The 57,671-nt window shown below is 39.5% G+C and carries 52 protein-coding genes, 1 pseudogene and 1 CRISPR repeat array (1 of these 54 running past the window's edge); of the genes and pseudogenes, 41 read left to right on the top strand and 12 right to left on the bottom strand.

What is annotated here, in order from left to right; translation table 11 throughout:
• Positions 1 to 1,023: direct repeats of the CRISPR family, unit length 28 nt (it extends 3,571 nt beyond the left edge of the window).
• A 171-nt stretch (positions 1,024 to 1,194) separates the two neighbouring features.
• The 7 genes from AC07WY_RS16250 (at position 1,195) to AC07WY_RS16220 (ending at position 8,481) form a co-directional block, all read left to right on the top strand.
• The gene (locus tag AC07WY_RS16250; RefSeq protein ID WP_262085365.1) at positions 1,195 to 1,377 is read left to right on the top strand and encodes a type II toxin-antitoxin system HicA family toxin; all 183 of its coding nucleotides are present in this window, start codon (positions 1,195 to 1,197) and stop codon (positions 1,375 to 1,377) included.
• 41 nt (positions 1,378 to 1,418) lie between these two features.
• On the top strand, positions 1,419 to 1,829 hold the full coding sequence (locus AC07WY_RS16245; protein ID WP_262085366.1) for a type II toxin-antitoxin system HicB family antitoxin: 411 nt from the start codon (positions 1,419 to 1,421) through the stop codon (positions 1,827 to 1,829).
• A gap of 1,164 nt (positions 1,830 to 2,993) precedes the next feature.
• Positions 2,994 to 3,527 (top strand): fimbrial protein, encoded by a 534-nt coding sequence (locus AC07WY_RS16240; protein WP_004819818.1) that lies wholly within the window; start codon positions 2,994 to 2,996, stop codon positions 3,525 to 3,527.
• Between the two features lie 79 nt (positions 3,528 to 3,606).
• On the top strand, positions 3,607 to 4,335 hold the full coding sequence (locus AC07WY_RS16235) for a fimbrial biogenesis chaperone (protein WP_494736722.1): 729 nt from the start codon (positions 3,607 to 3,609) through the stop codon (positions 4,333 to 4,335).
• Positions 4,336 to 4,470: 135 nt separating this feature from the next.
• Positions 4,471 to 7,044, top strand: coding sequence for a fimbria/pilus outer membrane usher protein (locus AC07WY_RS16230; protein WP_262085368.1), 2,574 nt, complete (start codon positions 4,471 to 4,473; stop codon positions 7,042 to 7,044).
• The gene (locus AC07WY_RS16225; protein WP_262085369.1) at positions 7,041 to 8,057 is read left to right on the top strand and encodes a fimbrial protein; all 1,017 of its coding nucleotides are present in this window, start codon (positions 7,041 to 7,043) and stop codon (positions 8,055 to 8,057) included. The genes AC07WY_RS16230 and AC07WY_RS16225 overlap by 4 nt, the downstream gene beginning before the upstream one ends.
• Positions 8,058 to 8,172: 115 nt before the next feature.
• Positions 8,173 to 8,481: a hypothetical protein gene (locus AC07WY_RS16220; RefSeq protein WP_419334698.1), complete on the top strand. Its 309-nt coding sequence runs from the start codon at positions 8,173 to 8,175 to the stop codon at positions 8,479 to 8,481.
• A 145-nt stretch (positions 8,482 to 8,626) separates the two neighbouring features.
• On the opposite strand, the gene AC07WY_RS16215 is transcribed toward AC07WY_RS16220, so the two are convergent.
• Positions 8,627 to 9,547 carry a LysR family transcriptional regulator gene (locus AC07WY_RS16215; protein ID WP_262085371.1) on the bottom strand — a complete coding sequence of 307 codons (921 nt, stop codon included), beginning with the start codon at positions 9,545 to 9,547 and terminating at the stop codon, positions 8,627 to 8,629.
• 102 nt (positions 9,548 to 9,649) lie between these two features.
• On the opposite strand from AC07WY_RS16215, the gene aptA reads away from it, so the two are divergent.
• The 3 genes from aptA to AC07WY_RS16200 all read left to right on the top strand — a co-directional run bounded on the left by aptA (position 9,650) and on the right by AC07WY_RS16200 (position 14,143).
• Positions 9,650 to 11,026 carry an omega-aminotransferase AptA gene (aptA, locus tag AC07WY_RS16210; RefSeq protein WP_494736721.1) on the top strand — a complete coding sequence of 459 codons (1,377 nt, stop codon included), beginning with the start codon at positions 9,650 to 9,652 and terminating at the stop codon, positions 11,024 to 11,026.
• A gap of 60 nt (positions 11,027 to 11,086) precedes the next feature.
• On the top strand, positions 11,087 to 12,652 hold the full coding sequence (locus AC07WY_RS16205) for a CoA-acylating methylmalonate-semialdehyde dehydrogenase (RefSeq protein ID WP_494736720.1): 1,566 nt from the start codon (positions 11,087 to 11,089) through the stop codon (positions 12,650 to 12,652).
• 99 nt (positions 12,653 to 12,751) lie between these two features.
• On the top strand, positions 12,752 to 14,143 hold the full coding sequence (locus AC07WY_RS16200; RefSeq protein WP_004819829.1) for an amino acid permease: 1,392 nt from the start codon (positions 12,752 to 12,754) through the stop codon (positions 14,141 to 14,143).
• 174 nt (positions 14,144 to 14,317) lie between these two features.
• On the opposite strand, the gene AC07WY_RS16195 is transcribed toward AC07WY_RS16200, so the two are convergent.
• From AC07WY_RS16195 to AC07WY_RS16160, 8 genes are all read right to left on the bottom strand, one after another.
• Entirely contained in the window at positions 14,318 to 15,412 is a 1,095-nt protein-coding gene (locus AC07WY_RS16195; protein ID WP_494736719.1) for an AraC family transcriptional regulator, read from the bottom strand.
• Positions 15,413 to 15,662: 250 nt separating this feature from the next.
• On the bottom strand, positions 15,663 to 16,211 hold the full coding sequence (locus AC07WY_RS16190) for a fimbrial protein (RefSeq protein WP_239046181.1): 549 nt from the start codon (positions 16,209 to 16,211) through the stop codon (positions 15,663 to 15,665).
• 9 nt (positions 16,212 to 16,220) lie between these two features.
• Positions 16,221 to 17,231, bottom strand: a complete 1,011-nt coding sequence (locus AC07WY_RS16185; protein ID WP_419334690.1) for a fimbrial protein — start codon at positions 17,229 to 17,231, stop codon at positions 16,221 to 16,223.
• 11 nt (positions 17,232 to 17,242) lie between these two features.
• The gene (gene fimD, locus AC07WY_RS16180) at positions 17,243 to 19,861 is read right to left on the bottom strand and encodes an outer membrane usher protein FimD (RefSeq protein ID WP_494736718.1); all 2,619 of its coding nucleotides are present in this window, start codon (positions 19,859 to 19,861) and stop codon (positions 17,243 to 17,245) included.
• A 5-nt stretch (positions 19,862 to 19,866) separates the two neighbouring features.
• The gene (locus tag AC07WY_RS16175; RefSeq protein ID WP_004722216.1) at positions 19,867 to 20,568 is read right to left on the bottom strand and encodes a fimbria/pilus periplasmic chaperone; all 702 of its coding nucleotides are present in this window, start codon (positions 20,566 to 20,568) and stop codon (positions 19,867 to 19,869) included.
• A 19-nt stretch (positions 20,569 to 20,587) separates the two neighbouring features.
• Complete coding sequence (locus tag AC07WY_RS16170; protein WP_494736717.1) at positions 20,588 to 21,073, bottom strand: hypothetical protein; 486 nt, start codon at positions 21,071 to 21,073, stop codon at positions 20,588 to 20,590.
• A 52-nt stretch (positions 21,074 to 21,125) separates the two neighbouring features.
• Positions 21,126 to 21,677 carry a type 1 fimbrial major subunit FimA gene (gene fimA, locus AC07WY_RS16165; protein WP_016539504.1) on the bottom strand — a complete coding sequence of 184 codons (552 nt, stop codon included), beginning with the start codon at positions 21,675 to 21,677 and terminating at the stop codon, positions 21,126 to 21,128.
• 827 nt (positions 21,678 to 22,504) lie between these two features.
• On the bottom strand, positions 22,505 to 22,966 hold the full coding sequence (locus tag AC07WY_RS16160; RefSeq protein WP_262085377.1) for a hypothetical protein: 462 nt from the start codon (positions 22,964 to 22,966) through the stop codon (positions 22,505 to 22,507).
• 464 nt (positions 22,967 to 23,430) lie between these two features.
• Between AC07WY_RS16160 and AC07WY_RS16155 the strand changes: the two genes are divergently transcribed.
• The 22 genes from AC07WY_RS16155 to AC07WY_RS16050 all read left to right on the top strand — a co-directional run bounded on the left by AC07WY_RS16155 (position 23,431) and on the right by AC07WY_RS16050 (position 42,722).
• A complete protein-coding gene (locus AC07WY_RS16155; RefSeq protein WP_419334686.1) occupies positions 23,431 to 24,027 on the top strand; it encodes a DUF4189 domain-containing protein in 597 nt (198 codons plus the stop codon).
• 115 nt (positions 24,028 to 24,142) lie between these two features.
• Positions 24,143 to 24,595 (top strand): hypothetical protein, encoded by a 453-nt coding sequence (locus AC07WY_RS16150; RefSeq protein ID WP_494736716.1) that lies wholly within the window; start codon positions 24,143 to 24,145, stop codon positions 24,593 to 24,595.
• Positions 24,596 to 24,656: 61 nt separating this feature from the next.
• Positions 24,657 to 25,190 carry an Ivy family c-type lysozyme inhibitor gene (locus AC07WY_RS16145; RefSeq protein WP_262085380.1) on the top strand — a complete coding sequence of 178 codons (534 nt, stop codon included), beginning with the start codon at positions 24,657 to 24,659 and terminating at the stop codon, positions 25,188 to 25,190.
• A gap of 779 nt (positions 25,191 to 25,969) precedes the next feature.
• Complete coding sequence (locus tag AC07WY_RS16140; RefSeq protein ID WP_262085381.1) at positions 25,970 to 26,593, top strand: beta-ketoacyl synthase chain length factor; 624 nt, start codon at positions 25,970 to 25,972, stop codon at positions 26,591 to 26,593.
• Positions 26,587 to 27,414 (top strand): lysophospholipid acyltransferase family protein, encoded by an 828-nt coding sequence (locus tag AC07WY_RS16135; protein WP_151956574.1) that lies wholly within the window; start codon positions 26,587 to 26,589, stop codon positions 27,412 to 27,414. The genes AC07WY_RS16140 and AC07WY_RS16135 overlap by 7 nt, the downstream gene beginning before the upstream one ends.
• Complete coding sequence (locus tag AC07WY_RS16130) at positions 27,398 to 27,658, top strand: phosphopantetheine-binding protein (RefSeq protein ID WP_004819853.1); 261 nt, start codon at positions 27,398 to 27,400, stop codon at positions 27,656 to 27,658. The genes AC07WY_RS16135 and AC07WY_RS16130 overlap by 17 nt, the downstream gene beginning before the upstream one ends.
• A 9-nt stretch (positions 27,659 to 27,667) precedes the next feature.
• The gene (locus AC07WY_RS16125) at positions 27,668 to 27,916 is read left to right on the top strand and encodes an acyl carrier protein (RefSeq protein WP_004819854.1); all 249 of its coding nucleotides are present in this window, start codon (positions 27,668 to 27,670) and stop codon (positions 27,914 to 27,916) included.
• Positions 27,913 to 28,464: a COG4648 family protein gene (locus tag AC07WY_RS16120; RefSeq protein ID WP_234622720.1), complete on the top strand. Its 552-nt coding sequence runs from the start codon at positions 27,913 to 27,915 to the stop codon at positions 28,462 to 28,464. Before AC07WY_RS16125 ends, AC07WY_RS16120 begins: the two co-directional genes overlap by 4 nt.
• Positions 28,465 to 28,475: 11 nt before the next feature.
• Complete coding sequence (locus tag AC07WY_RS16115) at positions 28,476 to 30,164, top strand: ApeI family dehydratase (RefSeq protein ID WP_494736715.1); 1,689 nt, start codon at positions 28,476 to 28,478, stop codon at positions 30,162 to 30,164.
• A gap of 10 nt (positions 30,165 to 30,174) precedes the next feature.
• A complete protein-coding gene (locus AC07WY_RS16110; RefSeq protein WP_262087452.1) occupies positions 30,175 to 30,930 on the top strand; it encodes a glycosyltransferase family 2 protein in 756 nt (251 codons plus the stop codon).
• Positions 30,923 to 31,849: a lysophospholipid acyltransferase family protein gene (locus AC07WY_RS16105; RefSeq protein ID WP_494736714.1), complete on the top strand. Its 927-nt coding sequence runs from the start codon at positions 30,923 to 30,925 to the stop codon at positions 31,847 to 31,849. The genes AC07WY_RS16110 and AC07WY_RS16105 overlap by 8 nt, the downstream gene beginning before the upstream one ends.
• A gap of 2 nt (positions 31,850 to 31,851) precedes the next feature.
• Positions 31,852 to 33,411 carry an HAL/PAL/TAL family ammonia-lyase gene (locus AC07WY_RS16100; RefSeq protein ID WP_419334672.1) on the top strand — a complete coding sequence of 520 codons (1,560 nt, stop codon included), beginning with the start codon at positions 31,852 to 31,854 and terminating at the stop codon, positions 33,409 to 33,411.
• Positions 33,401 to 33,820, top strand: a complete 420-nt coding sequence (locus tag AC07WY_RS16095) for an acyl-CoA thioesterase (RefSeq protein WP_034613982.1) — start codon at positions 33,401 to 33,403, stop codon at positions 33,818 to 33,820. The genes AC07WY_RS16100 and AC07WY_RS16095 overlap by 11 nt, the downstream gene beginning before the upstream one ends.
• 58 nt (positions 33,821 to 33,878) lie before the next feature.
• Positions 33,879 to 34,478, top strand: a complete 600-nt coding sequence (locus AC07WY_RS16090) for a LolA family protein (RefSeq protein WP_494736775.1) — start codon at positions 33,879 to 33,881, stop codon at positions 34,476 to 34,478.
• Positions 34,453 to 36,783, top strand: a complete 2,331-nt coding sequence (locus tag AC07WY_RS16085; protein WP_494736713.1) for an MMPL family transporter — start codon at positions 34,453 to 34,455, stop codon at positions 36,781 to 36,783. The genes AC07WY_RS16090 and AC07WY_RS16085 overlap by 26 nt, the downstream gene beginning before the upstream one ends.
• A gap of 9 nt (positions 36,784 to 36,792) precedes the next feature.
• Positions 36,793 to 38,097, top strand: a complete 1,305-nt coding sequence (locus tag AC07WY_RS16080; protein ID WP_262085388.1) for an NAD(P)/FAD-dependent oxidoreductase — start codon at positions 36,793 to 36,795, stop codon at positions 38,095 to 38,097.
• Positions 38,097 to 38,693, top strand: a complete 597-nt coding sequence (locus AC07WY_RS16075; RefSeq protein ID WP_494736712.1) for a DUF3261 domain-containing protein — start codon at positions 38,097 to 38,099, stop codon at positions 38,691 to 38,693. The genes AC07WY_RS16080 and AC07WY_RS16075 overlap by 1 nt, the downstream gene beginning before the upstream one ends.
• A complete protein-coding gene (locus tag AC07WY_RS16070; RefSeq protein WP_494736711.1) occupies positions 38,677 to 39,891 on the top strand; it encodes a beta-ketoacyl-[acyl-carrier-protein] synthase family protein in 1,215 nt (404 codons plus the stop codon). The genes AC07WY_RS16075 and AC07WY_RS16070 overlap by 17 nt, the downstream gene beginning before the upstream one ends.
• Positions 39,888 to 40,313: a hotdog family protein gene (locus tag AC07WY_RS16065; RefSeq protein ID WP_034613969.1), complete on the top strand. Its 426-nt coding sequence runs from the start codon at positions 39,888 to 39,890 to the stop codon at positions 40,311 to 40,313. The genes AC07WY_RS16070 and AC07WY_RS16065 overlap by 4 nt, the downstream gene beginning before the upstream one ends.
• 13 nt (positions 40,314 to 40,326) lie before the next feature.
• Entirely contained in the window at positions 40,327 to 41,052 is a 726-nt protein-coding gene (locus AC07WY_RS16060; RefSeq protein WP_004819879.1) for a 3-ketoacyl-ACP reductase FabG2, read from the top strand.
• Positions 41,052 to 42,272, top strand: a complete 1,221-nt coding sequence (locus tag AC07WY_RS16055; protein WP_494736710.1) for a beta-ketoacyl-ACP synthase — start codon at positions 41,052 to 41,054, stop codon at positions 42,270 to 42,272. The genes AC07WY_RS16060 and AC07WY_RS16055 overlap by 1 nt, the downstream gene beginning before the upstream one ends.
• A gap of 15 nt (positions 42,273 to 42,287) precedes the next feature.
• Positions 42,288 to 42,722, top strand: a complete 435-nt coding sequence (locus AC07WY_RS16050) for an excinuclease (RefSeq protein ID WP_262085394.1) — start codon at positions 42,288 to 42,290, stop codon at positions 42,720 to 42,722.
• A 112-nt stretch (positions 42,723 to 42,834) separates the two neighbouring features.
• On the opposite strand, the gene AC07WY_RS16045 is transcribed toward AC07WY_RS16050, so the two are convergent.
• Both AC07WY_RS16045 and AC07WY_RS16040 read right to left on the bottom strand, forming a co-directional pair.
• A complete protein-coding gene (locus tag AC07WY_RS16045) occupies positions 42,835 to 43,827 on the bottom strand; it encodes an ABC transporter substrate-binding protein (protein WP_419334660.1) in 993 nt (330 codons plus the stop codon).
• Positions 43,828 to 43,830: 3 nt separating this feature from the next.
• Entirely contained in the window at positions 43,831 to 44,418 is a 588-nt protein-coding gene (locus AC07WY_RS16040) for an ANTAR domain-containing response regulator (RefSeq protein ID WP_419334658.1), read from the bottom strand.
• A 430-nt stretch (positions 44,419 to 44,848) separates the two neighbouring features.
• Between AC07WY_RS16040 and AC07WY_RS16035 the strand changes: the two genes are divergently transcribed.
• From AC07WY_RS16035 to AC07WY_RS16000, 8 genes and pseudogenes are all read left to right on the top strand, one after another.
• Complete coding sequence (locus AC07WY_RS16035; protein ID WP_056516488.1) at positions 44,849 to 46,225, top strand: MFS transporter; 1,377 nt, start codon at positions 44,849 to 44,851, stop codon at positions 46,223 to 46,225.
• A gap of 35 nt (positions 46,226 to 46,260) precedes the next feature.
• Positions 46,261 to 48,807 carry a nitrite reductase large subunit NirB gene (nirB, locus tag AC07WY_RS16030; protein ID WP_494736709.1) on the top strand — a complete coding sequence of 849 codons (2,547 nt, stop codon included), beginning with the start codon at positions 46,261 to 46,263 and terminating at the stop codon, positions 48,805 to 48,807.
• A gap of 105 nt (positions 48,808 to 48,912) precedes the next feature.
• Positions 48,913 to 50,538, top strand: coding sequence for a nitrite reductase small subunit NirD (gene nirD / locus AC07WY_RS16025; RefSeq protein ID WP_494736708.1), 1,626 nt, complete (start codon positions 48,913 to 48,915; stop codon positions 50,536 to 50,538).
• Positions 50,539 to 50,635: 97 nt separating this feature from the next.
• On the top strand, positions 50,636 to 53,431 hold the full coding sequence (locus AC07WY_RS16020; RefSeq protein WP_494736707.1) for a molybdopterin-dependent oxidoreductase: 2,796 nt from the start codon (positions 50,636 to 50,638) through the stop codon (positions 53,429 to 53,431).
• A complete protein-coding gene (gene mobA / locus AC07WY_RS16015; protein WP_419334652.1) occupies positions 53,428 to 54,063 on the top strand; it encodes a molybdenum cofactor guanylyltransferase in 636 nt (211 codons plus the stop codon). Before AC07WY_RS16020 ends, mobA begins: the two co-directional genes overlap by 4 nt.
• 183 nt (positions 54,064 to 54,246) lie before the next feature.
• On the top strand, positions 54,247 to 55,356 hold the full coding sequence (gene moaA / locus AC07WY_RS16010) for a GTP 3',8-cyclase MoaA (protein ID WP_494736706.1): 1,110 nt from the start codon (positions 54,247 to 54,249) through the stop codon (positions 55,354 to 55,356).
• A gap of 79 nt (positions 55,357 to 55,435) precedes the next feature.
• Positions 55,436 to 55,678 (top strand): MoaD/ThiS family protein, encoded by a 243-nt coding sequence (locus AC07WY_RS16005; RefSeq protein ID WP_270386128.1) that lies wholly within the window; start codon positions 55,436 to 55,438, stop codon positions 55,676 to 55,678.
• A 1-nt stretch (position 55,679) separates the two neighbouring features.
• Positions 55,680 to 56,186 (top strand): annotated as a pseudogene (locus AC07WY_RS16000) (molybdenum cofactor biosynthesis protein MoaE); the annotation flags it as partial.
• 276 nt (positions 56,187 to 56,462) lie between these two features.
• Here the strand turns inward: AC07WY_RS16000 and pcaU are convergent.
• Positions 56,463 to 57,287 carry an IclR family transcriptional regulator PcaU gene (pcaU, locus tag AC07WY_RS15995; protein WP_494736705.1) on the bottom strand — a complete coding sequence of 275 codons (825 nt, stop codon included), beginning with the start codon at positions 57,285 to 57,287 and terminating at the stop codon, positions 56,463 to 56,465.
• A gap of 251 nt (positions 57,288 to 57,538) precedes the next feature.
• Between pcaU and AC07WY_RS15990 the strand changes: the two genes are divergently transcribed.
• On the top strand, positions 57,539 to 57,671 hold a 133-nt coding region (locus AC07WY_RS15990), incomplete at its 3' end, for a CoA-transferase (RefSeq protein ID WP_494736774.1).

Raw genomic sequence — 57,671 nt, 5'->3', positions numbered from 1 at the left:
AAAATCCCAACTAAAATAATTCTGCGTCAATTTCCGTTCACTGCCACATAGGCAGCTTAGAAATACTGAAAACCCGCTCGAAGCCGTGTATCAAGGTTCACTGCCACATAGGCAGCTTAGAAATTATCTCTTAAACCAAATTGATGCACTCCAGCGTTCACTGCCACATAGGCAGCTTAGAAAATATTATTTTTAGGGGAATAAAATGAACGAAAGTTCACTGCCACATAGGCAGCTTAGAAATTGAATGAAGATCGATTACGTGTAAACCAAGCGTTCACTGCCGAGTAGGCAGCTTAGAAATGTATTTCTCTATACAAAAACGGGCGATGTTGGTTCACTGCCGAGTAGGCAGCTTAGAAAAAGAACGTGCACGACAACGAGCAAAAGCCAAAGTTCACTGCCGAGTAGGCAGCTTAGAAAGTCTCCAGTGTAAGCATTGCACTTATCGCCTGGTTCACTGCCACATAGGCAGCTTAGAAACTTTTGATGTGGCTTGGCTTGCCTGTATGTGTGTTCACTGCCACATAGGCAGCTTAGAAATAGCACGTATCAAGTAGTTTATTTGACGCCGAGTTCATTGCCACATAGGCAGCTTAGAAATTGAATTGGTTAGGCGGCGCGGCGAATACGGTGTTCACTGCCACATAGGCAGCTTAGAAAAATTCAACAACAGCAGCAAGTTAGTGCAGAACGTTCACTGCCGCATAGGCAGCTTAGAAAAGATCCAGCTTGGATCGTTACCGAATCTTTATGTTCACTGCCGCATAGGCAGCTTAGAAAAAATTTGGTGCACAGATGCAGGTTTTTAGCGTGTTCACTGCCGCATAGGCAGCTTAGAAAGTTGGGTGTTGATCCTTTGATATGAACGTTGGGTTCACTGCCGAGTAGGCAGCTTAGAAAAATATTATTTTTAATATTTAATTCACTACCGCGTTCACTGCCACATAGGCAGCTTAGAAATTTAGCGAACGCTTGGCAATATGCGGCTGAGTGTTCACTGCTAAGCAGGCAGCTTAGAAACTCTTAAAACTTTACTTAACATTATTTTTTGATGTTTATAGCTGTGTGAATTTTGGTTAAATATTTGATATATTTAAATAAATAATGTTTTTCTATTAAGGAAATACTTTATAGGTTGAATTAATATAACTCTGGGGTTATATTTTACTCATCAAGACAGATGGAGTTGAAATGAAAAGTCTGGAATTGATTAAGATGATTGAAGCAGACGGTTGGTATGAGGTTAGGGTTAAAGGTAGTCACCACCATTTTAAACACCCGACCAAAGAAGGTCTGGTCACAGTACCTCACCCTAAAAAAGATTTACCAGCTGGAACTGTTAAAAGCATTTTAAAGCAAGCAGGTCTTGAGTGACCCACTGCATCCAAACTTCATTTTCTCCAAAAGAGGTGAGTATGTTATATCCAATTGCAGTAGAAAAAGGCTTGAATGATGAAGCCTATGGTGTAATTGTTCCTGATATTCAGGGATGTTTCTCTGCGGGTGATACTTTTGAAGAAGCATTAAGCAATGCGAAAGAAGCAATTGCAGATCATTTGGAGATTCTTGCAGAAGATGGCAAAAATATTCCTTTGGCATCAGAAGTGAGTAAATTTCTTAACGATGAAGAGTTTAAAGGCTTTATCTGGGCAGTTGTAGATGTTGATGTGAACCGTTATTTAGGTAAGGCTGAAAAAATTAATGTCACTTTACCAAGTCGCTTAATTTATCTCATAGATGATAAAGTGGGTAAAGATAAGCAGTATAAATCCCGTTCTGCATTTTTAGCAGCTGGTGCCGAAAAAATATTGCAAGCTTCATCATAGCTAACCAAAAGACCCACTCAATTGAGTGGGTTTCTGAATATTTAAAGAAAAGAGAATGAGTATTAAAACTAATACTCAGCAAGAGGCAAAACATTTTTAAAAAGATCACTGTTCACTGCCTTATAGGCAGCTTAGAAATTTATGGAAGATATAGAGCTTTCGAAAGGAAGGTTCACTGCCATAATAGGCAGCTTAGAAAATATAGCCTTTTCCAGCCATACCGATCCCATTGTTCCCTGCCGAGTAGGCAGCTTAGAAATGCATAATGTTGCTCTGGTGAATTATCATGAAGTTCCCTGCCAAGCAGGCAGCTTAGAAAAAACACCTGAAACCATTCAAGCCGCTGTTACAGTTCACTGCCGCATAGGCAGCTTAGAAATTATGCAAACTTAGGCACTCAAGCGAGTGGCTGTTCACTGCCACATAGGCAGCTTAGAAATGTAGACGGTATCTACCACCACAGTCGTGCTAGTTCACTGCCACATAGGCAGCTTAAAAGAAGCCAACAATACACACATATTAATATGTTAACTATTTCACATTTTAATTTGAAAAAATATTTATATGATTTTTAAAATTAAAAAGTTGAATATTGTATAGAAAAATAAAAATATTCATTCCTTAAACTCATATATAAACATCATCATTGGGCATCTTAACTGGGTTATTTTTCAAACATTGGTCAGTGGGAATTCTAAATTTAAGCGAAATATTAATCAGTAAAATAGTCGTTAAAGCATTGCTATTCCTTGGTCTTTGGACATTGTAAGGGGGTAAGGGTGAGTTGTGATATCGCTGTTTTTTTGCCTGAATTTCGAAGCACACACAGCGAGTTTCAAAGCAAATTTACTTAATCAAATGACATAAAACGATGATTTATACTCATGTGATTAATTCAAAATTTACGCTGAAATAACGTGAATTTTGTTTCTATGTAAAAAATTTACAAAAAAAAATACTTTAAATAAAACTGAAATATGAATGTAATAAATATTTAATATATTGAAATTTATAATAAAAATATTTTTCTCAAAAAATACAAATTTATATACACTTGTATCTATTTCATACACAAAGTGTGACTTTGTTTACATTTTTATCTCAGTGTGCATAATACCCATCGATCTAAACGAATCATTTTTTTGTCTGTATAGGATACTTGGTATGAAAAATACTTTTTTAGCAGCATCAGTTTCAATTTTAGCAATGTCTAGTGCTTTTGCAGCAGACGGCACAATCACAATCAATGGTCTAGTAACTGACAAAACTTGTGATATCGTAACTCCACAAGGTAAAGATTTCACAGTAACGCTTCCTACAGTATCTAAGCAAACTCTTGCTAAAACTGGTGATATCGCGGGCCGTACGCCATTCACAATTAACTTGGCTAACTGCTCTGAAGGCAAAGTTGCAACTTATTTTGAACCAGGTTCAACAGTTGATTTTGGTACTGGTCGTTTAAATAACACAGATGCAACTGGCGCGAAAAACGTTCAAGTTCAATTGTTAGGTTCAAATAACCAATTCATTCCTGTACTTGCTGCTGGTGCTTCTGGCGCGCAAACTAACTCTCAATGGGTAGATGTTGCGGACAAAGGTGCAGCTGATCTTAATTACTATGCTGAATATTATGCAACTGATGCATCTGCTGCTGGTAAAGTAACAACGTCTGTTCAATATACTATTATCTATCAATAATTTTTTATTGAATGGTACGGAGCTAGGTTGTCTAGCAACCTAGCTCTTTTACTTTATTTTAGATATAGAGATAATCGTTATGTTCTTGAATCATTCCTTTCTTAAAAAAGGTTTACTCGCATTTTTAATTCCGTTTGGTGCAGCGAATGCTGAAATCATCATTCATGGCACTCGTGTTATCTATCCATCTGATGCACGTGAAATTACTTTACAGGTAAGTAATAACGGAAATAATCCTGCATTGGTTCAAGCATGGATTGATGAGGGAGATGCGAAATCTACGCCAGATCAATCGAAAGCGCCTTTTATGATTACACCGCCTATATCGCGTGTGGAAGCTAAAAAAGGGCAGTCTTTACGTATTACCAGTTTGCCAAATGCAAATGAGTTAAGTAAAACTCAAGAAACGCTCTTTTGGTTAAATATTCTCGATATCCCACCAAAACCTTCTGCGAAAGATCAGAATGTTGTACCAGATAACTTTTTACAACTTGCGATTCGATCGCGTATTAAGTTTTTTTATCGCCCAGCTGGACTTAAAGAAGATGTCGCTTTGGCACCTGAAAAATTACAGTGGAGCAATAACGGTACTCTGTTAACCGTAAAAAACCCAACACCATTTCATATTACCTTGACTTCTATTATGCAAGATCAATCAGGCAAACGCGTTGATTTGATTTCACAAGGTTTAATGTTGAAACCATTTTCTGATGGAACGGTGAGTTTAAAAAATTCCAATGTCGCTAAGATGACCTTTACCACAATCAATGATTATGGTGGTCGTGTAGAGCGAAATATTAAATTTTAATAGATTGAACAAGTCTTTAAATTTCTTCAATGCAAGAAATTTAAAGCACCTTCGCAATGATGATTTAATCATTTCATTTATCTGAGAGTAAGCGAGTAAAAAAACCTATTCATTTGTTGATAGGCAGACTTCTTTATGCAAAAAAATGAACAAAGCTACAAGTGGATCAAGCGACATATTAGTTACTATGTGGCTTGTGGGGTTATTACGCTCAGCATTCCTGCTTTAGTTAATGCATCTGAAACTGACTTAAAAGAGGCTGAAAAGTCTCCGACTGCTGCAGAAGCAGAATTTGATTCGGCTTTTTTAATTGGCGATGCCAAAAAGATAGATGTAAATCGCTTTAAATATGGCAATCCTGTGTTACCAGGTGACTATAATGTGGATATTTATGTCAATGGTAACTGGTTTGGTAAACACCGTATGGTGTTTAAAGCGACTGAAAATAATCAAAACGCTTTTACCTGCTTTAGCTCAAACCAATTATTAGAATACGGCGTTAAAGCAGACGTGTTAAAAAAAGGCGAAAGTTTTGCTTTGACTGGTTGTCAGAAAATCGAACAGTGGGTTGAAGATTCGTTTTATGAATTTGATACTTCACGTTTACGTGTCGATATTTCGATTCCACAAGTTGCGATGCAAAAAAATGCGCAAGGCTATGTCGACCCTAGTGTTTGGGATCGAGGGATCAATGCTGCATTTCTTTCCTATAATGCCAGTGCATATAAAACATTTAATAAAGTCCAAGGTGGCGAAGAAACGACCAATGCATTTACTTCGATAACGGCTGGTGCAAATTTAGCTGGTTGGCAATTGCGCCATAATGGTCAATGGCAATGGCAAGACCGCACCACCACAGATAATCAATCTAAATCAAGTTATGACGCGATTAACACCTATGTGCAACGTGCATTCCCGCAATACCGTGGTGTATTGACTTTAGGTGAAAGCTTTACCGATGGTGAAATCTTTGATTCATTTGGTTATCGTGGTTTCGATTTTTCCAGTGATGATCGTATGTTACCCAACAGTATGATTGGTTATGCACCTCGTATTCGCGGTAATGCAAAAACCAATGCCAAGGTTGAAGTACGTCAGCAAGGTCAATTGATTTATCAAACAACGGTTGCACCAGGTAGTTTTGAAATCAATGACCTTTATCCGACAGGATTTGGTGGTGAACTTGAAGTTTCTATTTTAGAAGCCAATGGTGAGATTCAACGCTATTCAATTCCTTATGCATCTGTTGTACAAATGCTCCGTCCAGGAATGAGTCGTTATTCTGTGTCAATGGGGCAATTCCGTGATAAAGATATCGATCTAGATCCTTTTATTGTGCAAGGGAAATATCAACGCGGTATCAATAACTCGATCACGGCTTATGGTGGTGTACAGTACTCTGAAGACTATTCAGCAGTAACATTAGGCAGTGCTTTTGCAACACCGATTGGCGCAATTGCACTTGATGTAACGCATTCACAAGCAGATTTTGAACGTCGTAAAAGTGAAAGTGGGCAAAGTTTCCGTATCAGTTATAGTAAATTAATTACCCCAACAGATACTAATTTGACCTTAGCTGCATATCGTTATTCTACAGAAAACTTTTACAAGTTACGTGATGCGATATTGGTACAAGACCTTGACAATAAAGGTATTAGCTCAGCTCACGTAGGTAAACAGCGCAGTGAATTTCAGATTACCCTGAATCAGGGGTTACCACGTGATTTTGGCAATATTTATGCAACTGGTTCGTGGGTAGATTACTGGAATCGTCAGGAAACAACCCGTCAGTATCAAGTCGGTTATAGCAATAACTATCGTGGTTTGACTTATGGTTTGTCTGCAATTAAACGTATTGTTGAAAACAATGCCACAAGTATCAGCAATAGTGATACTGAGTATATGTTGACCATGTCCTTACCACTTTCATTTAAGAAAAGCTCAGCGAACCTTAACTCGATTATGACGCAAGATAATGCGACCGTTGGTGTGAGTGGTGTGGTTGGCGATCGTTTTAACTATGGTACATCTGTATCGACGCGCTATGGTGATAATCCTAGTGCCAATTTAAATGCTCAGTATCGCACTAACTACGCGACTGTTGGTGGGTCATTCAGTGCTGCTGACGGTTATCAACAAGCCATGTTGACTGCACGTGGTAATATTGTTGCTCATCCTGACGGTGTCTTGTTTGGACCAGATCAGGGGCAAACCATGGTGTTGGTGTATGCACCTGAAGCTGCTGGTGCAAAAGTGAATAATGCGACAGGTTTAAGTATCAATAAATCTGGTTATGCGGTGATTCCGTATGTAACACCATATCGTTTAAATGACATTAGCCTTGATCCTCAAGGAATGTCGACAGATGTTGAGTTAGATGGTACAAGTCAGCGTATTGCACCCTATGCAGGTTCAATATCACAAGTGAGTTTTGCAACGAAAATTGGTAAAGCAATTTATATTCGCAGCAAAAAACAAAATGGTGAAACTTTACCTTTTGCAGCAGAAGTATTTGATACAAAAGGTGAAAATATTGGAATGGTTGCGCAAGGAAGTATGGTTTATTTAAGAACCAATACTACAGCAGACTCGGTTACAGTGAAATGGGGCGAAAATGCCAACGAGCAATGCCACATTCAATATGATGTTTCTGCGCAAGCAGCAGACAAAAAGCAAAATATGATTATGGCGGAAGGTGTATGTCAATGAACGGTAAAGTTTTAAATCGTATTCTCTTGCTCATTGCTGGGACTGTGAGTTCAGGCGCATATGCAACTTGTGCACCTCAGCGTGGATTTACCCCGCAAGATGTGAGCATGTCTGTTGGTCGTGTTGTGGTGAGACCAAGTGATGCTGTTGGAACCATTTTACGTAAAGCAACATTTCCAATTTCATCAAATGGATCTACTTATTATTGTGATTATTCGGCAGGCACAATTGAAGCCGTATTGCAGCAAAGATATCCTTTAAGCCCATCAGGCAACTCAATTTATAGTACCAATATTGAAGGGATTGGTATTCGTCTATACCGAGAAGCGGCAGATAATTCTAACTTTTCAGGTTATTACCCTTATACCAGAAGTTTATCTAGAAATACCACCTATCGTTTATCACCTGGATATTTCGTTGTAGAAATTGTTAAAACCGCACCATCCACAGGATCAGGTGCATTGGTCCCTGGACAATATAGTCGCTATAACGTGATTGGTTATCCGAATCAGCCTTTTTTAACCAGTACGGTATATGGTAATGCGATTACCATTGCTTCTTCATCATGTGAAATCCAAGGCAATATTAATAAAACGGTGACACTTCCAACGGTAAACAAGGTTGATTTTAAAGGTGTAGGTTCAACGCAAGGCGAGCAAGCCTTTGATCTCAACATTCTGTGTAATGGTGGAAAAAACCCAACGGGTTATGAAGAAAGCAATAAAATCAGTCTAAGCTTTGATTATGATGCTGTAACCAATACTACAAATGTCATTAGCAACAATGCTGCTGCGGGAAGTAATGCATCAGGTGTTGGCGTACAATTGCTTTCACAATATAAAAATTCGAATAAAGTGATTGCTAAAAATGACAAGCTAGAATTAGGTACATTAAAGTCAAATGATAATATTCAATACAATGTACCAATGACGGCACGTTACTATCAGACTGCAACCAAAGTGATGCCTGGAAAAGTACGAGCTATGGCAACCGTCACAATTGAATATGATTAATTGACGTGAATCATATTTTTTAAAATTATTTTTTTATTTATTGATTGGAAAATCTTGTATTAATAATAAGGTTATGTAATTAATTAACTACACCATTTCTTTAGAGGGGAATGAGATGGAGTTAAATAAAAAACTATCCTTTTTATTAATAACATTTACAACGATATCGAGTTTAAGTTTAGCCACTTATGCAGAGGAGATTCATTTTCAAGGGCAGATTGTAGAATTTACATGTGAAAAGGATTCTAATAATTCTAATTGCAAAGCGATTGATAATACGATTGATGTGTTGAGAAAAACCACTACGATAGATAGCTTTAATTTCAATAACTTAGTTGATAAGAAGGCCAATGGTGTGGCGCATTTAAAAATTCAAGATTTAGAAAGTGATCAGCATAAAATACTGGTGGTAGATTATTATTAAGCCTATTAATTTGTGATATAAATAACATAAATTAAAAATTATGCTGTGTGATAAGTTAAAATATAATCTGATTATTTTAGTTGGATTATATTTTGATTTGTATTAAAAATAATCGAATTTTTAAACTGTTTTAAATCTTTGTATATTATTTTATCGGTTGAACGGTTTTATTTAATATATCCATAAAGGTTTTTAAGATAATATTGTAATTTTTTCCTTTGTGAGTAATTAGACATATCGGCGTACTGTAATGCATTCTCTCTTGTAAAATTGGTTGCATCAAACCATCTTGAACCCATTTTTTCGCATAATGATCGGGTAAAAACCCCATAAATTTTCCTGAAAGGATCAGAAAGGCAATACCTTCTCGGTCACTGGCAGTGGCTGAACAGTTCAACCGTTGATGTAACTTCATTGCATCGGGGGTAATGGCGTAATTTGGAAGAACTGTATTGCATCGTTTTAAGTCATCTAAACTTATTTTACCTAAATGCTGAAAGAGTGGGTGGTTTTGTCCACAATAGAGTGAAGACTCTTCGTTATATAAATGAAAATAATCGAGGCCTGACAATGGACTCACCAACGGAATCGCACCAGCGTGTAAGCGGTTGTCTAAAACACGGCACTCAATATCTGACAGTGTGCTCATACTAATATTAATAACCACCTCAGTATTTTCTTCCGCAAGCTGCGCCAATGTATTGGTGATATAAGCACTGGGCATCGTGACTAAGTTATTAATAATCCCAATATTAAATTCACCTTTGAGCTGATTATGCATTTGATTAATTTTGGCACGAAAGTCCTCAATCGAAGCGGTCAGTACTTCAATATATTCTAAAACTTCCCGACCTTCATCGGTGATGGAGAAGCCTGCTCGGCCACGTTGGCAGAGTCGAATCCCTAAGCGATTTTCCAGATCACTCATATGTAAACTAATCGCAGAACGGCTAATCCCAAGGATACTTTCGGCAGCAGTAAAGCTGTGACAGTCGCAGACTGTTTTAAATATTTTAAGTAATTTTATATCAAAATCAGTAACTTGATTTAATTTTTTGGGTTTCATTTAGTTTTGCTTTTTTATATCTAAACTCAAGATATTTTGAATTTATCAAAACTATCTTGCTTTGTACACTCAAGAGATAACCACAAAACAAGAAGAGTACTTATGTTTGATATCGATACATCAAATGACCGCGATGACGCATTGGAAGCCAGTCAGTCAAATGAGCAGATGAATTTAAATTATCAAGCTCATTGGATGCCATTTACTGCAAATCGTAATTTCCATAAAGATCCGCGCATGATCGTGGGTGCAAAAGGATCATATTTAATTGACAGTACTGGACGTGAGATTTATGACTCATTATCAGGGCTATGGACGTGTGGTGCAGGGCATACACGACTTGAAATCCAACAGGCTGTAAGTAAGCAATTGGCAAAATTGGATTATTCACCTGCATTCCAATTTGGACATCCTTTATCTTTTCAATTGGCTGAAAAAATTGTTCAGCTAATGCCTGAAAAACTGCAACATGTCTTTTTTACCGACTCTGGTTCAGAGTCTGCCGATACTGCGATCAAGATGGCACGTGCCTATTGGCGCATTCAAGGCAAACCAAGCAAAACCAAATTGATTGGACGAGCGCGTGGCTATCACGGTGTAAACGTGGCAGGAACCAGTCTAGGCGGCATTGGCGGAAATCGTAAAATGTTTGGTCAATTGATGGATGTGGATCATTTACCTCATACCTTACAAGCGCATTTAAGTTTTACCAAAGGCTGTGCAGAGACGGGTGGGGTTGAGCTGGCCGATGAAATGCTCAAACTGATTGAATTACATGATGCTTCTAATATTGCAGCAGTGATTGTAGAGCCTGTTTCAGGTTCAGCAGGCTGTATCGTGCCACCAGTTGGTTATTTACAACGGCTACGAGAAATTTGTGACCAACATGATATTTTACTGATTTTTGATGAGGTGATCACTGGCTTTGGGCGTATCGGCAAATGGACTGCGGCTGAACATTTTGGGGTTACACCAGACCTTTTGACCTTTGCTAAACAGATTACTAATGGCGCCATTCCGTTAGGTGGTGTGGTGGCAAGCCGTGAAATTTACAATGCATTTATGCAGCAAGACCTACCTGAACATGCCGTTGAATTTACTCATGGCTATACCTATTCGGCTCATCCTGTTGCTTGTGCCGCTGCTCTCGCCACGTTAAATATACTCGAAAATGAAAATTTAATTTCCCAATCCGCTGGCTTAGCACCAAGCTTTGAAAAGCTTGTTCATGAATTAAAAGGTTCACCTCATATTGTCGACATCCGTAACTGCGGATTGATTGGTGCCTTGCAATTGGCACCACGTGATGGTGATGCCACGATTCGCGGTTTTGAAATTGGAATGAAACTGTGGAAAGCCGGTTTCTATGTGCGTTTTGGTGGGGATACCCTTCAGTTTGGTCCAATGTTTAACAGCACAGAAGCGCAATTAAGCAGCTTGATGAATGCAGTAGGTGAGGCACTTTATCAGGTGAAATAAATAGGGTGTGCCTCTAAGTAAATCAATACGGAACAGCTAGACAATAGACAAGGAAAAGTAATGAACAATTTAGAAAATTTTAGTGGTGGCGAGCTGTCTAATAGCGAAACAGTTGAAGCAGTACAACCGAACACGCTGGTTGGGCATTTTATTCAAGGGGGACTTGTAAGCAAGACCTTAAGAACACAAGCTGTATACCACCCAGCCACTGGTGCGATCAGCAAAGAAGTTGCGCTTGCAGATAGCGACTTAGTCAATCAGGTGGTTCACATTGCACAACAGGCTTTTCCAGCATGGCGTGATACACCAGTGATTAAACGTGCACGAGTGATGTTTAAATTTAAACAACTGCTAGAAGACAATGCTGAAAAACTCTGTGAGTTGATTGGGCAAGAACATGGAAAAATTTGTCATGATGCACAGGGCGAGTTACAACGCGGAATTGAAAATGTTGAATATGCATGTGGTGCACCTGAGTTTTTAAAAGGTGAATACTCAAAAAATGTTGGCCCAGATATTGATTCATGGAGTGAATTTCAACCTTTAGGTGTGGTTGCTGGGATTACGCCATTTAATTTTCCAGCAATGGTGCCATTGTGGATGTTCCCTATGGCGATTGTTTGCGGAAACTGCTTTATTTTAAAACCTTCTGAAAAAACCCCATCCGCAGCATTATATTTGGCGGAACTACTTAAACAGGCGGGTTTACCCGATGGTGTGTTTAATGTCATCAATGGTGATAAACAAGCAGTGGATGCCTTATTACATCATCCAAATATTCAAGCGATAAGTTTTGTTGGTTCAACCCCGATTGCTGAATATATTTATCGTACAGCAACTTCGACAGGCAAGCGCTGTCAGGCTTTAGGTGGCGCAAAAAATCATGCCATTATCATGCCTGATGCAGATATCGATAATGTGGTGAACTCATTATTGGGGGCAGCTTTTGGCTCATCTGGTGAACGCTGTATGGCTTTGTCTGTTGCAGTGGCAATTGGCGATGAAATTGCTGATTTGGTGATTGAAAAGCTTAGCCACGAAATGCAACAACTCAAGTTTGGTCATTATGCAGATCAACAAAATGACTTTGGACCGCTCATTTCGCAAGCACATAAAGATAAAGTTCAAGCTTTTATCCAAAGTGCTGAACAGCAAGGTGCTAAAATCGTTGTTGATGGTCGTGATGCCAAACCTGTCGGTTATGAAACTGGATTTTTTGTTGGCCCGACGCTGATCGATCAAGTTTCAACAGACATGACCAGTTATCAGCAAGAAATTTTTGGCCCTGTTTTACAGGTGATTCGCGTAGAAACCATGCAACAGGCGATGCAGCTAATCAATGATCATGAGTATGGAAATGGTACCTGTATTTATACCCGTGATGGGGAAGCTGCGCGCTATTTTACCCATCATATCCAAGTGGGAATGGTCGGGGTAAATGTGCCATTGCCTGTACCTGTTGCATATCATAGTTTTGGTGGCTGGAAGCGTTCGTTATTTGGTGACTTGTATGCTTATGGGCCAGATGGGGTGCGTTTCTATACGCGTCGTAAAACCATTACCCAGCGCTGGCCAGCTACACACGTTCGTGAAGCCAAGCAGTTTTCAATGCCGACTTTAAATTAATTTTTGCTGTATAGAGGGAAGATCATCGATTTTCTCTCTTTTGAATAAGGATTTAATAATGTAATTCACGATTTTAAAAGTATTTTTAAGGAATAAAATATGAATGGTGTTAAAACAACAAAATTAGGTGAAGGACTTTCCAACCGACATATCACGATGATTAGTATCGGTGGCGTTATTGGTGCAGGTTTATTTGTCGGCTCTTCAGCTGCAATTGCCAAAGCAGGTCCAGCTGCTGTACTGGCTTATATTATTACCAGTATTATTGTTTTTTTGGTGATGCGTATGCTCGGTGAAATGGCCGTTGCTCAACCAGATACAGGTTCATTTTCCACCTATGCGCGTAAAGCAATTGGCCCTTGGGCTGGCTTTACCGTGGGTTGGTTATATTGGTGGTTTTGGGTTTTGGTGATCCCTATTGAAGCAATTGCTGGTGCGGAAATTTTACATGCATGGTTTCCTCAAGTTTCCAGTGCAATTTATGCCTTTGCTTTTATTATTTTACTCAGTTTAGCCAATTTCTTTAGTACCAAAAGTTTTGGTGAGTTTGAGTTTTGGTTTGCTTTAATTAAAGTGGTTGCGATACTGCTGTTTATTGTGATTGGTGCATCGGCTGTATTCGGTCTTTGGCCTTTGGCTCGTGATGTCAGTGGTGTGGGGCATTTATTTTCAAATGGCGGTTTTATGCCGCATGGCATGGGTGGTGTTCTCTCGGCGATTTTAATTTCGGCATTTTCATTTTTTGGTGTTGAAATTCTGTCGATTGCAGCGGCAGAGTCTAAAAATCCACAAGAAAAAATTAAACGTGCCACCAATTTGGTGCTGTATCGCATCATTTTATTCTTTGTTGTTTCGATTTTTCTAGCAGTGGCTTTAGTCGATTGGCGTTCGCCTGATTTACAAAAATTGGGGACCTTTCAGTATGTCTTGGTCAGCCTCAATGTGCCGCAAACCAAATTGATTATGGACATGGTAGTGTTTATCGCGGTGGCAAGTTGTATGAATGCGGCTGTATATACTTCTTCACGGATGCTGTTTGCATTGGGTGCACGTCAAGAAGCCCCGAAAGTTGTGACTAAAATTAATGATGCAGGTGTACCAACGATAGCAGTGTTTGCTTCAACCTTGGTTGGACTGATTTGTTGCGCCGTGAATTATATGTTTCCCGGGCAAGTTTTTGGATTTTTACTTTCAACAACAGGTTCAATTGCTTTAGTGGTTTATTTAGTCATTGCTGTGTCACAACTACGCTCAAGAGCTAAACTGGAAAAAATAGGTGCTCAAGTGACCTTTAAAATGTGGTTATTTCCATGGCTGACATGGTTTGTCATTGTGGTGATTATGAGTGTATTGGGCTATATGTTTTTATCGCCTCAATATAGTTATGAAACAACTTTATCCTTAGGAGTAACTTCCATCGTGGTGATTTGTGGCTTGATGGTGACACGCAAGAATAAAACCGCGAAGCGTATGGCCGTTCATTTGGATTAAATCAGCATTGAACAGTACAGAACAACCAGCAAACTTTGTAGGTTATGGGTAAAGCCAGCACGACAAAGTTTGTTTTTTATGTATGGGCTTTTGCTTTTATCACGCCAGTCTACAAAGCAGAAAAAATAATTTAGGTTGGATGTTCTAGGTTATTTTAGCGAAATTTAGCTTGTTTTAGCTGAGTTGAACATCGTGTCTAATAAGTTCTGTTTCAAAGTTTTCATTTAGATGATGCTTTTCATTTACATCTAATGTTTTATTGATATTTTGCTTTCTCCACATAGAAGGAGAAACACCATTCCATGCTTTAAACGCACGATTAAATGAGGTTTGGTCTTTATAGGCAAGTAAGAAGGCAACTTTTGTGATGGATAGGTTTTGATTTTGGAGATATTTCTTGGCTAAATTTTGACGAATATTACTGAGGATTTCTTTAAAGGAAAGGTCTCTATTTTTTAAATATTTTTGCAGTGCTCTCGCAGAGATATTTAATGATTTGGCAATAGAGTGAATCTGGACATTATTATTTTCAAGTGCTTGTAGCATACTTAGATTAACCAATTCCAAGAAAGAATCCTCCTGAGGCATTTTACTGAGTAATATGTTGGCATGATTCAATAATATTTCTAAAAGAATAGGGTCATAGTATTTTAATTTGGTTTGCAATAAAGAATTCGGTATGACGATTCGAGTTTGCTTTGTATTAAATTTAATCGGGCAATTAAACAGTTGTTGGTATTTTTTTGTGTCATTGGGTTTGGGAATGGCAAGTTCTAGACAATAAAAAACACTTGCATCTGAATCGGTCAGTTGTTGTAAGTGGTGAAACAGGCTAGACACTTGTATTTCTTCAACGATGGTGGTTTCTTCTAGATATAAACCCACTTGTAAATATGCAGGTTTATCCCATGAGATTGAAAAGTGGTTTTCCTCAATAAGCACTTTTTTGGGAATATAATTAAACCAAAGCTTTTCGTATTGAGCCAGTATTTCGATATAGTCAAATAATGTATCACTCGACTGAGCCATATAAGCCACAATGCCGATATGTTTGGGCTGAACCAAAGCACCGATATCTAATCCAATACCCACTTGGGGATATTGTTTGTTGATTTCTTTTATTTTCGTGAGCCATTCGCCAAATGGTAGGTGATCATTGATTAGATATTCAGCATTGTTTGAAACATCTAAGCCTTTTTTTTTACAGAAATCGTCTAATAAAAGTGCCATTCCTTTATTAACACTTTTTATTTTAAAAAAAGTTTTCATGAATTCTCCCAATATTCATTCGATGTTTCTGTGTATTTATTTTTTATTTAAAGTAATCAAAGATTTGTCGTTATGTGTGAGGTCTTCATTTTTCTTTAAAGCGATGTGGGGATTTGAATGATGAAAATAGATAAAATTCTCCGCTATTTTTTATGCCATTCAAATGAGAAGGATGAGTTCTTAACCCTGTGCTTTAAAAAGTTTGAATACTCAATCGTATTAACCGTCAATAATAAATCGCGTTATGTGCTCAGTCATATTGAATAGAAAACTGAGCATTTGCATTTGCAATCCCTGCGAGGGCTTGTGCTTTGGTCACGATATAATTTGCATAAAAGAGTGCCGAAACATTGCCATTGATGTCTGTGCTAAAGGCTTCGCTTTTCTTGCCTAAAGGCAATCTTTTTTTATCTTGATCTCGGATTTCTATCGCAATATTTTCAGCCTTATTGGCTAAGGCATCGAGCGCTAAAAGTTCAGCATTTTCAGTATTTCGAGGTCCCTCAAAAGTGATGGTCACAGATCCATTCGGCGGACAGTTACTCATCTCAAAATGAATCGGGGTTGGTTTTGATTGACTACCGACATTCGGTAAGTCTTTGCTTGCAACACTGCCAAGCTGAATATATTTATCTTGTTCAGAACTTAACACGCCACAGGTTGCTGTCGTCACAATCCCTGAAAGTTCAATATTCACTCGACCCAGCTCTACATTACTATTTTGAGCATGAGTGATCTGATGAATATTTAAACAACATAGCAGTGTGGCAGCAGCCATATATCTTGCTCTATTTTGCATTATCGTCTCCTAATCAAAATCCACTCTGAGATATCCTCTAGATTTAAACGGACCAATGACTGGTTTATTCCCAGTGATACTGACGGGCCAAGCTTTGATGGTCACATTTGCTGGTTGTTGATTGAGATTAAACGGAATCACGCTATTGATATTATTGGGCAATAACACATTGTCATTTTGATCTGACATCTTAAAGCCAATATCTGGATTATCTGAGATCATCATATCTCCAGTGGCTTTTTCAGCCTCAAGCCGAAGTGTCAGCATTGCTTGGGCATCAATATTGGTACATTGAATCGCTAAGGTATGACTCTGTTTATTGACATTGTTGGGTTTATTGCCAGGACCCGCCTGACTAAAGGCATAGGCTGGAATTTCCCCAAACTTAATTTCTAAAAAGTCACCTGTGCCAATTTTGCAGCTTTGTGGAACCGTAATAGAACCGCTGTAACTGATCTTATAAACAGGGATACTTAATGGATCTGCTGAGCCCGTTGTGACATACACAGTAAACATGGTTTTTTTCGGGATAGGCACAAAATCAATAAAGGGTTTAATCACTTTGAGACGAAAGGTAAAGTTTGAATCCCAAATACCAAAGGGTTGCCCTCTACTTACATTGGGATCTGTACCCATCTGTACATAATTTGCAGGAGGATAAAAATCTCCCGCAAAGCTATCGGTAATTTTCATGGCACCGACCAAATAATCGTTGATCGGTAAGTATTTATAGCGATCAATGGTTTCTACCACAGACAGGTCGGAAACATAACTACGCATGGTTCTATTCCGACTAATATTGGAATTATGAGCTGGGCAGGTTCCATAAACTTGCGAAGAAAAATTCTTTTTAAGCTCTACAATTTTACCTACAGCGTTATTCGAGCTGCTGAAGCTATTGGACAGATCATAAAAAACTTCATCCACCACACCGTTTCCTTTACTGTTCCAACAGACAACTGCAAAAGATGGGGCAGACGCAAGCAACAACATACTGGAAATTAAAAGTTTAAATTTCATATGATCTCTCCTTATTGACATTCAAGATCAAATTGAATAACGGGTTTGCTGAGGTCCATGTCTGAAATATCGTAGTTTGCCAAACATTTTCCTTCAGCAGATTCGCCCCAATTGACTTCCAATGTGCCTTTGAGCGGAAGTCCAGTTAAATAAACTCGACCATCATCTGCAACGATACTGGTGGCTGAACTTTCTTTTTCGATCACACTACTTGCATACGGTATAAACTTGCCGTTATGGGATAAAGTGATGAGTGCTCGTACACCTAAACTGGTGTTAAACGTTGCTCTGGCAATTGCCCCTTTGATTGGGACGACATTTTCAACGTTATTGCTGATTTCGAGATTATTACTGAAAGTATTTGAATTGAGTGCAACACGATTGGCACGATATTCAGTGGCATAAGGAACGATGGCATAACCACGCCAATCGGTTTTAACGCCGGTATAATTTTCGATATTTACACCTTTGGCACCGGGTGCTTTGACCAAAATTGAGGTGCTGCCTAAAGGCTGACCAAAGGTAATCCCATCACGGTGCGCTAAAATACCGCCAGATGCGTTATAGGTAAATTGATTTGAGTTCTTTTCGTAGCTATAACCTGCGCCTACCGTACCGTAACTACCATTGTAATTTAGGCTGACTGAACCTATATCGCCTTGCTTACTGACTTGTCCCTGATTGATGCTATAACTTAAATTACGATCTTTCAGTAAGGTGCCACTTAAACCTGCCATATAGGACTCATTACCATTTGAATTTTGTGTGGTCGAAAAAGTGCTGTATGCATTTTGGATTGGATGATTGCGGAAATTCGCTTTCGGCCATAGCTTGTCCAATGGGAAGGAGATATTCATGGCATACATGGTGTCACTTTGATTAATCTCAGAATATTTGTTACGGCTGACGGAGAATGAATAATTCAATGCTTTCCATGAGTTTGCATAACCCGCTTGAACCCATTCATTTTTTTTGTTGGTGTCCCAATAGGTCTGCTGATTTCCGGAGACAAATAAAGAACCATAGTTGCCAAGTGAATGCGAGATATTGACTTCAAAGCGACCTTTTTTAGAATTATATAAATTGTAGTAATCCGTAATGATCGGGGTATTGGCTTGATTTCCGTCTTGAGTTTCGGAAACGTGATAGCCACTCATACGATTATAAGCAACATCATTTAAGGTATAGAAACCTTTGGTGGAATAACGATAACCCAATAATTGGAAAGTTGTTCCAGAGCTTAATAATGATTTTGAATATAAAAAGCGCAGAGACTGCCCACTGCTCGTGGATCGATCCGCCAACTCACTGTCCGCATGAGTAAGGTCAAAAGACAGAGCACCATAATCGCCGAGGTTGGCACCTAGACCCACCAATGCACTCTTATATTTTTCTGATAATTGCGTACCCGCATAAACGGATATACCATTTTTTAAACCGTGAATTGCTGTTGCCTGTAGCAATGACGGATTATCTTGAGAATCCAATCCGCTACGGTACTCACCCACCACCAGACTATATTTTGTACGTCCTTCACGTTGTAGCACTGGAAGGCTTGAATAGGGTACCTGAAAGCTTTGAATCGAACCGTCATTTTCTTCTATGCTAACCAAAAGGTCACCACTGATTGAGGTTGGATTTAAATCTTGGATAAGGAATGGTCCGGGTGCGACATTTACCTGATGGATCACAAAACCATTTTGTTTAATCACCACTTTTGCATTGGTTTTTGCAACCCCACGAACAGTAGGCGCATAGCCTTGCTGACTGTCTGGATACATTGCTTCAGAAGTCGACAAATGTGCGCCACGAAAACCAAAGCTATCAAAAATTTCGCTACTTGTTGAACCATCACCAATTACCAGCTGGCTTTTTAAAGGAATAATGGTTTTTTGTACATAGGTATTTAAATTATTCCATTGATTTGTGGTTTTACCGTTGTGCGAATTGGCGTTAAAACTGCCTGAATGTCGGAACTGCCATGAGCCAATATTGAGTCCATTATCCAGCCGTAAAAATAAACTGTTGGTATCTGTTTTAGAGTTGTCATAACCCGAAATATTATAGTTGGTATAAAAGCCGTTGATCCCTTCATCCCATTGGTCGGGTGGAATATAACCGCGAATTTGGTTGCGTAAAGACGCTTGCGGCAAGCTGATCAATAATTTTTGTTTATCAAATTGAAAGTGGCTGTTTGCACCGTCAATGATTGAAATAATATCTACACATTGTGGGTTTGAGCTAGACAATTGCTCGTATTGGGCAATATTGACCCCAAATCCCTGCAATGTTTTGCTGTCTAAACACGGAAACAACCCCGTTGTATCTTGAATACCTGATTTTTCAATAAAATTGATGTCGCGGGTAAACGCATATTGATCGTTGACATACACATCAACCCGGTACACGCCCGGCAATTGATGGGTCGATTTCTCAAATCTGCTCAAATCAGAAATTTGTGAATTGGATAAGTTATCTGTTAAAAATGCAGGGTTAAATACCTGTTCTGCATGACTGGTTCTTGGGACTACGATTGAAATCAGCATAGTCACTGCGATACCCACTGGATATCGCTTGATATTTCTCCTTACGCATACAACATTGTATGGCATTGAAAATAGACTATTCATAATTATTACTTCAGTTCTAAATCAACTTTAGCCGTTAAACCACCGTAATCATTGACCGTTTGATAACTCAGCTTATTGCCTGAAGTCGCTGAAATTTTTGTTTGGGCAAAAGGACTCGCCATCACATTTGGCACTTTTTGGTTATCAACAAAAACGTTCACAAAAGAAACGTGATAAGGAGATGGATTATTCACCATGATGCCTTCTGCTGATTTTGAAAACTTAAGTGTTTCTAATGCGGCTTCAGGTTTAGTTTTTAGATTTATCGGTCTTACAAACAGTTTGATTCGAGATAAAACAGCAAGTTGCAAAATATTTTTGTCAATCAAAGTCGATTTATCAATCGAAGGAATTGCCTTGACATTGACCCAAAATACCGACTCTCTATCTTGGGGTAAGTTGGTAGCAACATTGACAATTCTTAGAGTATTTTCGCTATTTGCTTCTGCGACAAATAAGGGAGGAGTAATCAGAAAATCTTTTGATTTTTCATCTAGATTATTTTCAATCCATGAGTTAATTAAAAAGCGTTCTTTATTGTTGCTGTTGACAATAGCTAATGAAACTTGCTTGGCATCGGTTGGGTAAATAACACGGGTTGCCCCAAGTGATATACCGCCAATAATATTGTTATTGGCCAAGCTGGTAGATGCTAAGCAGGCTAAGGTTATACTAAGAACACCATTTTTAAATAAGTTCAGTTTCATATAAGTCCTTAGAATTCATTTATGGATAAAAAACAGAAATTAAAATATTCGATGCTTGAGCGGATGACTGCTCTGAAGTTTGGTTGAGGAGAATACCAATCCTATTTTTAGCGAAACTGTCATAACGTTCAGGTCGATCAATTTGTCGAATAAATTTCTGATCCAGACGGGTCTGTTCAAAATCTTGAATGTTTAATTCTTGATGAATATCAAAATCATTTCTTGCTTTTGGATCTGTATAAAACATCTCATGGGTTGGCTTATTTTGTTCAGATAGACCAATGGCGAGATTGTCGTAGATGCTTACAGGGCATAATGAAAAATTGATTTGAATTGGAGAATTGGGAGTTTTAATAGATACAGCAGCATTATTCTCAATCAAGATTGAGCAGCTTTGATTTATCAAAACTCCCTGAAAATGAGCTCTTCCACCAAACACATAACTCTCTGCGTAAATATGAGTACTTACTAATATTCCAGCAATCAGGGTTATATACTTTTTCATGGTAAATAAGCTCATGTAATCAAATAGTTAATAATTATCTTAGGCAGATAAATTATTCATATTTCACTACAAAAGTTGCATCAGCATTTGCTTGACCAGGTGTAGATGCACCAGTCGCTACATAACGAGCGCTGAATTGAAGTGTGTTATCACCAGTGATCAATGTTTTAGGTGTAGAGAAACTAGCACCAGTAACACCTAAGATTTTTGAAGTGTCATCAGCAATCTCAATCCCTACATTTGTTGCAGCAGTAGAGTTTGTACCACCAGCAGCAACTGAAAGTAAGTTTGCATTAGACGTTACAGACTGACCATAAAATGCAACAGCAGCAGTTGCTTGAACTGTTGGATCACAGTCAACAAGTTTGATTTGGAACGGTACTGGAGTTGTTTTATCGCCAGCAACAGCTAAACGTGCAGTACGGTATTGACCTAAATCAACAGTTTGATTTGAAGATTCTGTACTTACAGCACATGCTGCATTTACGATTTCACCAGTAAAATGTACTGTTCCACCGTTAACAGTTACAGGATCAGCAGCGAAAGCTGAAACAGAAAGCGTTAAAGCAGATAAAGTTGCAGTACTTAATAGAGCTAATTTCATAGTAAAACCCATTCATTTTAGAAGGTTGATTTTTAATATTTATTTAAAATCATTTTTTATGATTTCAATAAATTACACTTAGTCGCACTGTTTAATAAAATAGTAATGTACTTAAATAAATGCAGGGTTATAGTGACTTACATCACAATAGATAACTTTGTATTTTGTGCATAATTAATTTGTATTTGACGCCCTTATCATTTTTTATGAAAAGTATATGAATTAATGTGATTAGTTGGGTGCTTGTTTTTAGCTGTGCTGTGTACAGTGTTGTTGCTTATTATTGATATAAGTGAGTACGGTTTTTTGATCAAAAATGCTCATTGAATGAGTAGATCTAAGCTGAGTTTGATAAAAATTCTTGATGAAAAAGGATATTCGGAAATGTCATCTGCAACTGTCTGAGGTAGGCTGATTCTGGAATTGATTAAAATTCAGCAAGACTCCGTCAAGATCATTGTTTTTTAATAAAGTTTTGCAAATGAAGCTTTGGAGTGATTTCTAAATGTAGTTAAGCTTTATCAACTATGAAACTTTTACCATCGCATAGAAATAGATGTATGAAGATCAAGTTTTCAATGCCCCACGATATGATCACCATCTAGGATTCAAAAGTATAAAAAATGAATTGATAACCAACTGTTTATAAAAGTTCATTCAAAACATAAGCTTCATTTATGTTCAATGACTTGATGCAAATCACTTGTATGAATAATTAGATGGTTTGACTATAGTTTGGAAGCCAGACTTACCCTATAAGCTTCTGCTGCATAACAACAGCAATCAAAACTAGACGATTTATACAACGCTTGATTGTGTATAGTGCTTTATTTTTTAATCTGAGATGGCATTCCAATTTGCGCAGCTAAAGGCGAGAAAATCACTTTAATTGGAGAGTTAGCCCGACTTTGCTGTACATCAGGCCCTATATAATTCTTGCCTTGAGATGTTGCAAAACTACGATGCCACACACTAAGTTCAGTATCTGACAGCCACGCTATGTGCAAAGCATTATCCTTTGCGCCAAAGTCGATGGTTCTTACATCAAATTGCGCCAAAGCATGAATAAATGAACGACATTTTTCAGTTTCACCTTTTTTTAGAACTGAAACTTGAACTTGGGTTGCAGCACCAAACATTGCATCATTGGCTCGGCACTGAAGAACTTCCACATGAAAACGTCCATCAGGAGAGGGCAGATCTCTTATCAGCTTATTTACCGTGCTGGATTGGCATGCTGTTAATACGATGGGTAATATCAGTAAAGTACATATCCTTGTCAGTTTCATTTTATTCCTTGCTATGTAAATACATTACGATTTTTGTTTTATCGCTTTATTCAAATCGGCCAGTCTGCTTTTAGCCAATACATGGAATGATTCAGTTGAATTATTTTCACAACTTAGACTGGTCATCATATCGTGTTGCATGTTTACTGGCGATTTAATAAAGGATGATGTGTTTAAGTTTATCTGTATTTTGCTGTTTTAAAATATGTTTTTGTATTGATTTTTCACATGATTTAATTATTTGTGTTTAGCTGCTCTGTATTTAATCTTAATGGGAATGCTTAGAGAAAATTTAATGAATAAAAAGGGCTTGCAGAAAAAAGTTGTAGAAGTTTTAATCTAAGTTTGAACGTTAGATAAAATATTAACATTCCATCAATCAGAAAATTGATCATATATTGTTTGTTTTTCTAGGTAAAAATCATTCAATTTATCGAAGGTTATTGGCCATGAGGGCTTTTATTATGTTTAAAACATTCACGATCGCAGAGCAACACTATTTTAAACAATTCATGGGGATCGCAAACACGCTTATGTTGGCGTTTGTTGTTTTGATGTGGTCAGGCCATGTGGCCGCAGAGGGCAATTGTCCTCCTGGTTATTATCCAATTGGTGGGCAAGGCCTGCAAGGGTGTGCACCGATTCCAAGCGGCGGTAGTAATGGTGGTGGCGGTGGTGGCACATATAAATGGGAACCCTCACTTTGGGAAAAGCGTTGGGGCGCGATTGCTGAAGATAAGGCAGCACCTTCTCGACCTACAGGTTATGCCCAAGCGACACGAACCGAACGTGGGGCAAAAAAAGTAGCCTTGGAAAATTGCCAAAAAAAGGGAGGTAAAAATTGTGAAGTCATCTTTACCTATAACAATAAATGTGTTGCCTTGGCTGATCCGACTCAAGGTGGTCAAGAGTCTGTGATTAGAATTGATCGTACGCCAGCAGGCGCCAAAGCATTAGCTGCTTATGAGTGTCAAAGTAAAAACAAGCAAGAGTGTAAAGTGGTTTACTCAGCATGTAGTACTTATTACGAGCCGGGGGCCAGTATATTTTATTGGTGGTAATACATAGCGGTTCTGCTTTAAGTAACATTGCCTATTGTGATAAACCCGAGATAAGTGTTTGAAGTAAAATATATATTTAAATAAAAGATCGGATCTTTTTTAAAGGATAAAAATGATGAAAGCTGTTAATTTTTTACTGAGCAGTATTTTAATTTTGCCCTTGTTTGCACATGCAGATACCTTGAAACTGCAAAAAAGCACGCAAGAATTTGATCATTATCGTGGACAAATTACAGTGAATGGAGAATATTCATATTATTTTGATGATGAAGTGGCGGGTGATGTTATCTGTTTTCATCCCAGTGCACCTTCAGATCAGTTGATACCACGTAAGCCTGATGATCGCCGTTCACGCTGGTTTTGTTTTAGTGATACTCAACAGGTTGCTCAGGCATTGAAGCTCAACAAAAGACCCAAGGAAGGTTATATTGGCTATACCGGACATGCAACTGTAACAGTTGGAGAATATGCGGTTTATAAGGGCGAAAGTGATGGTACTGATCTGGCAAAATTGGTATCAGTCCAAAAAGCAGATACCCCAAAACTAGTTAAAAGCTCAGGTTATTAAAAGACCATTTTTATCGCAATGTTAAATTAAATACATATTTAAAGTTTAAAGGAAATAAATCATGAAAATTGTTAGTTTTTTACTGGCGGGTATGCTGATCACGCCAATTGTTGCACAGGCAAAAACACCACAACAATGGGCTGACTGCGCCGATAAGGTTGGGCGTACTATCGATGTACAAGAAGTTGGTAATATCGGCTATGAGTCAGAAATCAAAAGTAAGTGTGGTACACGTCCTGTTCCAACAACGGGTATGGCGAAACCAGATGGTAGACACCCGCATGACGTTATACAGGCAGCACCTTGGAAAGCTCGTTTTCAGCAATTAGTTGGCAAATCATATGCAAATCTCACTTCAGCTTTAGTGGTATCCAGTGCAATGCAGCGTCAGGGTGATTGGCTGGTAGGCAGTGGTTATGACCCACGTGGGGCGGGTTCGAGTAAGGCTGTCATTGCGATCAATACTAAAACAGGTAAAGTCATGGCGGCTTATTCTGATACTGAAGATGGTGTTAAATTCTTTGGCTTTGATGAAAATACCAAAGGTGTTCCAAGTAAATTTTCACAATGGGTTGCGGAAAGTGCAGCAGGCTGATCTGTTATAGTCAACCTGTAAAAAAACTCATATACAAGAAAATAATTTCTTTTAATTAATATTTTTAATTAAATCAATTGTATAGGGAAATAAATTGTTTGATTATCAAAAAGCTTGCAATGCCACACCTTACCTTCAAAGTTTAAATATCTTTGCGTAGGCGATGCCTCACTTTTCAGAGATGAAAAGGTGACAAAAATCTTTCGTTAGGCGAGGGGTACGTCCTGTACCCCCGCCCAACAGCGACATCCATGTCGCCCCCACGGTAGGACTAACCATCTAGGATTCAAAAGTATAAAAAAAGAATTGAGAACCAATTAAAATATTCATTGTGATTTAAAATCAGCAATTACAGGAAAATTACAATCTGGAGTTGTATAAATAGTTGTGTTAAAAGCTTAGGTTTGTTGTAGCAAAGATACGCTGGTTAGAGAGCAATCGACTGTTCAAAATACTGTGTTATTTCGAGTTACCATTTTGTATAAGAGCCTGAGTCTGTCATCAACACAGTCATATAAAAAAACAGCATTACTTAGCGATAATTAACAGTAAACAAGCTTTCAAAATAAGTTTTATAAGTATAATACGCCACTTGATGAAATGGGATTGAATAAACTGTTGCAGTAAAAATAGTGTTGCAAGAGGATCTTTTAATTAAGAAACTAATTATTAGACAAAGTTCAATTGTATTTTTTGTATTTATTGTTATTCAAATGTTATAATTTGTCTAAAGAAGGCTTTTTAAGCCAATTAAATTAGCTGATGTTGATGATTAAAACATGCTTCAATTAAATATTTCTAGGCTCACTTTGAGCGAAGATGGTGATACATTTTTAGCACTTGAAAAAATTCCTGCGATGCAACGTAGACGGCTATCAAGTATTGCTAAAATTGCATTGAATAGTGCAATTCAAAGTTTGCAGGGGATTCAGGTCGACTATATTGTTTGGAGCTCACAATATGGCGACGAAGAAAAAACACTTAAAATTTTACAAGATGTCCTGTCAGACCAAACCCCATCTCCGACACTTTTTTCAACCTCTGTACATAATGCAGTTTCAGGTTTGTATTCTATATTTTGTCAAGATGATACGGTTGCGACCAGTTTGGCAGCATCATGGTCTGAAGCTTTAGTCGAAGCTTATGCTTATTTAAAAACCCATCACAATGCCAAAAATGCCTTGGTGATTTATTATGACCAAGCCTTACCAGAAATATATGATGAGTATCAGAATTTTAAAGCTTTTTCATTGGCTGGAGTGGTCAGTTTAGAAAATGCCAATTTAAAAATTGCTGTAGAAAATCTGCAACTGCAACAGAGCAAATATTTAGAGGCTCAAGATTTTAATGTGTTTTGGCACAATCAAAACCTGATAGAAAAGGGTGTTTGGGTCAAATGTTAAATATCAATAAAGTAAAGAAAAAGTTAAATTACGCTTGGCGTGTTGGTGCTACAGGTTTTAGTTTTGCAAGTTTTGGCTTGGGTGGAATTGTGATTGGGGGTGTGGTTGCACCATTGGTGAAAGTCAGCACATTTGATACAAGAAAAAGACAAGATCGTGCGCAAAAAGCCATTAAATATAGCTTTAAAGGCTTTACTGAAATGATGGTTAAATTGGGCATCATGACCTATGAGGTCGAAGGCTTGGAAAAGCTGGCCCATAGCCGTCAAGAGTTAGTCATTGCAAATCATCCAACCTTGATTGATGTGGTGATTTTGATTGGCTTAATGGAAAAGGCCAACTGTATTGTAAAAAAAGCACTTTGGCGTAATCCATTTACATTGGGGCCGGTACGTAGTGCAGGTTATATTTTAAATGAGGGATCTGAGCAATTCATTTTGGACTGCGTTAAAAAACTCCAAGAAAAAGATGCAGCCTCATTATTGATATTTCCAGAAGGGACACGAACAGAAAAAGGCGCATCACTGAATGAATTCCAACGTGGTGCGTCAAATATTGCGATTCGAGCGAATGTTCCAATTCGTCCGATTTTGATAGAATGCACGCCCTCGACACTGACCAAAAATGAAAAGTGGTATCACATTCCAAATGAACCATTTCACATTCAGATTACAGTGTTAGATGCGGTACATGTACAGGATATATTGGATGATGCTGCTGTGAACTCAAAACAGGTGAAACAGCTCAATCATTTTTTGCACAACTTATTTAATCAAGCGTTAATTAAACAAGAGTTATCTACAAATGAGCAATCTTGCTGATGAGTTAAAAGAAATGATCATTGATGTGCTGGCATTGGAAGATATTTCAATTGAAGATATTGATACCAATGCACCACTCTTTGGTGATGGATTAGGGCTGGATTCTATTGATGCCCTAGAATTAGGTTTAGCTTTGAAAAAACGCTATAACATTCATTTAAATGCTGAATCACAGGAAACCAAGCAACATTTCGCCTCTGTGCAAAGTTTAGTGGACTTGGTTGAAGCGCAACGTGCTGCTTAAGAGGTCGTTATGTTATCTGAAGAAATCGTCTTAACAAATCTACGTGAGTGGATGGAAGAACTATTTGAAATTGAACCTGCTGATATTCAGCTTGAGTCAAACCTGTATTCTGATCTAGATGTTGATAGCATCGACGCTATTGATTTAGTTGTTAAAATTAAAGAATTAACCGGTAAGCAAGTTAAACCTGAAGATTTTAAAAATGTTAGAACAGTGCAAGATGTTGTGGTTGTGATTCAAAATATGTCTGCAGAATGAAGCATTTGATCCGCAGTGGAGTCACCGTCTTATTTCTACTTTACCCATTTATCGTGGGCTACAGCCTAGCGCATGGTCATTTTATTTGGGTGAGTGCTTTGTTGGTTCTGCTTGGTGGATCACGCTTATTTTTTAAAAAAAGCGATCTTATGTGGCCATTAACTTGGTTTGCCATTATTTGTGGTGGGCTGAGTTTGATTTTAAAAGATCATGCATGGTTAAAGCTGTATCCAGTATTGATGAGTGTGGGCGCGTTGATAATTTTTGCGACCACCTTAATCAAACCACCCTCAATGATTGAACGTTTTGCACGTTTGGTTGAACCTGATTTACCTGAGTCTGGGGTGATCTGGACTAAAAATGTCACGATTGTTTGGTGTGGCTTTTTTATTTTAAATGCCTGTATTGCGCTTTATACAGTGTTATTTAGCAGTACTCAAATGTGGGTACTTTATAATGGTTTTATTTCTTATCTTTTGATGGGTTTGTTATTTGCAGGTGAATTTGTACTGCGAAAAATTCATCAAGCTAAAAATCATACGAGTTAAAATAAACGCTTATGTTGTGTCATTTTCAAAGCCACATTCATGCTGAAAAATGTGTGTGTATCACCTCTGATTTTAGTGTCAAAACATTCTCCCAATTTTGGCAGGAGGTGTTGAGTGAAAAAACACACATTGAACAATCCGCTGAAAGTGCATGGGCCTTGTGGCAAAATGACAGTTATGATTTTTTAGTGTTATTTTTTGCAGTTTTACTGGCAGATAAACAGGTGATTCTCCCACCAAATCGTGTGCGTGATTTGGAAAAAAGCTTAGCGGCTCAGAATATTTATTTTATTGAACGACAATATAAACAGATTAATCCTGTGGTTGAAAATACTCAACACATTGATCTAAATGATGATTTTTTAAATCGTGCAGCAGTGTTTTTTTATACTTCGGGTTCTACAGGGCAACCTAAAAAGATTCCGCGTACTCTAAAACAGCTGCTTAATGAAGTACAGGGTTTAGATCAAAGTTTTGATCTAGCAGAAAATGCACTGGCGCTTGCTACAGTCAGTCATCAACATATTTATGGTCTATTGTTTAAATTACTTTGGCCACTTGCCAGTGGCAGAGCTTTTTATAATCCGCAATTGGCATTTCCTGAAGATGTGGTTGAAGCACAAAAAAAATTACAGCATTTAAGTCACGATAACTTTGGTTCAAATCATTATGTGGTTTCCAGCCCAGCACTTTTAAAACGTTGGACCTCTGATGTATTACTTGAACAGTATTCAGTGGTTTATTCTTCAGGTGGTAAATTAGATGCTGGAGTGCGTCCGCTGCTCAATGCCAGTATCACCGAAATTTTTGGTAGTTCCGAAACGGGCGGTATTGCTTATCGCACACAAGATGAGGCGCTTTGGACGCCGTTTGCAGATGTCGAAATTAGTGTTACAGATGCGGGTGAGCTCGGTGTCTTGACTCAACATGCGTATATCAATGATTGGATCTATACCGCAGATAAAGTCGAAGTGTCGGTGCCTAATGATCGAAAAAGTCAGTTTCAGCTTCAAGGTCGCTTAGACCGTATTGTTAAGCTTGAAGAAAAGCGTTTAAGTCTTGATTCTATTGAAAGTGCTATTATTGAATTACCAGAAGTCAGTGAATGTCATACATTGATCTTTGAAAAGGATCATCGACAAATTTTGGCATGTGTGGCGGTATTGTCTGAACAAGCTCAATTAGAACTTAAACACAGTCATAAGCGTGCATTTGTCGCAAAAATAAAACAACAACTAGCAGATAAATTGGAATATATTGCAATACCGAGGCAGTGGCGTTTTTTAAGCCAATTACCGAAAAATTCCCAATCAAAGCTCAATAAAAATTATATGAAATCATTATTTGAAAACTTAAATTTACCCGTGGTTTTAGCATCGCATATTGATGCCAATAGCGCAGAATTTAAATTAGAATTTATTCCTGAACTGGCTGCTTTTAATGGGCATTTTCCTGATCACCCGATTTATCCTGGTGTTGGGCAAATTGCTTTTATTCAAAAGTTCGCTAAAGAGATCTGGGCTGATCTAGATTGGTGTACAGCATTAGAACAAATTAAGTTTCAGGAATTGATCCAACCGCATGCCGTGGTTTTGCTTAAACTTGAGCGTAAAGCAGATAAAATCAGTTTTCAATTGCAGCAGGCTGAACAATCTTTAGCATCAGGACGTTTAGTTTTTGCTACTGCGGTTAGAGCTTAGGAGACAGATGATGCAGCAATATCGATTAGGTTTTGTGATTCCTGTGTATAACCATCCACATTATATCAAAGCATTACTGGACTATATTCACTCTTATGGTTTGCCAGTGGTTTTAGTCAATGATGGTAGCGATATTGAATGTTCGACCTTGTTGCTAGAATTGGCGCAGCAGCATAAAAATGTATATCTGGTCGAGCACGCGACCAATCAGGGCAAAGGTCAGGCCGTGATGACAGGTTTATATCAGGCACAAGATCTTGGCTGGACACATGCTTTACAAATTGATGCAGATGGGCAGCACGACTGGCAGGATATTGAAAAATTCATCACCATCTCAGAACAGCATCCTCAAGCAATGATTTTGGGACAGCCGATCTTTGATGAAACGGTACCGAAAAAGCGTTTGTATGGCCGTTATGTCACCCATGTCTGGGTTTGGATTAATAGTTTGTCACTTGAAATCAAAGACAGTATGTGCGGTTTTCGTATTTATCCACTTGATCAAACCATTCACGTCCTCAATCGAGCAAAATTCCAACCACGCATGGGTTTTGACAGTGAAATTTTAGTGCGTCTAAAGTGGGAACAAGTTCAGTTTATCAACGTACCTACTGCCGTGATTTATCCAGAACAAGGTATTTCACATTTTAATGTGTGGAAAGATAATTTAGGACTCAGTAAAGCACATGCGCGACTTTTTGCAGGTATGTTAATTCGCTTACCTAAATTATTGGCACAAAAAACCAAAGGTTCAGCACATGACTGAATCACATACAAAACGATGGAGTGAGCTTAAAGAAAAGGGTGGAATGTTGCCTTTGATGTTAATGCTGTGCTTCTACCGTTTTGGTGGGCGTTTTTTATGTAAGCTGGTGCTGTATTTCATCATCATGTGGTACTGGATTTTTTCTCGGACGGCGCGTCAGGCTTCATTGCTTTATTTACAAAAGTTGCATCATTTTGCTCAAGAAAAGTCACCATTTTCACATCAACCGAATATGAGTCATTCGTATATTCATTTGATGACATTTGGTGAGTGTATTTTGGATAAAATTGAAGGTTGGCTGGGAAAAGTCGCAGAAGAAAAGCTGATTTTGCATGGGCATGTGCATTTTCAGGAAAATTATAAAAAAGGTGCGATCATTGTGGTATCGCATTTTGGCAATATCGAATTGCTACGTGCGATCAAATCTGATCACCAACAAAAAATAAATGTATTGGTTTATCAAAAACATGCCAGTAAATTTAATGAATTTCTTAAAAAGCTCAATCAAAAAGCCGATGTGCATCTGATTTCGGTCGATGAACTTGGCGTTGATACTGCGATTCTTTTGCAGGAGAAACTGGATCAGGGTGAGTGGATCATCGTGGCAGCAGATCGAGTGCCAGTTCAATCGCAACGTGTCGAAAATCTTAAATTTTTAGCTGATGAGTCCGCTTGGCCGCAAGGACCTTGGATTTTAGCGAGTTTACTGAAAGTTCCGATATTGGCGGTTTTCTGTTATCGCAAGCAAGACAACTTTCATGTGCATATCCACTCAATCGCTCAAAAACTTAATTTTCCGCGGCAAACCCGCAACCAAGCCATAGCTGAAGTCATGCAACGCTATGTTCAACTGGTCGAACAGCATTGCGTAGATGCACCTTATCAATGGTTTAATTTTTATAATTTTTGGAACAAATAAAAATGCAGACACTTGTCATCGGAGAAAAACCACTTTCAATTGAAGAGGTTGTTGCTGTCGCAAATCAAAAGCTCAAAGTGGCGCTGCCTAAGTCTGAAAGTTGGCAGGCATTGATTCAACGAGGTGCTGATTTTCTCGATCAATTATTACAAGAAGAAGGCGTCATCTATGGGGTAACCACAGGTTATGGCGATTCTTGTTTGGTTGAAGTGCCTGCACATCAGGTCAATGAATTGCCTTTGCATTTATCTCGTTTTCACGGTTGTGGTTTGGGGCAAAATCTGGACTTGATCACTGCACGTGCTGTGATGGTGACTCGATTATGTTCTTTGGCGCGTGGCTATTCAGGGGTATCACATGCTTTACTTGAGCGTTTGGTTTGGATGCTTAATGAAAATATTATTCCAGTGATCCCTTCAGAAGGCTCAGTCGGCGCCAGTGGTGATTTAACCCCATTGTCCTATATTGCAGGGGCATTGGTCGGTGAACGGGATGTTTACTATCAAGGTAATATTGTGGCAGTCGCAGATGTTTATGCTGAATATGCGATACAGCCTTTGGCACTCAGACCCAAAGAAGGGCTTGCCATTATGAATGGTACTGCGGTGATGACCGCAATGGCCTGTTTAAATTATAAAAAAGCTGAGCAGATTAGTTTGGCAAGTACTTTAATCACAGCATTAAATGTGTTGGCATTAGAGGGCAATCCAAGCCATTTTGATGAAGTGTTATTTGCCCAAAAACCACATGCAGGACAGCAAGAGATTGCCAAGCAACTACGTGAATGGTTAAACGATAAAGTACAAACAGAGCATCAAAGTCCACGTTTGCAAGATCGTTATTCACTGCGTTGTGCACCACATATTATTGGAATCTTTGAAGATTCTAAAACGTGGCTTAGACAATTTATTGAAAATGAATTGAACTCAAGTAATGACAATCCGTTAATTGATCCGATCAATTTACGCGTGTTACATGGTGGGCATTTCTATGGTGGACATATCGCACAGGCTATGGATAGCTTAAAAATTATGATTGCCAATATTGCTGATTTGATGGATCGTCAGCTTGCACAGTTGGTCGATCATAAAATGAATCATGGTTTACCGCGCAATTTGACTGGTGCTAAAACTGATCGCTTACCGCTCAATCATGGTTTTAAAGCCGTACAGATAGGCGTGTCAGCTTGGACTGCCGAAGCGCTTAAACAGACGCTTGCAGCTTCAATTTTTTCACGTTCAACCGAGTGCCATAATCAAGATAAAGTCAGTATGGGCACGATTGCCGCACGTGATGCCAGTCGGGTGATTTTATTGACCGAACAAGTGATTGCTGCATTGAGCTGTGCTGCGGTTCAAGCAATTGAACTGAGAGGATTGGCACAACAATTAAGTCCAGTGTTGGGTTTGTTTAGACAATGGGTACTGAAAGAATTTCATTTTGTTGAAGAAGATCGTCCATTGCAAAAAGAGCTACAAGCGATAGTGGATCATCTTGAAAATCTCAGTCTGTTAAACTGTAATCTGTTGCAGCACAAGCAGGAGAACGCTGATGTATGCTGATGTCATTATTGATGTTCCATTTCATGATGTAGATACCATGAATGTGGTTTGGCATGGGCATTATCTCAAATATTTTGAAATTGCCCGTTGTAAATTGCTGGATCAATTTGACTATAACTATAATCAAATGAAAGATTCTGGTTATGCATGGCCAGTGATTGAAAGTTATGTCCGTTATGCGCAAGGTATTATTTTTGGGCAGCATATCCGAGTACGTGCGACTTTAAAAGAATGGGAAAACCGTTTGAAAATCGAGTACCAGATTTTTGATGCAGAATCGGGTAAACGCCTCACCAAAGGTTTTACCAGTCAGGTGGCAGTCGAGATAGAAACTCGAGAAATGTGCTTTCAGTCACCACAAATATTTTTAGACCGCCTATATGCATGGTCTGAATTTAAGACCAAATAGGGGGGCATAAAAAATGTTGAATTTTAAAAATAAAATCAAACTGATCATCACCAGTATGATGTTTATGGTTGTGACGGCACTTCCATTGGCAAGTTATGCGGAAAGTTCTAAAGTTGGGCAAATTTTTCAACAGCTTTCCCAAACACCTGTAGTTCGCGCCCATTTTGAGCAGCAAAAAAAGCTCACCTCGTTAAATAAAACTTTTAGCTCAAATGGGCAGGTTTTATTTTCCAAAAGCCAAGGGGTGATTTGGCAGATTCAAAAGCCTGTTCAAGCAGATTTGATTGTTACCCCAAAAAAGTTGCTACAAAAAACCCAGCGAACCATGAGTCAACTTGAGATTAATAACAGTCAATATGGTTCAGTGGCGACCATGTTTTTACAGTTAATGGCAGGCGATGAAACAGCCTTAGCCAAAAACTTTAATGTGGTTGCAGCCAATTACACAACAGCAGCTTGGGATGTCACATTGACCCCGAAAAGTGCGTTGTTTAAAAAATTGTTTGTCAAAGTGAATGCGCAAGGTGGACGTTATGTCAATCGTATTGTGATTACTGAACAAGCCAATAATATGACGATTATTAATTTTAGTCAGCAGACGGCTCAACCTCAAACTTTATCGGCGTCTGAGAATGCACTTTTCCAATTGGCAAAATAAACTCACTGCAATTTGGTTGATATTTTTAGTCATCATTGCGATCGGGCTGGGATTTACATGGATGCAAAAAGGCATTCACATCCAGACCAATATTTTTGCTTTACTGCCAAAAGTAAAGCAGGACAAACAGCTTGAGCAAACTGAACACTATGTCAGTGAGCAATTGAACAATAAAGTATTCTTGGTGATTGATGCAAAATCATCTGAACAAATTGATCAAGCAACACAGATATTAAGGGCTGGTGTCCAACAGTCGAATTTGTTTAAGCCATTAAAAGCACAAGTTGATACCGAAGATTTTGCCAGAACTTTATATGCACATCATGCAGGCTTAATCAGTTCGCAAGATCAAACAATCTTAAAACAACAGGATTATGCGGCACTGACTGAACAAAGTTTGATGCAAATCATGAGTCCGGGTATGCCAATCACTGAAAGCTTGCTTCAACAAGATCCATTGTTATTATTTCCACGTTATGCCATGGGGCTTGCAAGCCTGCAACAGCATTCAAATATCGAAATACAAGATGGTTTTGCCACAATTTCTGATGAGCAAGGCTATTCTCGACTATTTAATTTAGAACTTTTAAAAAGTCCTTATGATATTGAGTATCAAGAACAAACTGCCCAATGGATGGCTAATGTTAATCAGCAATTGAGCAAGATCGGGGTGAAACCGCACTGGACTGGAACAATTGTTTTTTCGCATTTTGGTACCCAATCTGCAAAGAACGAAATTTCTACAATCGGCGTGGGTTCGAGTATCGGTGTCTTACTTTTGGTCTGGTTTGGTTTCCGCTCTATTCGCCCGATGTTGACCGAGTTTATTGCGGTTGCCACAGGTTCAATGGTGGCTTTTGCGGTAACCCACTGGATATTTTCCGAAATACATCTGATGACTTTGGTTTTTGGTGCAAGTCTGATTGGGGTATGTGTCGATTTTTCCTTTTACTTTATGGCAATGCAATCGCAGCAACGACATCTCAATGGATTTGCCGTATTAAAGCCGATTTTACCTAGTTTGTTGATCGGGCTTTCAACCACATTGCTGGCTTATTTATTTTTAAGTTTTACCCCTTTTCCCGGCTTTAAGCAGATTGCAGTATTTTCAATGGTGGGCTTAACTGCTGCTGGAATCACCAGTCTATTATTACTGCCGCGTTTACCTGCATTAAATGCTGAACCTGCAATACGCAGATTAAGCTTTATTGGCACATGGCGTAATTATTTTTTAGCGCACGCAACAAAGCGTTATCTGTTGATTTTTGTGATCTTTGTGGTTTCAGGATCAAGTTTGCTGCTAATCAAAAGTAATGATGATGTACGTAATTTACAAAGCATGGATCAACATTTAAAGCAGGAAGACCAATATATTCGTTCTCGTTTTGGGCAAGCGCAGGGCAGCGATTATTTTGCAATTTATGCCAATTCAGCAGAGGATCTTGCAAGGCAAGAACAACGCTTAATCCATGCGCTTTCTCAGTTAAAACAACAGGGCAAAATTGACGGATTTCAAGCAATAGGGCAAACGATTCCTTCGCTGGAACAGCAACAGCAGAATGTTGAAGCGCTACAGAAAATTCCAAAATCAGTACTGGTGGAATATGCAAGCGCGATGCAACTTGATCCGAAAGATGTCCTGAGTTGGCAAGCAAGATTGTCTCAACAAACATTGTTAAATTTAGATCAGTTTGCTGCCCATCCTTTGGCATTTTTACAGGTTAATCCGCAGCAAAGATTGATTTTGATTCAAGGCATAAAAGATGTAACAGCCGTAGAGGCTTTGCAAGATCAGCAGAATAAGCTGGTTCGTCCTGTACATAATTTATCGCGCTTATTCCAAGACCATCGGATCCAAGCTGAATATCTTTTTGTTTATGCATTAATTGCCTTAGCGATCGGTTTAATGCTGATCTATGGGATTAAATCGGTGTTCGCTTTGATGGTGCCTGTGACTTTGGCGTTGATGAGCACTTTTGCATTACAGGCATGGATGGGCGTTGAGATTAATCTATTTAGTGTAATGGGGGTTTTTCTCATCTTGGGGATTGGTGTGGATTACGCCATTTTCTACCGTCAAGGGCACGATCATCCGCATGTGGTCGGGATGGCATTATTTCTCTGTATGATGTCGACGTTGTTGGGATTCGGTTTATTGGCGTTAAGCCATACCTATGCAATACATTGTTTTGGGTTAACGGTTCTTTTTGGGGTAATTTTTTCGTTTATCTATGCCACGCTGTTTACGCCGGCAGACTCAAAATTAAATCAAAATCAATTAATCAGTCAAAGAACTGAACATTAAGGTGAGTACATGAAGGGTTTAGATTTACAACAAACAGATGTGGTGATCATCGGGGCAGGACCATCGGGAAGTTCCGCAGCAGCACTGCTTCGACACAAAGGTTATCAAGTGGTGATCATTGAAAAGCAGCATTTTCCACGCTTTTCGATCGGTGAATCACTTTTGCCACAATGTATGGTGTTTTTAGAAGAGGCCGGTTTATTAGACACAGTTCGTGAACATGTTGAAGAATATGCATTTCAATTTAAAAATGGGGCAGCATTCTTACGTGGTCATCAACGGAGCTACTACGATTTTACTCAAAAATTTAGTGAAGGTCCTGGAACGACATGGCAGATTAGACGTGCCAATTTCGACCATCTTTTAGCACAGCAAGCTGAACAATATGGGGCTGAAATTCGTTTTGGGCATGAGGTTGTTGCAGTTGATGTTGAGCTTGATCATCCTCTATTAACGGTTAAAGATGAGCAGCAAAATATCTATCAAATTCAGGCTAAATTTTTACTGGATGCCAGTGGCTTTGGTCGTATTTTACCGAAACTTCTTGATCTGGAAAGTCCTTCAAATTTTCCAGTACGCCGTGCGGTGTTTAGTCATATTGAAGATGGGATCTTGGATGATCCTGAATTTGACCGAAATAAAATCCTGATTACGGTACATGAAAAAGATCACCGTGGATGGTATTGGTTAATTCCGTTTGCGGATGGTCGCTGTTCATTTGGGATTGTTGCTGAACAGGATTTCTTTGATCATTATGGTTATATCTCTGATGAGCCTGAAGCCTTATTGGCTTTATTTAAAGATATTCTTGCAGATGAACCGAGTTTGTCGCATGTTCTGCGCAATATGAAATTTGATACGCCAATCCGTACTTTGGTCGGCTATTCAGCAAATGTTAAAACCTTGGCACAGCGTAATTTTGCTTTGCTGGGCAATGCGGGTGAGTTTTTAGATCCTGTGTTTTCATCTGGGGTGACTATTGCACTCAAGTCTTCAAGTTTGGCAGTACCTTTAGTCGATCAAGTCTTACAAGGTGGACAAGTAGACTGGATGCAAGAATATGAAAAACCTCTGCGTAAAGGAATTAAAGTATTTCGCGCTTATGTAGAAGCATGGTACGACGGTGAGTTTCAAGATGTAGTATTTTCAAAAAATCAAAATGAAAAAATCCGTCGTATGATTGCATCATTATTGGCGGGCTATGCTTGGGATGAAACGAATCCAATCTATCGCAATGCACGACAACGCTTAAATACCTTAGCTGAGTATTGTCGTCATGATCTGGAACAGAGCAAAATACTTGAGAGCGAATAATGCAAATTTGGTTAAAAACAATGAGCATCAGTCTGTTGTTAGCGCTGGGTGCCTGTCAAAGTATGTATCCACAGCCACAAGGTCTGGTTCCTGTGGTTTGGTCTGCTGATCCAGCCTTGGCGCATTATCAGCGTCAAGATCAAGTTGAAGTTGTCTGGAAAAATCAAAGTTTTAGCTTTTTGCTCTACCAAGAACAACAGGCAAAAAACTTACAAATGTTTGCTTTAAGCTTAACTGGACAGCAACTGTTTAGACTGGATTTCGATGGTCAAAAAGTGCAGGTGCATGAAAGGATAAAGCCGATGCGTTTGTTACCCTTTGATTTTGTGGTTCGAGATATTCTGTTTGCAACTTATCCTGATTTTGCAAAAAATCATTTAGAAAATGTTAAAGTGAAACAGGGCGTTGATCAGACTGAAATTGAGATCGATCAAAAAAATGTTTTAACGATAAAAACGCATGCTGATCATATTGAGCTGGATAACCTGCAAGTTCCTTATCAAATGATCTTTAGCCCTGTGGAAAATACTTTAAAAGACAATTCATTAGAGCAAAGTGAAATGGAAGATCTACAAAAAAATGACAAAAAAGATTGATTTAAATCATCCCGCTGTAGGCATTCATTGTTCAGCCAGTTTATCTGCTTTAGGTGATCATCCTGAACAGGTCAAGGCACAATTGACCTCATTGGAAAACAGTTTAACCCTGAATAAATCTTTGATTTTTGATCAGCCTGTATGGGTGGGTGCTTATCCACATCCGTTATGTAGTGATATTCCCGTGGCGCTAAAAAACTATGACTCGCGTAATTTACGTTTTGCCTTAACTGCGCTTGCACAATGTGAATCTCAGTTACGTGACTATGTGGCTAAGTTTGATAAAAAGCGGCTTGCAATCATTGTGGGGACCTCAACGTCAGGTATTTCGGACAATGAACCCTTATTAAAAGCCTACTTTCAAGGCCAAACTGAAACAGTGATTCAACAGCAAAAGCAGGAAATGGGTAATCTCGGCAAAGCTTTGCAAATCTATTTGGGCTGGGACGGTCTTGCGTATACGATTTCTACAGCCTGTTCTTCAAGTGCCAAAGCTTTTGCCAGTGGGCAACGTTTGCTTAATGCAGGGCTTGCCGATGCTGTATTGGTGGGTGGCGTAGATACCCTCGCTAAACTGACCTTAAACGGCTTTAACAGTCTGGAAAATTTGAGTACAGGTATCTGTAGCCCATGTGGATATCAGCGGGATGGGATCAATATTGGTGAGGCCGCAAGCTTATTTTTACTCAGTAAAGAACCAGCGCCGATCATGTTGATTTCTGCGGGTGAATCTATGGACGCATGGCATATTTCTGCACCGCATCCAGAAGGCAAAGGCGCAGCAACTGCAATGCAAAAAGCACTGGATCAGGCGCAATTAAAAGCTTCAGATATTCATTATCTTAATTTGCATGGCACCGCAACCACGCACAATGATGATATGGAAATTAAAGCAGTCCGACAGGTCTTTCAGGACTATGCCGTTCCATTGAGTAGTACTAAGCATAAAACTGGACACTGTTTAGGTGCTGCGGGTGCATTGGAAGCCTATATTTGTACACAAGTGCTTAAAGATCAAAACTGGTTACCCCTTCATCAAAATGGTGTGATTGATCCTGAATTGGATGATCAGCATTACGTTGAACAGGATGATTTAAATCAAACTGCACAATCTGATCCTAAGCGTTTTGTGATGAGTAATTCATTTGCCTTTGGCGGTAGTAATGTCAGCCTTATTTTTGGAACTGAAATCAGATGAGTTTAGATGCTATTCAATTTATTCCGCATGAAAAACCGATGGTTTTTGTTGATCAACTGCTGGAGTTAGGTGAGAATTTTGCACTTGCCAACCTAACCATTACACCTGAATTGATGTTTAGTGATGAACAAGGTTTGCCGACTTGGAGTAGTATTGAACTCATGGCACAAACCATTAGTGCCTTTGCTGGTGCAAAAGGACAAAAAATGGGGCAAACGCCACAAATTGGCTATTTGCTCGGAACACGCAAATTAAATTTACCTTTGGCTTATTTTGAATTTGGTAAAACATTGACCATTCGGGCTGAACAACAATATTTACATGAAGGCTTGGCACAATTCTCTTGTGAAATAAGCTATGAAGAACATAAAATTAGCGCAGTTTTAAGTGTTTATGAACCACCTGTGAAAGCTGAGCAATAAGTAGGAATTAAGTGTGTCGAGAAGAATATTAGTGACGGGATCTAGTCGAGGAATTGGTAAAGCAATTGCTTTAACTTTAGCAAAATCTGGCTTTGATGTGGTGGTGCATGCACGTTCTAGACGTGCTGATGCTGAGCAAGTGGTCGCTGAAATCCAAGCGTTGGGGCAAAACAGTTATGCGCTACTTTTTGATGTCACCCAACGTGAAAATACCCGACAGATACTGGAACAAGATATCGAGCTTCATGGTGCATTTTATGGTGTAGTGCTAAATGCAGGTTTAACCCATGATGGCGCATTTCCAGCTTTAACCGACAATGACTGGGATGAAGTAATTTCGACCTCATTGGATGGTTTTTATAATGTATTAAAACCTTTAGTGATGCCGATGATTCGTTTAAAACAAGGCGGGCGTATTGTCACGCTTTCTTCTGTTTCCGGCATTATGGGTAATCGTGGTCAAGTCAATTATAGTGCGGCAAAAGCGGGATTAATTGGTGCGACCAAAGCTTTGGCTTTAGAACTGGCAAAAAGAAAAATTACCGTAAATTGCGTTGCGCCGGGGCTGATTGAAACGGAAATGGTCACGGAAGAAGTAAAAGAACATGCTTTAAAAATGATTCCCTTACAACGTATGGGGCAGGTTGATGAAGTGGCGCATACAGTGAACTTTCTCTGCTCTGATCACGCAAGCTATATTACTCGGCAAGTGATTTCGGTGAATGGGGGATTGATTTAATGAAACGGGTTGTTGTGACGGGAATGTCGGGAATCACCTCACTGGGTGAAACGGCCGATGAAATTTTTGCCCAATTCCAAGCATCAAAAAATGGCATTCGTACGATGCCTGATTGGGAAATTTATACCGATTTACGTTGTAAAATTGCAGGTCCAGTAGAACACTTTGAGGTACCCAAACATTTTAATCGTAAAGTGACGCGAGGCATGGGACGAGTTGCATTGATGTCGGTGATTTGTGCTGAAAAAGCATTGGCAGATGCAGGCTTGATCGATCATCCTATTTTGAAAAGTGGCGACACTGGTGTTGCTTTTGGCTCTTCTGCGGGGAGTGTCGATGCGGTCAAAGAGTTTGGGAAAATGCTCATAGACAACGACATGAGCCGTTTAAATGCGACCACGTATATCCGAATGATGTCACATACCAGCGCTGTGAATATGACGGTTTATTTTGGTTTAAAAGGTTTAACCTTACCCACATCAAGTGCCTGTACTTCAGGTTCAATGGCCATCGGACAGGCATTTGAAGCAATTAAACTAGGTAAACAAACGCTGATGCTTGCAGGTGGCGCTGAGGAGCTCAGTGCGACAGGTTCCGCAGTATTCGATGTGTTATTAGCCACCAGTGGGATGAACGACACACCTGAAAAAACACCACGCCCATTTGATAAAAATCGTGATGGTTTGGTGATTGGTGAAGGTGCTGGCTGTTTAGTGCTAGAAGAATATGAACATGCACTGGCCCGTGGTGCAACGATCTATGCAGAAGTCATCGGTTATGCCAGCAATACCGATGGTGAGCATGTCACTCGTCCAAATTCAGAAATGATGGAAAGATGCATGCGCATGGCACTTAAAGATGCCGCAATTTCTGCGCAAGAGGTTGATTATATCAACGCGCATGGGACTTCGACAGATCAAGGCGATGTTGCCGAAACTCAAGCTACTGCACGTATATTTGGTAAAAAACCGATCAGCTCATTAAAAAGTTATTTTGGACATACCCTAGGTGCATGTGGTGCAATCGAAGCTTGGCTGAGCATAGAAATGCTGCAACGCCAACAGTTTATCCATACTTTAAATTTGGATGAAATTGACCCATTATGTGGTGATTTGGATTATATCGTGCGAGAGCCACGAGAGATGAATGCAAAAACCATCATGACCAATAATTTTGCATTCGGAGGGATCAACACCTCCATTATTTTAAAACATACTTAAAAGAGGAAAAAAACGATGTCATTTAAACACTTGGTTGTTGTTTCAACTTTATGCTTTGCTGGAATCGTCTCTGCACAAGCTGCGGACACTGTCCATAATCTCAATTTTAAAGCAGCTGTAGATCAAGCTGTGGCTGATGGATTTTTAGATGGATCGGTAAAATTTTATCTTGCTGGGACTAAATCTGGCGGTCAAGTTTTAGAAAAAGCGGTTGTCAGTAATAAAAAAACCAATGGTTTTGGAAAGTCTGCGGAAAAGGCTTGTGATCATGTATTACGTTCAGCATTGATCCAATTGCAAAGCGCAGCAAAAGACAAAGGTGCCAACGCAGTGACCAATATTGTGAGCTATTTCAAAGCAAATGAATCAAAAAACACCACCACATACCAATGTTATAAAGGTACAGCACTTGCGAGCGTGGCTTTAAAAGGCGATATCGTTAAATTCTAAGCTGTAAACATGTGCCAATGTCTAGTAATCTTTTAGAATAAGATATGGACATTGGCTCATACTTTTGAATCTATTAAAAAAATAATAGTTTACGATTAAAAATTTCATTAGCCTATTCATTTAAATGCCCCGTACATTGTGCCGAAATGTTTTTGATTTGTGCCGTATCCAGTTCTAAGTTATCCCATTTGCACATTTGTTGAATAATCCATTCAAAATCCTCTGGTTTAGGTCGGTCCTGTGTCCCAAAAGAGCGGATAATATTTTGTATTTTATGAAACGCATAGGTATGCACCAAATGTGAACAGTTGAAGCGGATAATCTCGCTGTCTTCTAACATGTGCCATATAGGTTGCAGTGATTGCAAGGTGCTTAAATCATGCTGTGCTTGCTGAATCGCTGTCTGCAATGCGTTTAAGGTATTCGGATGCTTGTTTGCCCATTCATGAGTGGTCGCCAAAACTTTATCCGCGACTTCAGGAATAATCTGTTTACTCTCGGCAATCACATAACTATAACCTTCAATCTGCGCTTGGATATTCCAAGGTTCACCGACACAGAATCCATCGATGAGTTGTGATGAAATCGCATCCACCATATAGGAAGGGGGCAGTGTGGATGGTTGATATTTTTTGGCCAAATCTGAGTCTGCCAAAGCCAACCATTCTCTTAAACAATAATGGTGAATGGACTGTTTAAACACATGGGCCAGTTGTATTTTATCGCCTTGTTTTAAGGCTTGAACCACTTTAGCTGCTGACGCTTGCGCGCTATCTTGTTTCTGAATTTTTAACTCATAACACAATTTTTGACTCAAGCTGATAAATGCACGATTGGTACTCAACACCAATGCGGTTTGTAAGGGAATACCCAGTTGATCATTACCTGTTGCAGCAGCGGGAAGCATGGCAGAAAGACAATGTGCGGCATCTAAAATACCAAAAGCTAAACGGTCACGTAGGCTGGCCCAAGATGGCTCTTTTACCAACGTAACATTCAGACCTTGCTCAGTAAAATAGCCTCGATGTTGTGCCCAAAGTATTGCAGTGCAATCCAGTAAAGGAATATAGCCTAGTTGAATGTCAGTGGTTTCAAGTGTATGCATTGTTTATTCCTTGAAATTAGCTTGGAGCAAGGCTTGGGCGTCGATTAACTTTCTTGCCATTTCCCCCATGGTGATACGGTGACTCATGGCATTTTTCCGTAACAAACTGAAGGCTTGTTCTTCTTTAATTTGATGCATCTGCATCAGCATCACTTTGGCTTTTTCAATATCTTTTCGGTCTGCTAGTTTGCATTTGGTTTCATTGAGATCTTTTAACAGTTTTTTATGTTTTTTAAATTGTTCAATTGAAATTTCTAAAATACTTTCCAGTTTTTCAGGGTCGATGCCATCGACAATATAGGCGGTTACACCCGCTTCAATGGCACTTTTAATGGTGTCTTTTTGCGAGTTTTTAGTGAAAAGCACAGTGGGCAAATCAAACTGACTTACACAGCTTTCAATAATATCTCGGTGTGGATGATCCATATCCAGCAAAATTACATCGGCATGTAAGTGTTGAAGATCGGTACTGTTTAAATGGTCAATCATCAGGCATGCGACCACCTCGAAACCATGTTCGATCAAAGAGGATTTGATAAAAGACGCCCGCTCTATATCATCATCGATCAGGGCAATTCTTAATTTTGGCATGTCGCTACTCAAGTATGTCCTGACATGAACTTTCAGCATATAAGCAATTTAGATGCCAATATCTCTGGTTAAAATTGCTGCTTAAAGCATAGCCGCAGGATGTTAAAGAAAAGTGATGCACTTTATTGACGCAATTTGCTTCCTAAACATGCAGTTTTATGACTTACATTTTAGACGTACTGATCAACAGTGTGACATTTTATTGTGCAATCTAGGTACGATCATTTAATCATAAGTACTGAGTATTCAAGCAAAATAAAATCATAAATAGTCAAAAATATAAAGTTGGCATGAACCATGCTTATATTTAATCAAGTCAAAGAAGACTTTCAAAATTTGTAAGACGGCCAACGACGTCCGTTCTGATCGTTACTGATATGCCCCGTGCATAACAGCAACTTATATGCGTTCAGTTCAGGAGATCGAAGCTATGTCTTCAAATTTAGATGCGAAAAAAGCAACAAAGATTCATCTTTTCAATTTTAGCAGCGCAGCAATGCGGGCCTTCCATATGAGTTGGCTCGCCTTTTTTGTTTGCTTCTTTGCATGGTTTGCCTGTGCGCCGTTAATGCCTGTTATTGCAGGTGAATTTCATCTGACTAAAGATCAAATTGCCAATATCAATATTGCCGCGGTGGCCATCACGATTTTAGTGCGTCTGATCGTCGGTCCCTTATGCGATAAATACGGTCCTCGTAAAACCTATACTGCATTACTGATTATCGGCAGTATCCCTGTATTTGGTGTGGCATCTGCCAATAGTTATGAATCCTTTCTATTTTTCCGTCTATTGATTGGTGCAATTGGTGCCAGCTTTGTCATCACGCAATATCACACCAGTATTATGTTTGCGCCAAATGTGGTGGGAACTGCAAATGCAACCACTGCAGGTTGGGGCAATGCGGGTGGTGGAGCAACTCAAGCCTTGATGCCATTGATGCTTGCCGCACTGGTGATGTTTGGTGTTGAACAAGCCATGGGCTGGAGAATTGCGCTGATTGTACCTGGTGTGCTGATGTTAATCGTCGGTGCAATGTACTGGAAGTTTACGCAAGATTGCCCACAAGGTGATTTTAAAGAGCTTCGTGCGCAAGGTCTGCATGTGGGCAGTGATAAAAAAGGTGGTATGGCAATTTTAATACATGCTGCAAAAAACTATCGTGTCTGGATTCTGTTTGGTGCTTATGCTGCCTGTTTTGGTATCGAAATTTTCATTCACAACATTGTCGCAATGTACTACGTGGATCATTTCAAATTTGGTTTAAAAGAAGCGGGTATGGCCGCAGGGATTTTTGGTTTACTGGCTCTGTTTGCCCGTGCACTTGGCGGTATTGTTTCAGACAAGGTGGCGACTAAAAAAGGTCTTGATGGCCGGACTAAAGTATTGTTTGCCATGATCCTGTTAGAAGGCGTATTTCTGATTGTCTTTTCACAAATGAATACCGCAATTCTAGCGATTCTGGTCATGACCGTATTTGCTTTATTTACCCATATGGCTTGCGGTGCGACCTATGCACTGGTTCCATTTATTGATCGCGATGCTTTGGGTGGTGTGGCTGGCATTATCGGTGCAGGCGGTAATGTCGGTGCTGTTGCTGCTGGTTTCTTATTAAAAGGCATGTTGGATATTCAAACGACGTTGATGGTTTTAGGTGGTTTGGTGGTGATTGCTGCAAGTTGTGTATTGATGATCCGTTTCTCGGTTGAACATAAAGAGAAAGAGCAAAAGTTATTTGAAGCTGCTGTGCTTGAGCGAAATAGCATGGAACAAAATGCTGTAAGTCTTAAACAAAACAGTGCGACTTAATTGAATAACAACAGCAAGAATTAAGGAGAATCGATATGAAATTAGTGATGATTGGTCATGGAATGGTTGGGCACAAATTTATTGAATCTGTGCTGGAACATGCTGGTGATGAAGTTGAAATCACGATTTTGGCAGAAGAACCCCGTTTAGCTTATGACCGTGTACATTTGACTGAATATTTTACAGGCAAGTCTGCAAAAGATTTAACCCTCTGTCGTGCTGACTTTGCCGATGCGTATGGTATCGACCTGCGCTTAAACACCAAAGCCACGGATATAGATACCCGCAATAAATGCATCACCACCAATCATGGTGATGTAATCAGCTATGACAAATTGGTACTTGCGACAGGTTCCTATGCTTTTGTTCCACCAATTTCAGGTCACGACCGCAACAACTGTTTTGTTTACCGTACTATTGATGACTTGGATGCGATTCGGGCAGCGAGTTTATCGGCAAAATCTGGTGTAGTGATTGGTGGTGGTTTGCTGGGTTTGGAAGCTGCCAAAGCGCTTCGTGATTTAGACTTGGAAACCCATGTTGTTGAATTTGCACCCCGTTTAATGGCAGTACAAATTGATGATTTGGGCGGAAAAGTTTTACGCGTCAAAATTGAAAATTTAGGCGTGAAAGTCCATACCCAAAAGGCCACTTCGGCTATAGAAGACGGTGTGAATAGCACCCATGTGATGAAGTTTGCAGATGGTTCCGAACTTGAAACAGATATTATTTTATTTTCCGCAGGGATTCGCCCACGTGATGAATTGGCGCGCCAAAGTGGTTTAGCTCTAGGTGAGCGTGGTGGTATCGTGATCAATGATTATTGCCAAACCTCAGATGCAGACATTTATGCAATTGGTGAATGTGCCTTATGGAACAATAGAATTTATGGTTTAGTTGCGCCCGGTTATGACATGGCAAGGATTGCGGCAAAACATGTAATGCAACAAAGTTGTCCTACATTTGCTGGCGCAGACATGAGCACCAAGCTAAAACTGATGGGTGTCGATGTGGCATCGGTAGGTGATGCGCATGCCATGACTGCAAATGCATTGAGCTATTTCTATGCCGATGAAGATGCAATGGTCTATAAAAAGATCGTGGTCAATGCAGAGAAAACCCAATTACTAGGTGCGGTACTGGTCGGTTGCGCCAAAGAATATAACGACTTATTGCAAATGATGCTCAATGGACTGGCTATACCTGAAAATCCAGAAAGTTTAATCATGCCGGGCTATGCACAATCTTCAGCAAAAGCGGGAGGTAGTGGTGTTGATTTATTGCCAGACAGTGCCACGATTTGTTCATGTAATAACGTGTCTAAAGCAGATATTTGTAGTGCAATTGCAGAGGGTTCGACCTCATTAGGTGCGTTAAAAAAATGTACCAAAGCCGCAACCGCATGTGGTGGATGTGCATCCTTAGTGACCCAAGTTTTAAAATCTGAATTACAACGCCAAGGGGTAACAGTCAATAATCATCTTTGTGAACACTTTGCTTACTCACGCCAAGAGTTGTATCACTTGGTACGGGTCAATGAAATTAAAACCTTTGATGATTTGATTCAACAACATGGGCATGGTTTAGGTTGTGATATTTGCAAACCGACAGCGGCCAATATCTTGGCATCTTGCTGGAATGACTTTGTTCTCACCGCAAATCATGCTGGGTTGCAAGACAGTAATGACTACTATCTAGGCAATATTCAAAAAGATGGTTCGTATTCTGTTGTACCACGTATGGCAGGCGGTGAAGTGACGCCAGATGGTTTGATTGCAGTCGGTCAGATTGCCAAAGAATATGGTTTATATACCAAGCTAACTGGTGGGCAACGGGTAGATTTGTTTGGAGCACAAGTTCATCAATTGCCAGAAATTTGGGAAAAGCTGATTAATGCTGGTTTTGAGTCTGGTCATGCCTATGGCAAGTCATTACGTACCGTTAAATCTTGTGTTGGGAGCACATGGTGTCGTTATGGTGTCGATGACTCGGTCGGTTTAGCCATCTTCCTTGAAAATCGCTACAAAGGTTTACGTTCCCCACATAAATTAAAAATGGCAGTTTCGGGCTGTACCCGTGAGTGTGCCGAAGCACAAAGCAAAGATGTTGGGGTGATTGCCACTGAAAAAGGCTGGAACTTATATGTTTGTGGCAATGGGGGAATGAAACCTCGCCATGCAGAACTTTTAGCTTCTGACCTCGATACGCAAACTTTAATTCAATATATCGACCGCTTTTTTATGTTCTATATCCAAACAGCGGATCGTTTACAACGGACTTCAGTATGGCGTGACAATATGGAAGGTGGTTTGGACTATCTTAAAGATGTTGTTGTACATGATTCCTTAGGGGTTGCTGCTGAACTTGAACGTCGAATGAGCCATGTGGTGGGCACTTATCAGGACGAATGGCGCACTGCGGTGGAAGATCCTGAAGTACGAAAACGTTTTGTGACCTTTATTAATGCCAAAGCTGAGCAACAGCAAGATCCACATATTCAGTTTGCCAAAGTCCGTGGGCAAATTCGCCCAAAAACTGAATCAGAACGTGATCAGAGCCGTATTCCTGTAGTTGAAGCATAAGGTTGAAGCATAAGCATATGAATACTGGGTTTATTGGCCTTATTCCACAGCTTAAAAACAAGTCTGGTGGAAAATCTGATCAACGTAGTTAAAAGGATAAATACAATGACCATTTTAAAAGATATGAATGAACTCGATTGGCTGGATATTTGTGCATTGCAAGACATTACGCCCAATACAGGTGTAGGCGCATTACTCGGGCAACAACAAGTGGCTATTTTTCGGGTAGGCAGTGAAAAGCGTGTATATGCGCTGAGCAACCAAGACCCATTCAGTAAAGCCTTTGTCATGTCGCGTGGAATTATTGGTGATTTACAAGGTGAACGTGTAGTTGCATCACCGATTTATAAGCAACATTTTAGTTTAGCAACAGGCCGTTGTTTAGAAGACAAAGATCAAAAATTATTGGTTTTTCCAAGTAAAATTGAAAATGGTCGTGTTTGGGTCAGTCCAACCCCACAAAAAACCTATATCACCAATAATGGTACGGCTCAGGAAAAAATCAATTTAGTTCTGGTGGGTAACGGATTGGCAGGAATGCGTTGCTTGGAAGATTTGCTGGATATGGCACCTGATCGTTATGAGGTGACGGTGATTGGTGAGGAGCCTTGGGGGAATTATAACCGGATTATGCTGTCGCCTGTCTTATCAGGGGATAAAACCATTGACGACATCATGCTACATCCCCATTCATGGTATGCCGATAAAAATATTCGCTTTATTGCGGGTGATGCTGCGGTACGTATTGACCGTCCGCGTAAGCAGGTCTATACCGAAAAAGGTGTGGTGGTGAGCTATGACCGTTTGATTTTAGCAACGGGTTCAAAACCCTTTATTCCACCAGTCAAAGGCTCAGATTTAGATGGCGTGTTGAGCTTTCGTGATATTTATGATGTCAATAATATGCTCGACTACTGTAAATCTAAAAACAATGCCGTGGTGATTGGTGGTGGTCTATTGGGGCTAGAAGCCGCATATGGTTTAAAGCAACGTGGTATGAATGTGACGGTTTTGCATTTGATGGATCGCATTATGGATCGCCAACTTGATGCCAAAGCCAGTCAAATGTTGAAAACAGCAATTGAGCAAAAGGGCATTTCGATCATCACCGAAGCCAATACAGAAGAATTACTCGGTGAAAATGGTCATGTCACCCAGGTTCGGTTAAAAGATGGCACGCTTTTAGATGCAGATCTGGTGGTTTTTGCCGTGGGTATTCGCCCAAATATGGCTTTGGCACAAAGCGCGGGTTTACGCTGTAATCGCGGTGTGTTGGTCAATGACACCATGCAAACCTATGATCCAAGTATTTATGCAGTGGGTGAATGTATTGAGCATCGTAACCAAACGTTTGGTTTGGTAGAACCTTTATGGGGTCAAGCCTTTATCTGTGCATCACATTTGGCTGAACACGGCAGTTTAACCTTTAAAGCACCGACTGTTCCAACCCAGTTAAAAGTCAGTGGTTGTGATGTTTTCTCAGCAGGCCGCATTGATTTAGAAAACAGTCAACCGCTAGAAGATTTCGAAGACATCATTCTGAATGATGAAAAACGCCAAATCTACAAACGCATTATTATTCAAAAAGATAAAGTCGTGGGTGCAGTACTGTTTGGTGATACAGAGGATGGTACTTGGTACGCTGAATTGATTGCTGATCAAACCCCAATTTCTTCGATTCGCAATAAATTGTTATTTGGTCGGGATTTTGCATTAAGAAAAGCAGGCTGATTTATATCGCTTAACCCTCTTCATTTTAACAGCAGGGGGAGATTAAAAATGAAAGCCATATTTAAGTGAATGTATAGCATTGAGGAGCACAGCAGCAATGAATAGTATCCCTTTAGTGGAACTGCCGAGCTCCACAGAACAAAAGATCATAAGCACACACACCACTTGTCCTTACTGTGGTGTAGGCTGTGGTGTCACAGCAACAGTGCAAGACACCACGCTAGGACAAAAAGTGTCTGTGGTTGGCGATGTCAATCATCCCTCGAATTACGGAAAACTGTGTATTAAAGGCAGTAATTTAGCCGATACGCTGGGGTTGGGCACACGTGTTTTACATCCGATGCTTGGACGTCATTCCCATCAGCAAGTTACAGATTGGGATAGCGCAACAGATTTAATTGCCAATAAATTCCAACACTATATCGAGCAATATGGTCGTGACAGTGTCGCATTTTATGTTTCTGGTCAGTTGTTGACGGAAGACTATTATGTGGTGAATAAATTCGTTAAAGGCTATTTGGGCACAGCCAATATCGATACCAATTCAAGATTGTGTATGTCTTCGGCGGTTGCCGCACATAAGCGTGCTTTTGGTGAGGATTTGGTACCTGCAAGTTATGATGATTTTGAACATACTGACATGGTGGTTCTGGTCGGTTCAAATACAGCATGGTGTCATCCCGTGATGTATCAACGCATCATGAAAGCCAAAGAATTAAGACAACAAAAGCAAAGTGATTTATTTGTGGTGGTGATAGATCCACGCTTTACGGCTACATGTGAAGCAGCTGATTTACATTTACCTATTCTGATTGGTCAAGATGTTTGCTTGTTTAATGGGCTATTACAATATTTACATCAACAGGGGTATGCCGATAGCGCATTTGTTGAGGCACATACCCAAGGGCTAGAGACGGCACTAAAAAGCTCGCAAGCTGAAACAGATATCCAAGATGTTGCAGTGAAAACAGGAATTTCGCTAGAAAAACTCCAGCTCTTTTTTGAAAAGTTTGCCCAAACTGAAAAAGTCATGACCCTATTTTCAATGGGGGTAAACCAGTCTTCACGTGGCGTGGACAAAGCCAATAGCATCATTAATTGTCATTTGTTGACGGGCAAAATTGGAAAGTTGGGCGCAGCACCGTTCTCAATGACAGGACAACCTAATGCAATGGGCGGGCGTGAAGTGGGTGGACTTGCCAATATGCTGGCAGCACACATGGACTTAGACAATCAACAACATCAACAGCTTGTGCAAAGTTTTTGGAACAGTCCAAGCATTGCCAAACACGTTGGATTAAAAGCCGTTGATCTTTTTGAAGCAGTGGAAAGTGGCAAGATTAAAGCGATTTGGATTATGGCGACCAATCCGGTGGTCAGCCTACCCAATGCCGATCAGGTCAAACGTGCTTTAAACAGTTGCGAGTTTGTTGTGGTCTCTGATATTTGCAAAGATACCGACACCACTCAGTTTGCTGATGTGCTCTTACCTGCATTGGGCTGGGGGGAAAAGGATGGCACGGTCACTAATTCAGAACGCCGTATTTCACGACAACGTGCTTTTTTAGACCCGCCTGAGCAAGCCAAAGCGGATTGGTGGGCTGTGGCACAAGTGGCTAAAAAGCTTGGATTTACTGGCTTTGATTTTGCAAATAGCCACGAGATTTTTAAAGAACATGCACAGTTATCTGCGTATCAAAATGCAGAGATTAATGCGCGATCAAATACCCAAAGCTTTCGTTACTTCAATTTACAAGGTTTAACTGATCTTTCATTGGATGAATATGATCAATTGGCGCCCATTCAATGGCCTGTGATCATACGCAATCAGGCTGAGCATGCATTCGCACAATTGTTTTCACAGGGGCAGTTTAGCCATGCAGATGGCAAAGCTAAATTTATTGCCACGATGGCGATAGATCCAGTCCATGAAAGCACTGCTGAATATCCTTTAATTCTCAATACAGGGCGGATTCGAGATCAGTGGCACACCATGACCCGCACAGGTTTATCTGCCAATTTAAGTAGCCATAAAGCAGAACCCTTTTGTGAAATTCACCCCAATGATGCATTGAAATATGGCTTGAAAGAAGGCGAATTGGTCGAAATCAAATCGGCTTGGGGCAATTGTGTCTTACGTGCTGTACTCAGTGACAATATCCGCCGTGGACAGATTTTTGCCCCGATTCATTGGAATGATCAATTTGCTTCGGATGCCCGTATTGGCAAAGTGGTCAATCCAGTGGTAGATGCGATTTCAGGCGAGCCAGAATTCAAACATACTCCTGTGATGATTCAGCCATTTTATACCCAGTGGCAAGGGGTGTTTTATGTCCGTGAAGGGTATGAATACATTATTAAAAATAGCATCGAAAATACGGTTTGGTGGACAAAAATTCAGACCGCCAAAGCAGTGCGCTATGAATTGGCTGATCGTCGTCGTTTTACCCAAACCACTCAACATCTCAAACAACTTTTACCCTTTGAGGATGAAAGTTTTGAGTGGCTGAACTTGGAAGATCAAACTGCACATATCAGCCATAGTGTGGTGTTAAAAGAAGGTCGCCTTATTGCAAGTTTATATATTGCACCCAAAGCCTTGTTGCCTGATCGTGATTGGGTTGCCAGCTTATTTAAACGTGATCGTTTAAGTGCGATGCATCGTAAAGCATTACTTGCTGGACAAGCCATGTCGATAGGCAATAGTGATGGGCCGTTGGTGTGTAGTTGCTTTAAAGTGGGTAAAAATCGAATTATTCAAACCATTAAAGAAAACAATATCAATCATGAAAAACAAGTGACTGCATGTTTAAAAGCAGGTGGTAATTGTGGTTCATGTCTACCTGAAATTCGCGGATTGATTAAAGCCTGTCAAGCGGAGCTTACACAATGAAAAGAATCATAAAACCGAGAAGACCGAGCCAATATCCACAAACTGATCTAGTCATTCTTGCAGGTGGTCAGGCAAGGCGTATGAATGGAATTAATAAACTGTTACAGAAGTTTGATGATCAAATTCAACTAATTAAGATCCATCAACAACTAAAAAATCGAGTCGCGCAGATTTGGGTCAATAGCCACCGTGATTATTCAATTTATCAAAAACTTATTCCCAGTTTGTATTGCTATCAGGATGATGAAAAAGGCTTTTATGGTCCGCTGATGGGAATAAAAAGTGCTTGGTCTTATGTGACATCTGACTATGTACTTTTTGTGCCCTGTGATGTGACATTTATTCCACCCGAGGTTATTGAAAGCTTACATATGGCTTTAGCGGGTCATCCTTTGGCACAAGTGGCTTATGTCAATATCAATGGCAAAGCCTTATATCCATTTTGTTTGTTAAAGCGCAGTGCTTTAAATCAAATCTGCACTCATCTTGAACAAGGACAACGCAGTTTAAAGGCATGTTTTTCTGATTTGCACGCTCAGGAAGCGTTATTTGAAAATCATGCACTGTTTTTTCACAGCATTAATTCTTTGGATGAATTACAGCAATATCAACAGCTCAAGTTTTTACATTGATTGGCTTGGTTTAGATTAGTTTTTTGCAAATTTCTGTTTTTGAGAGAATTCGAGCAGGTTTTAGCTGAAGCGCATGGGGAATGATTAAAGTTGGAACATTTTTTGCAATTTCAATATCAATAAAATAGCGCAGATTTTAAGTTTTAAACAATCTTGAATCTAAATCGTGCTAGGGATGTGTAAATGAATGCAATGACACAATACGAAGTGGGTACGGCTTTTGTCGATCAATATGGTCGTAGCAAGCGTAAACTCAGAATTTCAGTGACAGATCGCTGTAATTTTAAGTGTGTCTATTGTATGCCCGAACATCCTGAATGGATGAAAAAACAGGATTTACTCAGTTTTGAAGAACTTTATGTGTTTTGTGAGTTTATGGTGCGGCATGGCATCGAACAGATTCGGATCACAGGTGGTGAGCCGTTAATGCGTCAAGGTGTGGTGCACTTTATTGAGCAACTACAAAAATTAAGAAAGCTGGGACTCAAACGCATCTCAATGACCAGCAATGCACACTATCTTAAACAATACGCAAGCCAATTAAAACAAGCGGGTTTAGATGACTTGAATATCAGTCTGGACAGTCTAGATCCAGCACAATTTAAGGCACTGACTCAAAAAGAACTACATCCCGTCTTAGCGGGTATTGTCGCAGCACAACAAGCAGGCTTTAAGATCAAGATCAATGCTGTATTGATTAAAGGCATCAATGACGATCAGGTTTTGCCCTTAGCACACTGGTCGATTCAACACCATTTTACCGTACGATTTATTGAATTTATGCCTTTGGATGGCGCTGGTCTTTGGTCACAAGCCGAGATTGTCAGTGAACAAGAAATCTTAACTCAATTAAAGCAGGACTTTGTTGTCACTTTACAGCAAGGACAGTCTTCCGAACCTGCACGGCAGTATTTTATTGATGGTTATCCGATAGGCATCATTTCGACTATTACCAATTCATTTTGTGGCACGTGTGACCGTGTACGCTTAACCGCACAAGGTGATTTTTATAATTGTCTATTTGCGCCAAAGGGGATCAACCTCAAAGCGCAAATTAAGGCATTGGATCAGGATTTAGCTATTTTAGAGCCTCTCCGATTAGCACAAATCAGTTCACCAAATGCAGTTGTATATTCGCCAATAACATTAGAATCGCCCCAGCATCAACAACTACAAGATACTTTGTATGATTATATTTGGCTGAAAAAACAAGGCTTTGATGAGATTTATCAACAACCAAAATCAAAACATTCATCATCTCGAAAAATCAGTATGTACATGATTGGAGGTTAATATGTCAGATCAATTTACCATTCTAAATACACCAGACTTGGCAAATATTGCCAATCAATTCAAAAATATTCAGCAGCAGATGACTGTAAAAATTGAATGCTTTGGTGCAATTGAACGTTTACTGCCGAATGATTTAACCCTGCAATGTGAGTCTGAAATGAGGATTTCGGATGTTTTGGATTATGTGGTACGTGCTTATCCACATGCAGGAAACATGCTTGAGCGTTGTGCATGTGCAATGGGCGAAGACATTATTCCACGTCAGACCTTATTAACATCGGACAGCACCGTGGTTTTACTGTCACCTGTTGCGGGAGGTTGATATGCATACATTTGAACAGACGCTTAAACAATTCAACAGAATTCAGGATACTCCTTTAAGCCAAGACAGTTTTGATCCGATTCAAGACTTTCCTGAATGCGGAGGTATTGGCATCTTTATTGGAACAGTACGTAATCACCATGAAGGCAAAGCAGTCAAAGCGTTGAAATATACTGCCTATGCACCTGTTTCAGAAAAAATGATTCGTCAAATTGAACAAGAGATTCAACAAAAATTTGCGGTGGCTTATGTACGGGTTATTCATCGTATTGGTGCTTTAAACATCGGTGAAAAAGCCATTATTGCGATTGCTTATGCAGCGCATCGCTGTGAAGCATTTTCAGCCTGTGAAGAAGCCGTAGAACGGGTAAAACATGAGGTTCCCGTATGGAAAGAAGAATTTTATCTGGATGGCACGAGCCAATATGTTGCGGGTTGTTGTATTCGAAAAGATGATGTGGAACAAGATAATTCAGTACAAAAAGATTCATTTCACCACCATGACTGTGAACATGACGCCTCTCATCACCATTCATCTCAGCACAATCACTCTCAACATGCTTTAGTACATCATTTCACATCTGCACATCTGGGCCACACGCATTTAGAACCCAGCAGTCAACAACAGGATCATGAACGAGAACAGCATGTGTTATTGAGCAAACAGTGTGAACAAACAATTTATCAATGGCATATGTAAAAAACATATTTAGCAAACTTGGCAAAGTGTCTTCTTCACAAAATATATTTTGCCATGTAAAAGATGTTGTTATCTCAACAGATGCTAAATCACTTGGCGTAAATCTCGCGCTGTTTCTTGCAGTAACGGCAAGATATGCGTAATTAAATAATCTTTGGTGGTACGGATGGTGGGGGAGACAATATTGAGTGCGGCAACAACAACCGCATTTGAGTCATAAATCGGAACTGCCACAGCATGCACTCCCAATTCATGTTCTTCACAGGAATAACACCAGTCTTGTTCTTTAATCTCATGTAGTAATTCTATAAAGGCATCACTTTCTGTATAGGTATATTTAGTGAGACGCTTTAATGGATACTGGGTTAGCCACTGCTTCTGTTCTTCGACATTTAAATGCGCCAATAAAATTTTCCCAGCAGAAGTTGCATGCGCAGGTAAGCGATTACCTAAATGTAAGCCATAGGGATTTACTCTGTCTGTTTGTTGGTGTGCAGCACTTCGTGCAATAGTAATCGCTTCATAACCATCTAGCACCATGACGGAATAAATCAGCGAGGTTTGATTGGTCAATAAATTTAATAAGGGTTGGCAAATTTTAGGTAAAGGAGAACCATCTAAATAAGCACCAGAGAACTTGAGAATTTTCGGGGTTAAATGATAGTAATGTCCATCAAAGTCTAAATAGCCTAAGTATTCTAATGTGAGTAATTGACGGCGCGCTGCTGCACGGGTCATTCCTGTTTTTTCAGCCGCAGTGCTGATATTCAAGCGGTGTCGTTCAGGTCCAAAACATTCTAAAATTGCCAAACCTTTTGCAATCCCTGCAATAAAATCTTCATGACGAATAATCTTTTTATTTTCAGTATGATGGATTAATCGGGTGGTTTTATTGTGTTCATCATCCATAACGCAGCTCCTTATTTTAAAGCCAATTGCATTAAAATTATACTCAATCGAAATCAGACTGTTTTAGTGGGATAATGTTCGATCATCGAACATAAAAAATGATGATCGAACAAAATCTGACTTTAAGCCTAGAAGTAAATACAAAATTTATCAAGAATAAAGATAAGAAATCCGAACAAAACACTCAACTTATGTTTCATCGGTTTCTAGGATGAAACAAATGAGTGATTCATAGTACAGGAAGTAGTCAGATGATTGATAAAAGCGCCACCTCATTGACCGAGGTTCTGTCCCACATCAAAGATGGTGCAACCATTATGATTGGTGGCTTTGGAACAGCAGGACAACCCGCAGAGCTGATCGATGGGCTGATTGAACTTGGCG

It is taken from the genome of Acinetobacter sp. GW821-FHT01C12 (genome assembly GCF_059422625.1).
This window is presented reverse-complemented; position numbering and strand designations above follow the sequence as displayed.

Excerpts from the sequence above, each read along its gene's own strand:
- AC07WY_RS16170 (WP_494736717.1), bottom strand. The coding sequence starts at position 21,073 with ATGAAAAAGTATATAACCCTGATTGCTGGAATATTAGTAAGTACTCAT.
- AC07WY_RS16215 (WP_262085371.1), bottom strand. The coding sequence starts at position 9,547 with ATGAAACCCAAAAAATTAAATCAAGTTACTGATTTTGATATAAAATTA.
- mobA (WP_419334652.1), top strand. The coding sequence starts at position 53,428 with ATGAAAAGAATCATAAAACCGAGAAGACCGAGCCAATATCCACAAACT.
- AC07WY_RS16075 (WP_494736712.1), top strand. The coding sequence starts at position 38,097 with ATGCAAATTTGGTTAAAAACAATGAGCATCAGTCTGTTGTTAGCGCTG.
- AC07WY_RS16235 (WP_494736722.1), top strand. The coding sequence starts at position 3,607 with ATGTTCTTGAATCATTCCTTTCTTAAAAAAGGTTTACTCGCATTTTTA.
- AC07WY_RS16040 (WP_419334658.1), bottom strand. The coding sequence starts at position 44,418 with ATGCCAAAATTAAGAATTGCCCTGATCGATGATGATATAGAGCGGGCG.
- AC07WY_RS16225 (WP_262085369.1), top strand. The coding sequence starts at position 7,041 with ATGAACGGTAAAGTTTTAAATCGTATTCTCTTGCTCATTGCTGGGACT.
- pcaU (WP_494736705.1), bottom strand. The coding sequence starts at position 57,287 with ATGGATGATGAACACAATAAAACCACCCGATTAATCCATCATACTGAA.
- AC07WY_RS16085 (WP_494736713.1), top strand. The coding sequence starts at position 34,453 with ATGCACTTTTCCAATTGGCAAAATAAACTCACTGCAATTTGGTTGATA.
- AC07WY_RS16120 (WP_234622720.1), top strand. The coding sequence starts at position 27,913 with ATGAAGCATTTGATCCGCAGTGGAGTCACCGTCTTATTTCTACTTTAC.
- AC07WY_RS16045 (WP_419334660.1), bottom strand. The coding sequence starts at position 43,827 with ATGCATACACTTGAAACCACTGACATTCAACTAGGCTATATTCCTTTA.
- AC07WY_RS16065 (WP_034613969.1), top strand. The coding sequence starts at position 39,888 with ATGAGTTTAGATGCTATTCAATTTATTCCGCATGAAAAACCGATGGTT.
- fimD (WP_494736718.1), bottom strand. The coding sequence starts at position 19,861 with ATGAATAGTCTATTTTCAATGCCATACAATGTTGTATGCGTAAGGAGA.
- AC07WY_RS16005 (WP_270386128.1), top strand. The coding sequence starts at position 55,436 with ATGACTGTAAAAATTGAATGCTTTGGTGCAATTGAACGTTTACTGCCG.
- AC07WY_RS16195 (WP_494736719.1), bottom strand. The coding sequence starts at position 15,412 with ATGAAAACTTTTTTTAAAATAAAAAGTGTTAATAAAGGAATGGCACTT.
- AC07WY_RS16020 (WP_494736707.1), top strand. The coding sequence starts at position 50,636 with ATGAATAGTATCCCTTTAGTGGAACTGCCGAGCTCCACAGAACAAAAG.
- AC07WY_RS16115 (WP_494736715.1), top strand. The coding sequence starts at position 28,476 with ATGTTGTGTCATTTTCAAAGCCACATTCATGCTGAAAAATGTGTGTGT.
- AC07WY_RS16125 (WP_004819854.1), top strand. The coding sequence starts at position 27,668 with ATGTTATCTGAAGAAATCGTCTTAACAAATCTACGTGAGTGGATGGAA.
- AC07WY_RS16245 (WP_262085366.1), top strand. The coding sequence starts at position 1,419 with ATGTTATATCCAATTGCAGTAGAAAAAGGCTTGAATGATGAAGCCTAT.
- nirB (WP_494736709.1), top strand. The coding sequence starts at position 46,261 with ATGAAATTAGTGATGATTGGTCATGGAATGGTTGGGCACAAATTTATT.
- AC07WY_RS16050 (WP_262085394.1), top strand. The coding sequence starts at position 42,288 with ATGTCATTTAAACACTTGGTTGTTGTTTCAACTTTATGCTTTGCTGGA.
- AC07WY_RS16205 (WP_494736720.1), top strand. The coding sequence starts at position 11,087 with ATGAACAATTTAGAAAATTTTAGTGGTGGCGAGCTGTCTAATAGCGAA.
- AC07WY_RS16230 (WP_262085368.1), top strand. The coding sequence starts at position 4,471 with ATGCAAAAAAATGAACAAAGCTACAAGTGGATCAAGCGACATATTAGT.
- AC07WY_RS16250 (WP_262085365.1), top strand. The coding sequence starts at position 1,195 with ATGAAAAGTCTGGAATTGATTAAGATGATTGAAGCAGACGGTTGGTAT.
- AC07WY_RS16200 (WP_004819829.1), top strand. The coding sequence starts at position 12,752 with ATGAATGGTGTTAAAACAACAAAATTAGGTGAAGGACTTTCCAACCGA.
- AC07WY_RS16080 (WP_262085388.1), top strand. The coding sequence starts at position 36,793 with ATGAAGGGTTTAGATTTACAACAAACAGATGTGGTGATCATCGGGGCA.
- AC07WY_RS16175 (WP_004722216.1), bottom strand. The coding sequence starts at position 20,568 with ATGAAACTGAACTTATTTAAAAATGGTGTTCTTAGTATAACCTTAGCC.
- AC07WY_RS16110 (WP_262087452.1), top strand. The coding sequence starts at position 30,175 with ATGCAGCAATATCGATTAGGTTTTGTGATTCCTGTGTATAACCATCCA.
- fimA (WP_016539504.1), bottom strand. The coding sequence starts at position 21,677 with ATGAAATTAGCTCTATTAAGTACTGCAACTTTATCTGCTTTAACGCTT.
- AC07WY_RS16150 (WP_494736716.1), top strand. The coding sequence starts at position 24,143 with ATGAAAGCTGTTAATTTTTTACTGAGCAGTATTTTAATTTTGCCCTTG.
- AC07WY_RS16220 (WP_419334698.1), top strand. The coding sequence starts at position 8,173 with ATGGAGTTAAATAAAAAACTATCCTTTTTATTAATAACATTTACAACG.
- AC07WY_RS16155 (WP_419334686.1), top strand. The coding sequence starts at position 23,431 with ATGTTTAAAACATTCACGATCGCAGAGCAACACTATTTTAAACAATTC.
- moaA (WP_494736706.1), top strand. The coding sequence starts at position 54,247 with ATGAATGCAATGACACAATACGAAGTGGGTACGGCTTTTGTCGATCAA.
- AC07WY_RS16130 (WP_004819853.1), top strand. The coding sequence starts at position 27,398 with ATGAGCAATCTTGCTGATGAGTTAAAAGAAATGATCATTGATGTGCTG.
- nirD (WP_494736708.1), top strand. The coding sequence starts at position 48,913 with ATGACCATTTTAAAAGATATGAATGAACTCGATTGGCTGGATATTTGT.
- AC07WY_RS16240 (WP_004819818.1), top strand. The coding sequence starts at position 2,994 with ATGAAAAATACTTTTTTAGCAGCATCAGTTTCAATTTTAGCAATGTCT.
- AC07WY_RS16035 (WP_056516488.1), top strand. The coding sequence starts at position 44,849 with ATGTCTTCAAATTTAGATGCGAAAAAAGCAACAAAGATTCATCTTTTC.
- AC07WY_RS16140 (WP_262085381.1), top strand. The coding sequence starts at position 25,970 with ATGCTTCAATTAAATATTTCTAGGCTCACTTTGAGCGAAGATGGTGAT.
- AC07WY_RS16095 (WP_034613982.1), top strand. The coding sequence starts at position 33,401 with ATGTATGCTGATGTCATTATTGATGTTCCATTTCATGATGTAGATACC.
- AC07WY_RS16055 (WP_494736710.1), top strand. The coding sequence starts at position 41,052 with ATGAAACGGGTTGTTGTGACGGGAATGTCGGGAATCACCTCACTGGGT.
- AC07WY_RS16160 (WP_262085377.1), bottom strand. The coding sequence starts at position 22,966 with ATGAAACTGACAAGGATATGTACTTTACTGATATTACCCATCGTATTA.
- AC07WY_RS16100 (WP_419334672.1), top strand. The coding sequence starts at position 31,852 with ATGCAGACACTTGTCATCGGAGAAAAACCACTTTCAATTGAAGAGGTT.
- AC07WY_RS16145 (WP_262085380.1), top strand. The coding sequence starts at position 24,657 with ATGAAAATTGTTAGTTTTTTACTGGCGGGTATGCTGATCACGCCAATT.
- AC07WY_RS16190 (WP_239046181.1), bottom strand. The coding sequence starts at position 16,211 with ATGCAAAATAGAGCAAGATATATGGCTGCTGCCACACTGCTATGTTGT.
- AC07WY_RS16090 (WP_494736775.1), top strand. The coding sequence starts at position 33,879 with ATGTTTATGGTTGTGACGGCACTTCCATTGGCAAGTTATGCGGAAAGT.
- AC07WY_RS16185 (WP_419334690.1), bottom strand. The coding sequence starts at position 17,231 with ATGAAATTTAAACTTTTAATTTCCAGTATGTTGTTGCTTGCGTCTGCC.
- AC07WY_RS16070 (WP_494736711.1), top strand. The coding sequence starts at position 38,677 with ATGACAAAAAAGATTGATTTAAATCATCCCGCTGTAGGCATTCATTGT.
- AC07WY_RS16135 (WP_151956574.1), top strand. The coding sequence starts at position 26,587 with ATGTTAAATATCAATAAAGTAAAGAAAAAGTTAAATTACGCTTGGCGT.
- aptA (WP_494736721.1), top strand. The coding sequence starts at position 9,650 with ATGTTTGATATCGATACATCAAATGACCGCGATGACGCATTGGAAGCC.
- AC07WY_RS16105 (WP_494736714.1), top strand. The coding sequence starts at position 30,923 with ATGACTGAATCACATACAAAACGATGGAGTGAGCTTAAAGAAAAGGGT.